The organism is Cetobacterium somerae ATCC BAA-474, assembly GCF_000479045.1.
Taxonomy (GTDB): Bacteria; Fusobacteriota; Fusobacteriia; order Fusobacteriales; family Fusobacteriaceae; genus Cetobacterium_A; species Cetobacterium_A somerae.
The window spans coordinates 57,672-115,342 of sequence record NZ_KI518200.1; the positions used below are offsets into that span (position 1 = coordinate 57,672).

The following is a 57,671-nucleotide window of genomic DNA, read 5'->3' on the forward strand; positions in this document are numbered from 1 at the left end:
ACAGCTTCTTTTGCGTTTGTAGCTGGCTTAGTTACGTCAAATCCGTAAGAAGCACACATTTTAACAAATGCTTTTAACGCGTTAATTTGCTCTGTTATTTCTTCTCTTTTTCTGATGATTTCTTCAGTTAATTCTGGAGCTTCAGCTTTCTTTAATTCGAATTTTCTCTCTTCGATTAATCTATCTACTCCGTATAGAGCTACTCTTCTGTAGTCTCCGATTATTCTTCCTCTTCCGTAAGCATCTGGTAATCCAGTTACGATTCCTGATTTTCTTACAGCTTTCATATCATCTGTATATGCTGAGAAAACTCCTTCGTTGTGAGTTTTTCTGTATTTTGTAAAAATCTCTTTTGTTATTGGATCAATTTCATATCCATATGCATTTAAAGAGTTCTCAACCATTCTTAATCCACCTTTTGGATAGATTCCTCTCTTTAATGGTGCATCTGTTTGTAGTCCTACGATTGACTCGTTATCCTTTGAAATGTATCCAGGTCCATAAGTAGTTATTGATTGAGGAGTTCTAGTTTCTGCATCATAAACACCTCTTGCAATCTCTTCTTTGAACATTTCTGTTAACTTTGACCAAACAGCTTTTGTATTTTCAGTAGCTCCAACTAAGAATGACTCATCCCCAGTGTATGGTGTGTAGTTGTTCTGAATGAAATCTCTAACATTGATTTCTTTCTTCCATAAGTTTCCTTTGAAATCTGACCAGTAAGATTGTAAGTTTTCCATCTTTTTCCTCCTGAGTGGATTATAAATAATATATATTCCAATTATATTTTTCGTTTAAGCCCTGTTAAGCTCAACTTAATTTTCAAGGAGATTATAGCACAAATAATAATTAGTGTCAAACTTTTCCCAAGTTTTTAACGATTAATTTTATACTTATTTAGTGGTTATTTTTTAATTTTTTTTCTACTCTATCTCTTTAACTACCAATTCTCGAACAATCTCACTAATGTTTTTGCTATTTTCTTGGTTTATTTTTCTCAAATCTATCGGTTTTCCTACAGTTAATCTAACTTTTCTATTTGGCTTCATTAAAATACTTTTTCTATTTTGAACAAAAAAGGTTCCATCTATTGTTAACGGTAAAATAATTCCATTAGTTTCTGTAGCTAATTTGAAGCTTCCTTTTTTGAAATTTCCTACTTCTCCTGTTAAAGTTCTTTCTCCTTCTGGAAATATTACAGTTGGATACCCTTGCTTTACTATTTCCACTGCTTTTCTTATGCTTTTTATTCCCTCTCTTGGATTTGATCTATCTAAAAATATACAATTACTCATTTTCATCCACATTGAATAAAAAGGCCAGTTTTCCATCTCTTTTTTAGCAACAAAGCCTACGGGAATACTTAAAGCTGTAACTATAACAGGTATATCTAAATTACTTGAATGATTTGCTACTACTACTATTCCATCATCTAACTTCATTTTTTTGTATGCTGCCTCATCTAGATATACTACTTCTAAATTTATTTTAGCTGCCTTTACTATTCTTTCAGAAAGTTTTTTCAACTCTTTTCTTGCAGCAAATGGAGCTTTATCTTTAGACATCTTTTTTATCTTACTAGCTTTAAATAACGTTAAATACATAAAATTTAGTAGTGCTACTAATGTAACTTTTAATAATGTTAACATTCTTCCTCCCTTTTTTTGATTATAACTCTTTTTATATCGCCATATGAAAACCCTTTTCTCATAAGAGAGGCTATTTTTTTTTGCTCCTCTTTTTCTCCTAGTTTATCCCAAGCTCTAGATAATTCTTCTAACTCATCCTCTTCTTCATAAAAACTTAGTGCTTCTTCTATAACTTCAGAAGTTATTCCTTTTAATTTCAAATCATATATTATTTTTTTCTTACCACATTTTTTAGTCTTTACATATGATATAGCAAATTCTTTATCATCAATATAACCAACTTCTTCTAATCTTTTTATAACTTTTACTATTGGATTTTTTTCCCAATATTTTTGTAATAATTTATTATATATCTCTTTTTTAGTATAATCTCTTTTAGCTAAATAATAATATGAAGTAGAGAGAGCAGCTAACTCTAACACTTGTAAGTATTCCTCGTGAGATAGCTCCTCTCTCCTTTTTAAATCATATTTGTTTACTATTTCGTTATTTAGACCTATACTCAATCCATTTTCAAAGAGATACTTATTCTTCAGTAATCTCTTCAGCTTCAACTTCTTCTCCCTCTGATGTATGTAGTACTATTGTATTTTTTTCTAGAAGTTGGTTTATTTTCTCTTCAATTGCTGCTAATAATTCTGGCTCAGTTTCTAATCTAGCCTTTACATTTTCTTTTCCTTGACCTAGTCTAATATCACCAAAGCTGAACCAAGCTCCAGATTTTGCAACTATATCATTATCTAAGGCCATATCTAAAATTTCTCCTACTCTAGAAATCCCCTTACCATACATAATTTGGAATTTAGCTTCTTTAAATGGAGGAGCTACCTTATTTTTTGTAACTTTTACTACTGTTTCATTACCTATAACTTCTTCACCTTGTTTTACACTTCCAACTCTTTTAACTTCCATTCTTACTGAAGAATAGAATTTAAGAGCTTTTCCACCTGTTGTAGTTGTCTGAGGTCCAAAACTAAATCCACCAATTTTATCTCTAACTTGGTTTATAAATATCATTGTTGTTTTTGATTTATTTATAGAACCTGTTAATTTTCTTAAAGCTTTTGACATTAATCTAGCTTGAAGTCCCATTTGTTGGTCTGACATCTCTCCATCAATCTCTGCCTTTGGAACTAAAGCTGCTACAGAGTCAACAACTATAACATCAATTGCTCCTGATCTAACTAACATATCTGCAATCTCTAACGCTTGCTCTCCAAAATCTGGCTGTGAAATTAATAACTCTTCTACGTCTACACCTAAAGCTTTTGCATATACTGGGTCTAGAGCATGTTCAGCATCTATAAATGCAGCTACTCCTCCCATTTTTTGTGCTTGAGCTACTATATGTAATGCTATTGTTGTTTTTCCTGAACTCTCTGCACCATATACTTCTATAATTCTTCCTCTAGGAACTCCTCCTAAACCAAGAGCTAAATCTAAATTTATACTTCCTGTTGGAATAACTTCAATATTCATACCTTGATTTTCTCCAAGTTTCATTATTGATCCTTCTCCAAAATCTTTTCTTATCTGTTTTAATGCTGTTTCTAAAGCTTTTGACTTATCTGTTGTTGTATCTACTGATTTTTTTGCCATATTCAATTACCTCCCATTTTTTTCTATTGCTTCCATAACCATTTCTGCATTTAATTTTTTCATACAATTAAAATGTTTCTGTGGGCACACTTTATCTCCATGTAAACTGCACGGTGAACAGGGTTCATTTAAATAGATTAATACATTTTTTCCATCATACTCAAACATACCTGGGCTAGTTGGACCAAATATAACAAAAGTTGGGCATTTTACCCCTCTTGCTATATGAAATGGTCCAGAATCATTTGTAACTAAAAACCTAGCTTTAGAAAGTAGTGCTCCACTCTCTTTTAAAGTTAATTTTCCAGCTAAATTTATAGCAAACCCATCTGCAAGATTTTTAATCTCCTCACACATTTCATACTCATTACTTGACCCTATTATAATTGGTTTCTTCCCATATTTATTATAAAGGAGTTTTGACAATTGTGCAAACCCTTCTTTAGTCCATTTTTTAGTTTCCTTTGAAGCTCCTGGGGCTATCATTGGAACATTGTCATATTCTATACAAAGTGTTTCCAATTTTTCTAAATCTTTTTTTTCAAAACTAAAAGTTAAATCCTCACCATTGTACTCCAACCCTAGAACTTTAAAAGCACCAAAATAATTTTTAATAATTGTATCATCCACTTTATATTTTATTGCCTTGGTTTTAACTAAAATACTTTTTAATAAACTTCTTTTTTTATACGTATATGTTTTACTTCCAATTGTATTACTTATAACTTTTGATCTCACTTTAGCATGCAAATCAAATACATAATCATAATTATTTAATTTTAATTTTTTTCCAAATGCTATCATATTTTTTAAACCATCGTGCCTTTTTTTGTTAAATAAAATTAAATTATCTATATAAGGACATCCTGATATTGCATCTTTAAAATTTTCCATAACTAAAAAATCTATAATTATATCTGGATACTTTTTTTTCAGTTCCTTTAAAACAGGAGTAGTCAATATTACATCTCCTATAGAACTAAGTCTTATTATTAAAACTCTCAATTTATCTTTCCTTTCCTCGAATTGCTTTTTTCACTCTTCCAATCCAATGCAGGTAACTATTTAAACTTTTTGCTAATTTATAACTTAGAGTATTTTTATCATAAATATCAATCTCTTTATGACAACTTTCTTCTAAATATATAAATTCGTATGCCTCCCCTGCTTTTCCATATTTATTTTTCATTAATTTTGCATCTATTAAATAAATTTCATTATTTTCTACTATAAAGTTACTTAATTGAGAATCTCCATGTAAATAACCTCTAGCATGTATTTTTCTCAATTCTTTTTCTACTAGTTTTAAATTTTTTTGAGTTGCTGGTTTTCCAGATAAATACGAACTCACTAAAAATGAATCAACACATATTCCAAAAATTTTTCTCTCCCAATACATTATAGGAACAGGTCCTTTAAAACCATTCTCTTTTATTTTTAAATAATTTTCATATTCTCGTTTACTTTCACTTCCCCTAATTAGGGAAGTTATTCTTTGCCATATACGATTATTCTTTTCTTTAGGAATTTTATAAACATATTTATTTCCATCAATATCAATTAATATAACCTTACTTCTATCGTCATTTTTTAAATCTTTAATAACTTTAAATTCTTCTCTCTTAATTTTATTAACTAAATTAAAATCCGCTTCGCTATTACATAATATTTTTTCCATTACACCCTCTTCAAAATTTGTAGAATTTTTTCATAGACTTGTTTTGGTTTTATATCTAACATACATTTAAAATGACCTTTTGGACACTTATCTCCTCCGTGTATTGCACACGGTCTACAAGAAAGATTTTCAATTTCTAAAACTTCACTATTTTTACTCCATGGAAAAAATCCAAACTCTTTCACAGTTGGGCCAAAAATTGCAAGAATTGAGGTTTTCTTAAAAGCTGACGCTATATGTATCGGTGATGAATCATTTGTTAAAACTACTTTAACTCTTTTTAAAACCTCTGCTAATTCTAACAATGTTGTTTTTCCTCTTAAATCTAAAACACCTTGTTGAATATTTACATTTAAATACAACTCATCTTTACCACCAATAACAATAACTTTCTTACCATTTTCTACTAGCAAATCAATTACTTCATTAAAATATTCTAAAGGCCACTTTTTTGTAAACCACTTACTTCCAGGAGCTACTGCTATAATCTCTTGATTGTTAAAATTATTTTCATTCCAAATCTTGTCAACTGCATCAATATCTTTTTTATTTGGATATAATTCTATTGGATATTTTTCTCTTGAATTAGATGGAACCTCTCCTATAAATGACAATAATTTATCCACTTCATGTTTACTCTTATCATAACTTATTTTATCAGTGAATAAGCAAGATCCACTTGCTATATCGTAACCAACTCTCTTAGGAGATCTTGTCAACCACGCTAAAATAGAACTTCTTAAATATCTATGAGGTGTTAAGACCATGTTGAAATTTTCATATCTCAATCTTCTTCCTAAAGCTAATAGCCCTTTAACTCCTGAATGGCTTCCTCTTTTATCATATTCTATTATCTCAGTTACATTTGGATTATTTCTCAAAATAGTGGCACCAATAGGAGTAGTTACATAAGTAATTTTTGCTTCTGGGTATACCTCTTTTATTCTTTTTAATAACGGTGTTGATAAAACAATATCTCCTATAAAAGCTGTATGTATTACTAATATTTTCACGCTTATCTCTCCAATCTATCTATTATTGCCTGAACTATTTTCTCTTTAATATTTTCATTATAAGAATCAAAATCTTTATGCTTATAATTTTCTTTTGTATTTTCATCTGGTATTATATATGTAACATCTTCATTACCAAAAATACCCCACCTCATAGGACTTTGAGTTGCTTTTTTAGGATATAAAGCTACTATACTTTTTTGTAAAGAACCTGCTATATGAGTTGGTCCTGTTGAACCTCCAAAATAAACTTTAGCTCTATTTATAACTGCTCCTATATTTAAAAGTTCTCCTCCATTTGCAAACAGGTATACTCTGTCTCTTCCTATTTTTTCTAAAAGCTTTAATCCTCTTTCTTCATCCGAAATATGTGCTGTTACAATTACATCAATATTTTTTTCTCTATCTATAACTTCTCTTAAAATATCTGCATACTGATCATCTGTTATATTTTTTGCAGAACCACCCATAAACGGATTTACAACTAACACTTTATCTCCAATACTATTATCTTTGAAAAATTTTTCAGCAGCTTCTAAGTTACTTTTATCTAGAAAAATCTGAGTATTTATTTCAAATCTATCTTCAAAAAGTTTTTTATCAAGTTTTTTTATTAAATCTAAATTGTATTCTGCTTCATGTTTTATTGATTTAGATCTTTTTTGTAAAACACCTTTATTAAAAGTAAAAAAAGATTTTATTTTTGATAAAGGTCCTATTTTTATTTTAGCTTTACTTGCTTTTGCTAATTCCATTACAAAATTATCAACATATAAAGCTATAAAAACATCGGCATTAAAATATTTTATTTTTTCTAAAAGTTCTTTTTGTCTGTATCTATCTATTTGAACAACTCTATTTATATATGGCAAATTTTTTACTATATTGTAGTTATAATTTCTCACTAATAAGGTTATTTCAGCTTCAGGATACATTTTTCTAATCATAAAAAAACTAGGAATTGATAGAATTAAGTCACCTATTTTATCCGTTCTTGCTATTATTATTCTTTTGTAAGTATGAGCCATTCTTATACATCTCCCTCAGTTTAAAATATTTTATCATAGAATACATCGAACTTGTTGATGCTATGACAAAGCCTTCAATACCATCTAAAAATCCTAATCTAAAAATATACATTTTCAAAAATTTATATATTGGATTTACTACTATATCTAATATACTCACTTTTTTATTTTTTTTATAATAGTCCTTTGCACCTTCTGTTGTATATCTATTAAATCTATTAAAATAATCTTCCATAGTTAAATATGAATGATGATATATATTTTCTTTTATTTTAAAGATCTCTTTATTTGCTTTAAATTCTTCGTGAACTATATTATCATTAAATTTTCCAGAACCTTTTTTAAATAATCTTATTGCATAAGATGTTCCCCATCCTCCATGCTTTATTTGTTTTCCAAAGCAAACTGATAACCTATTTATTTTAAAAATCTCTTTTTTATTGTTAATATCTGATGTTATTTCTATTATCTTTTTTTTTAACTCTTTTGATATCTCTTCATCTGCGTCTATATTTAAAATCCATTCATTTTTACACTTCTCTATAGCTAAATTTCTTTGTGGTCCATAGCCCTTCCAAGATTCTATATAGAACTTTGCACCAAACTCTTCTGCTATACTCTTTGTAGCATCTGTTGATCCACTGTCTACAATAACTATTTCATCCGCCAATCCTTTAACTGATTCTAAAGTTTTTCTCAATATTTTTTCTTCATTAAAGGTTATCATTGCAACAGATATCTTCATTTTTTCACCCTTTCTTTTTTACTACTTACTCTTAATTATACCAAATAATATGTTAATTTACAAAAAAGTTTTGTAATAAAAAAAGAGATAAGGTACTTCTACCTTATCTCTAAATTTCAAAGAATTACTTAGCTTCAGCTGTGAAGTCTAATGATGCAAGTCTTTGATATTGTCTCCATCTTCTTTGAGACTCTGATTTATTTTTAGCAAATAAATCTTTTGCATGTTCTGGTTTAGATTTTGCTAATGTAGCATATCTAACTTCTCCCATTAGATAATCATTGTAATTATCCCAGTTAGGTTCTTTACAATCGATTTGAAGAGGGTTCTTTCCTTCTTTTTCTAATAATGGATTATATCTGAATATTGGCCAGTATCCACACTCTGTAGCTTTTTTCATCTCAAGTTGACTGTTACCCATTCCATTCTTTAATCCATGACTTATACAAGGAGCATAAGCTATGATTAATGATGGTCCTGGATATGCCTCAGCTTCAGCAATTGCTTTTAAGTATTGAGCTTGGTTAGCTCCCATAGATACTTGTGCAACATAGATATGTCCGTAAGACATTGCAATAGCAGCTAAATCTTTCTTCTTATTAGGTTTTCCTGCAGCTGCGAATTTTGCTACTGCTCCTGTTTGAGTTGATTTAGATGCTTGTCCTCCTGTATTAGAGTAAATTTCAGTATCCATTACTAAAACGTTAACGTCATCTGAAGAAGCTAAAACGTGGTCTAATCCTCCATAACCGATGTCATAAGCCCATCCGTCTCCTCCAAATATCCATTGTGATTTCTTAACAAGATATTGCTTCAACTCTAAAATTTCTGTTGATACTCCACAGTTACATGCTTCTAAAGCTGGAACTAATCTATTTCTGATTTCTTTAGTTTTATTTCCATCTGCTCTATTTTCAATCCACTCAGCAAACATTGCTGCAACTTCTGGAGAAACATTTGCCATGTTTTCTTCCATTATTGTTTGAATTCTATCTCTCATTGTTTCAACAGCTGTTGCCATTCCGTATCCAAACTCTGCGTTATCCTCAAATAATGAGTTACCCCATGATGGTCCTTCTCCACAGCTATTTGTTGTATATGGAGTTGATGGTGCTGATCCTCCATAAATTGAAGAACATCCTGTAGCGTTAGCTATCATCATTCTGTCTCCAAATAATTGAGTTATTGCTTTAATATAAGGAGTTTCTCCACATCCTCCACAAGCTCCGTGGAACTCAAATAATGGTTGTGCAAATTGTGATCCTTTTACTGATGTTTTTGGCATAAACTCATCTTTATATGTTACTTCGTTGAATAAGTAGTCAGCATTTTCTTGCTCACCTTTTTCAACTTCTTGTCCAATAGGTACCATAACTAAAGCTTTCTCTTTAGCTGGACATACGTTAGCACATAGTCCACATCCTGTACAATCTAATGGAGATACTTGGATTTTATACTCTAATCCTTCTAACCCTTTTCCAATTGGAGTTTTTGTTTTTAACTCGTTTGGTGCTCCTGCTTTTTCCTCAGCTGTCATTAAGAATGGTCTTATAACTGCGTGTGGACAAACATATGAACATTGGTTACATTGGATACAGTTTTCAGATTTCCACTCAGGAACGTTTACTGCAACTCCTCTTTTTTCGAAAGCTGTTGTTCCGTTCTCAAATGTTCCATCTTCATATCCTAAGAATGTAGAAACTGGTAACTCTTCTCCTTTTAAAGCATTTATAGGTTTTGCAATTTTCTCTACAAATGACTCTAATTTAGATGTTGATCCACATCCACATCCTGTACAAGAGCAAGCTCCTTTTTCTTCAACAACTTCAGTTGTTAAGTTAGCCCATGAAGGATCAACTGTAATTTGAACTAATTCTCCAGCTCCTTTATCAATAGCTTCATAGTTCATTTTAACAATTGCGTCACCTTTTTTAGCATATGACTTTTCAGCATATTGCTTCATATAAGTTTGTGCATCTTCAAATGGAATAACATCTGCTAATTTAAAGAATGCTGATTGCATTATTGTATTAGTTCTTCCTGCTAATCCTATTTCTGCTGCTAATTTATTAGCATTTATAATGTAGAACTTAGCGTTTTTCTCTGCTAATTGTTTCTTAACTGAATTTGGTAAATGAGCTACAACCTCATCTTTATCCCATACACAGTTTAATAAGAATGTTCCACCTTGCTTTAATCCACCTATCATATCGTATTGTGTTAAGTATGCTGGTACTGAACAAGCAACGAAGTTTGGTGAAGATACTAAGTAAGTTGATTTAATTGGATGTTTACCAAATCTTAAGTGAGATCTTGTTGATCCTCCAGATTTCTTTGAGTCATATGCAAAGTATCCTTGTGCATATAAATCTGTTTTATCTCCAATAATTTTAATTGAGTTTTTGTTAGCTCCAACTGTACCATCTGATCCAAGTCCGAAGAATAAGCACTCTCTTACTCCTTCTGCTCCTGTTTCAATGCTTGGTCCAACTTCAAGAGATTTGTAAGTTACGTCATCGTTGATTCCAACTACAAATCCATCTTTTGGCTCATCTTGCTTTAAGTTATCAAATACAGCTTTCATTTGAGCTGGTGTTGTGTCTTTTGAAGATAATCCATATCTTCCACCCACGATTACTGGAGCGTTTTCCATTCCATAGAATAATCCTCTAACGTCCATGTATAAAGGCTCTCCTAATGCTCCAGGTTCTTTTGTTCTATCTAGTACAGCAATTTTCTTAACTGTCTTAGGGAATACATTGAAGAAGTATTCAGCAGAGAATGGTCTATATAAGTGAACATTGATAAGTCCTACCTTTTCTCCTTTTCCTACTAAATAATCAACTGTCTCTATTAATGTTTCACAAACAGATCCCATAGCAATAACAATATGCTCTGCATCTGGTGCTCCATAATAGTTAAATGGCTTATAATCTCTTCCAGTTACTTTTGAAATTTCTTCCATATAGTTAGCTACAATTGCAGGTACTGCATCGTAGAATTTATTTTGTACTTCTCTAGTTTGGAAGTAGATATCGTCGTTTTGAGCTGTTCCTTTTGTTACTGGGTGCTCTGGGTTTAAAGCTCTTTCTCTGAAAGCTTTAATAGCATCCATATCTACTAATCTCTTGAATACATCAAAATCCATTACTTCAACTTTTTGAATTTCGTGTGAAGTTCTGAATCCATCAAATATATTCATGAAAGGAACTCTTGATTTAATAGCTGCTAAGTGTGCAACTCCTGATAAATCCATTACTTCTTGTACTGAGCTCTCAAATAACATAGCAAATCCAGTTTGTCTAGCTGCATAAACGTCTTGGTGATCACCAAATATTGATAACGCTTGTGCTGCTAACGCTCTTGCTGATACGTGGATAACTCCTGGTAAAAGTTCTCCAGCTATTTTATACATATTAGGCACTTTTAATAGTAATCCTTGTGATGCTGTATATGTTGTAGTTAAAGCTCCTGCCTGTAAAGATCCGTGAACTGTTCCAGCTGCTCCTGCCTCTGATTGCATTTCAACAACTTTTACTGGAACTCCAAACATATTTTTCATTCCTCTTGATGCCCACTCGTCAGTGTACTCAGCCATTGGCGATGATGGAGTTATTGGATAAATACCTGCTACTTCTGTAAAAGCATATGATGCATATGCTGCAGCTTGGTTACCATCCATAGTTTGCATTTTTTTAGCCATTTGAATTGTCCTCCCTTTTTTAATTGACTCTAAAGTTAACTCTATTTTACGAGTATTCTTATTAATTGTCAATTAAAGTTCTCGATTTTTTTAAGAAATTTTTAAACTAATTCAACCAAATATAATTTTTTACTGACTAATATGTTTATTTATTAAACAACTTTCAACACTTATTACTTTGTAGCGTTTACAATTTCGTAAGTATCTCTAGCTATTACTAACTCTTCATTTGTAGGTATTTTGAATGCTTTTACCTTAGATGTTTCTTTAGTTAAAAGAACATTTCCTTTTTGTCTCTTAGAGTTAACTTCTTTATCTAATTCAACTCCGATAAACTCTAATCCTCTTAAAACATCTTCTCTAACTTTTCCAGAATTCTCTCCAATTCCTCCTGTGAAGCAAATTGCGTCTACTCCACCCATTTGAGCTGCATAGTTTCCAACATATCCTCTTATCTTGTAAGCGAACATATTCTCAGCTAATAATGCTCTTTCATTTCCTGCTGCTGCTGCGATTTCCATATCTCTACAGTCTGAAGACTCTCCAAATACTCCTAAGATTCCAGATTGCTTATTCATTCTGTCGTCCATTTCTTTATCTGATAATCCTCTTTTATTCTTTATGAATAAAACTGCTGCTGGATCGATATCTCCACATCTAGTTCCCATCATAATTCCTTGTAATGGAGTTAATCCCATAGTTGTATCAATACATTTACCATTTTTAACTGCAGATATTGATCCACCGTTTCCTAAGTGACAAACGATTATTTTTGATTCAGCTGGATTTCCTAATAACTCTTGAGCTACTCCTGAAACAAATTTATGAGATGTTCCGTGGAATCCATACTTTCTAACTTTTAATTCTGTATAATCCTCATATGGTAATGCATACATGTATGCTTCTTTTGGCATTGTTTGGTGGAATGATGTATCGAATACTCCAACATTTGGCTTTCCTGGCATTAATTCTTGCATTGTTCTAATTCCTAATAAGTTTGCAGGGTTGTGTAATGGTGCCAACTCTGAACACTCTTCCATAGCTGCCATAACTTCTGGAGTTACTAATACTGATGAAGCAAATTTCTCTCCACCGTGTACTACTCTGTGACCTATTGCATCAATCTCTTCTACTGATTTTATTACTCCATATTCTGGATTTGTAATAGCATTTATTACTAACTCTAAAGCTTCCTTGTGAGTTGGCATATCTTGCTTTATTTCGATTTCAAAATCGTTAGCTGGAGTTTCATACTCCATTTTTGATCCTTCGATTCCTATTCTTTCGCAAAGTCCAATTGCAAAAAGCTCTCCTGATTCAGGATTTAATAATTGGTACTTTAGAGATGAACTACCACAGTTAATAACTAAAACTTTCATTAAATTTACCACCTTAATTTTATTTTTTATTTTAATATATTTGATTTGTAAGGAGTTAAAACTCCTTACAAATTTTTACCTTAATTTAAATTATCGTCTATTACTTTCCAGCTTGTACTGAAGTTATTGCAGCTAAATCCACGATATCTTTAACTGAACATCCTCTTGATAAGTCATTTATTGGAGCTGCTAATCCTTGAATTAAAGGACCATATGCCTCTGCATTAGCTAATCTTTGAACTAATTTATATCCAATATTTCCTGCTGCTAAGTTAGGGAATATTAATACATTAGCTTTTCCTGCTACTTTAGAATTTGGAGCTTTTTTAACTCCTACTGATGCTACTAAAGCCGCATCCGCTTGTAACTCCTCTTCAAATGCGAAATCTGCATTTCTTTCTCTTAAAATTTCTCCTGCTCTTTTTACAACGTCTACTGAATCATGCTTTGCTGATCCTTTTGTAGAGAATGACATAAGTGCAACTTTTGGATCTAATCCAGCTACTGTAGCTGCCGTTATAGCTGCTTCTGATGCGATATCAGCTAATTGCTCTGATGTAGGCTCAGGAATTACAGCACAATCTCCAAATACTAAGATTTCTCCGTAAGTTTCTACATTATGCTTTAACTCCATTAAAAATACTGATGATACTGTTTTTACTCCTGGTTTTGTTCCAACAACTTGTAATCCAGCTCTTAAAACATTTGCTGTGGGTGAATCTGATCCTGAAACCATTCCAGCTACATCTCCCATTTTAACCATCATAGCACCAAAGAAGTTAACATCAGTTGTTAATAATCTTTCTGCCTCTTCTGGAGTCATTCCTTTTTTTGCTCTTAACTCACAAAGTTTCTCAACATATGAAGCTAATTTATCAGTAGTTTTTGGATCGATAATTTCAACACCATCTAAAGATACTCCTAAATTTGCAGCAAATGTTTTTATTGTTTCTACATTTCCTACTAATACTGGAGTTCCTAACTTCTCCTCAACTACTCCTGCAGCTGCTCTGATTACTCTCTCATCAGTAGCCTCAGGAAGAACTATTTTGTTTCCTAAAGTTTTTGCTTTTTCTTTAATTTGAACTATAATGCTCACTTTAAGTCCTCCTTGATTTTTATTAAATAAATTGCACATTTTTAACTATACTGTAATAGTGCTCATAATTTTCAACTATATATTAACAAATTTTATATATATTTACAACAGAAATTCTATTTTTTTTAATATATTAGTCAAAAATAGCTTGTATGTACTCTTTACTATTAAACTCTCTTAAATCCTCTATTCCCTCTCCTACTCCTATATATTTTATAGGTTTTTTAAGCTCTTCAGAGATGCTAAATAGTATTCCTCCCTTAGCTGTTCCATCTAATTTAGTGACAATAAATCCTGTTAATTTTGTCACTTCGTTAAATACTCTCGCTTGAATCAATCCATTTTGTCCTGTAGTTCCATCTAAAACTAAAATTGACTCGTAAGGTTGATCTCCTATTTTTTTCTTTATAATATTATTTATTTTTTCTAATTCTTTCATCAGATTATTTTTATTATGTAGTCTTCCTGCTGTATCGATAATTACAACATCAGCATTTTTATCTTCTCCAGCCTTTAAAGTATCAAAAACAACTGCTCCTGGATCTGCTCCCTCTGGATGCTTTACAATCTCAGCTCCTGCTCTTTTTACCCATTCTTCTAATTGCTCAACTGCTGCTGCTCTAAACGTATCCGCTGCACCTATTACAACTTTTTTACCATCTTTAACTAATTTAGCTGCAATTTTTCCAATAGTTGTAGTTTTTCCAACTCCATTTACTCCAACTATTAATATTACATTCATTCTTCCAGGTTGAATATCTAATTTAGTATTTTCTGTAATCAAATATCCTTCTAATACATCTTTTAATACTGGGTATACATCTTCAGGTTTTTTAACTCCTCTAGCTTTTACTTCTGCTTTTAAATCTTTTACTATCTTCAAAGTCATTTCAATACCAATATCTGATTGTACTAAAGTATCTTCTAACTCTTCATACATCTCACCATCTACTATTGATTTTCCTGTAAAAATATTTTTTAAAGTTCCAAACAGTCCCTCTCTTGATTTAAATAATTTTTCTTTTAAAGATGTAAAAAAGCTTCTTTTTTCAACTTTTGGTTTTTCTACGTAAATTACCTCATCTTTTGTTTCTTCCTGATCTATTGTTGACTCTTCCTTTTCTTCATCATCAATAGCTTTTTCTACAGCTTCATCTATTTTCTCTTCTTCATCTATCTTCTCTTCTTTTTGTTCTTCAAGAGATTCTAGCTCCTCTTTTACCACTTCTTTTTCTAACTTTTCTTCTTGCTCTTCGACTTTATCCTCTTTTTTTCTACCGAAAAGTTTATTAAAAAATCCCATTATAGTCCTCCAAATTATTTAGAAATTATATGTCTTACGGCTAGTATCCCCATTACTGCAGCTATATTTAATCCACTTCCGTATCCTGAGCTGTCTCCTGCGGCATATAATCCTTTTATATTAGTTTCCATATTAGCATCTATTTTTATTCTTGTACTTCTAAATTTTATCTCAGGGAAATATAGTAATAAATCACTTGATGCAAATCCAGGAGTTATTTTGTCGTGAACTTCTATAAATTCTATAATATTATCTAAAATTCTCTTTGGACATGCTAAAGCAATATCTCCAGCTACGTAATCCTCTGTTGTAGGAATTATATTTAATCTAGCTATAGATTCATCTGTTGATCTTCTTCCCACTTTTAAATCTCCGTAAGATTGCATTAATATCTTACCACCAGTTAACATTGATGACATCTTCGCTATAGCAGTTGCATATTCAAATGGTTGCTTAAATGGTTGTGTAAATGTTTTTGTACATAATAAAGCTAAGTTTGTATTTTGAGATTTCTTATCTTTATATGCATGGCCATTTGCTAACACTACATCGTCACTATGCTTTTCTGCAGCTATAAATCCACTTGGATTTGAACAGAAAGTTCTCATCTTATCTCTATATTTTGTTGTATGATAAATCATCTTTGCTTCGTAGAAATTTTCGTTAATATCCTTCATTACTAAATCAGGTATCTCTACTCTTACACCTAAATCAACTGCACCTGTCTCATATGATACTCCTGACTCTTCACACATCTCCATCAGTTTTTTTGCACCACTTCTTCCAAGTCCAATTACAACATTTTTTGCGAAGTAATTTTCAACTTCATCTTTTTTATTTTTTACAGTTACTCCTTTTATTTCACCATTCTCTATTATTAATCCTTCAGCAGATCTTTCAGTTATAAACTCTACACCTTTTTCTAATAAAGAATTTACTAATTTTGTATATAGTTCTCTTGATCCATCTGTTCCCAAGTGCATTGTTGGTGTATCTACTAACTGTACATTATTTTCAATACATCTTTTCTTTAAATCTAACATAACTTGGTTGTACTCTAAACCAGATGGTTTTTCATCAAATCCAAAATCTTTATATATATCTGCTACATATTGAATAGTTTCATTTACAATTACTTTTCCAGTTAAAACATGAACATCTCCACCAACTCTATAATCCATATTAAATTTAGAGTCCGAAAAAGCTCCAGCTCCTGAAACTCCATAAATTATTGCACAAGTTGGACACTTTACACATGTTCCTAGCTTTTCTTTTGGACAAACTCTTTGTGTTAACATTCTACCTTTGTCTAAAACTAAAATCTTTAAATCCTTATTCTTTTTAATAGCTTCGTAAGCTCCAAAAACCCCAGCTTGTCCTCCACCTAAAAATATAATATCGTACATTTGTTTTCCTCCATTCATGTTCTACTGTCTAATCCAGTTTACTTTTTCTATATAAATATCCTCAGGTAAATTAGGATGAATCTCTCCTGTTCTTTGAGAATAATTATAATTCCAACCACCATTTTTATTTGTATTTTCAAAATCTTGTACATCATAAACTTCATTTGATGCAATTATTGAGTTACTACCATAAGTCTTAGCCAAAGTTTTTCGTCCATAAATATCTGCAAAAGATATCTTCTGTCCTTTTTCATTCACATAATCTAAAAGGTGTAAGTTCATATTTACCCCTGGTTTTGTTAACTCAGGATAACTCCCTGTCAATTGATAGTATTTCTCTAAAGCTATTCTAAGTTCTTTTGTACTTCTCACTGTTTCATCAATTTTGTACGTTCCTGTTAAATCATCGATTCCTCTCATAGCAAGATAGATAAATAAAATTGTTACTGCTATATTTATAATCCAATTTAGAGTAGTTATTCTTCCGTCTTTTTCCATCCCTTTAGAACCTCATTTTTATCTTTTTGGCTTTATAAAAGCTTCTCTAATAATTATTTCTCCACCCTTTGGTGATGTTATTTCCACTTTTAAAGGCCCTCTTTTTACAGATAACCATCCTAGTCCTTTAAAGACTAACTCTTCCCCTGTTTCCACTGTATAAACTTCTACATCTTTTTCTAAAGAGTTAAATTCATCTCTACAATTTTCACACGGTGGAGTTAAAAAGTCTGCTTTTTGCATTAACTCTTTTGCTTTTTCTACATTTGTTTCATGGAATGTTACATCTTTAGATGCATATAATGAAAATATCGGTTTTAAATCGTCATCGTTTAAAACTCTCATTTGAATCATTCCACCAATTAATATAACTCTATCTTCTTGAACTTTATAAGTTTTTCTTGAAATCTCATTAGCAGGAATTATATTTTGATTACACTCTTGACATACAAAATCAGAAAATCTTCCACTAGGAATTAATCCCGGAGTATCAATTAAAGTTATTTTTGAGAATGGAATCTCTGTTTTAACACTTTTTAAAGTTGTTCCTGGGAATTTTGATACTGTTACTCTTTTAGCACCTATAAGCTTATTTATAATACTAGATTTCCCAACATTTGTTACTCCTAAAACTAAAGCTTTAGCTCCATCAGGATAAAAATGCTTGATTTTCTTAAATATTCCATTTATTCCATATCCATTTTTAGAACTTACTATAGCTATATCTAAAGGAGAAATTCCCTCTTCTCCTAATCTTCCTTTAACCCAATCTGCAACTTCTGATGGATGTTTTTCATCTGGTATTAAATCTAACTTATTAATTACAACAATTGATTCCATCTCTCTTAAAATATCAAGAATCTCATCATCAAATGATCCTTCAAAATCGATAATATCAAAAACAGGTATTGCTACATCTGCTTCTGCTAAACTTTTTTTAACTTCTTGTCTATAATCCTCTTTTGTCATTTTTATAGGAATATACTGCCCATAATTTTTTATCTTAAAACATCTTTGACAAAGTAATTCTTTATTATCCCCTTCTAAAACTGATTTCGGCAAATATCCATTAGAATTAGGATTCTCTCCTTGAAGTTCAATTCCACATCCTATACATTTTTTCGTCATAAACTCTCCTTCAATTTATAATATTAATATTTTTCTATCATTTGATTTCTATCTCTTTAGACAGTTCTTTTCTTCTTTTTTTCTCTAAAGCTTCTAAATATATTTTTGTTGAATCTAAATTTGAGTGACCTAATAATTTTTGTAACTGCAATAAGCTAATACCATGCTCTAACATGTGAACAGCAAATGTATGTCTAAAACTATGTGGACTTATCTCCTTTGTTATTCCTGCTTTAACACCGTATCTATCTATAAGTCTTCTTAAAGAACGGTCAGTTAATCTTCCACCAGATCCGTTAACAAAAAGTATCTCTTTATTATATTTAGATCCTAACTTTTCCTTTTTAGCTACTATATATCTTTTGAAGAAATTTTTTGTTCTCTCACTAAAAAATACAGTTCTATATTTTTTAAAACTTGTTACAACAACTTCTCTACTCTCTAGATTAAAAACATCTTCTCCTAAACCTAGTAATTCTTGTGATGTTATTCCACTTGAGTAAAGAAGTTCTACAATCAACCTATCTCTCAAGCTGTGATAATTTTTTAACTCTATTGCTTTTCTAAATCTTACTATCTCTTCTAATTCAAGAACTTCAGGAATTCCTCTATCATAGCTTGGCGCTACTATTAATTGAGCTGGATTACTTTTTATTTTCCCCGTATCCTTCAAATATTTAAAAAATGATTTTATAGATGAGATTTTTCTATTTAAAGATCTCTTCCCTATATCACACCCTTGAAGTTCTACTAAAAACTCTCTAAAATTAAATCCATCTATATCAGAAATTTTTTTTAAATCATTACATTTTATAATATATTCATTAAATCTATATAGATCTATTCTTAATGACTTTATTGTATTTAAGCTCTTTCCTTTTGCGAACTCACAATGATATAAAAACTCTTTTATATCCCCTAATAAATTAAGAGTATCCATCTCAAACTCCTTTTATTTCTCTTGATTTAACTTTTCATCTAAATATTCTAAAGCTATTTTTGATATTTTATTATACTTCTCTTTTTTATCTCTTATTCTTTCATCTAAAGATTTTATTACACCAAAATTAGGTCCCATTGGTTGGAAATTTTTCTTTTCCTCTGTAATATATTTAATAATTGCTCCAATTGAGCTTCTATCATCTAATATTAATGGTGCTTTCCCATCCATTTTTCTAAGAATGTTAGTTGCCGCCATTAATCCAGTAGCAATAGCACAAACATATCCTTCTCCACCAGTTATTTGTCCTGCAAAGTATATATCTTCATTATTTTTTAAATTTAATGCTGGTGTTAATAGCTTTGTTGAATTTATAAATGTATTTCTATGCATAACTCCATATCTTACAAACTCTGCATTTTCAAGTCCTGGTATCATTGAGAATACTCTCTTTTGTTCTCCCCACTTTAAATTTGTCTGAAATCCTACTAAATTATATAACTTTCCATCTTTATCGTCTTGTCTTAACTGAACTACTGCAAATTCCTCTTTTCCAGTTTTTGGATTTATTAATCCTTTTGGTTTTAATGGTCCAAATAGTAGAGTTTTAAATCCTCTTTGAGCTATTCTTTCAACTGGCATACATGCCTCAAATAATTTTTCCTCTTCAAACTTTTTTAAAGGAGCTCTTTCTGCTGATATTAAAGCTTCATAAAAAGTTTCATACTCCTCTTTATTCATTGGACAGTTAATATATTCTCCTTCTCCCTTATCATATCTTGATTGGAAAAATACTTTATCTTTATCGATTGACTCTAAAGTTACAATTGGAGCTGCTGCATCATAAAAATATAGATATTCCTGCTCTAATGTTTTTCCAATATTTTTAGATAGCTCATCCGATGTTAATGGCCCACTAGCAACGATAACTATTTTATCTTTTGGAATCTCTTTCAACTCTTCATTTATTATTTCAATATTTTCCATAGAATGTAACTTCTCTGTTACCTTTTCTGAAAACCCTTCTCTATCTACAGCTAGAGCTTGTCCTGCAGGAACTTTAACTTCATCTGCAATTTCAATAAGTAAAGACCCCATTCTTCTTAGCTCTTCCTTCATTAATCCAGAAGCATTCCCTAAATGATCTCCTCCTAAAGAATTACTACATACTAATTCAGCAAACTTTTCACTTTTATGAGCTTCCGTTGAAACTTTTGGTCTCATTTCATATAATTTTACTTTAACTCCACTTTTTGCTAATTGGTATGCTGCCTCCGAACCAGCTAATCCAGCTCCTATTACTACTACTTCTTTATTTGTCATCTGTTCTCCTTTTTTATACATACAAAAGTCTCGCCTACAAAGGCGAGTCCTTTTATCTACTCTTTTTTATCTTTTTCTAATTTCTTTATATTTTTACAATCAGGATATCCTGTACAAGCCAAGAATTTTCCCCATCTTCCTCTACCTATTTTAAATGGTCTTCCACATTTCTCACAATTTCCAGCATTTTTTAGAATCTCTTCCTCTTCTTTCTGAATTTTATCCATAATCCATTTCAGTTGAACTATTCCATCTTTTTCTTCAATTGAACCATTCATAAGAAGCTTTTTTACTTCTCCAGGTAAAGAAACTCTTTCGTTATCCTCTTTAAAGTTTTCACTCTCTAAATAACTACCAAAACGTCCTAATTTTAGAAGTAATCTACTTCCATTACTTAAAAACACATCTGTTAATTTTCCTTGTTTAACTCTTAATTGCTCTTCTAATAACTCTTTTACTTTTATATTTCCATTTTTAATATCTTCTAATGGAATTTCAATCCCTTTTAAAGAGTATTTTTCCTTACAATTTTCATCTGTACAACATAAATATCTTCCAAATCTTCCATTTTTCATAATCATATTTCCAGATCCACAAGGGCATGGAACATCTGAAGTTATTATTCTACTCGATTCCTCTTCAACTTTAATTTTATAAAGCTCTAAATCTTTTGAAAGCTTTGAATAAAAATCTTTTAATATCTCAATCCAATCTCTCTCTCCCTCTTCAACTAAGTCTAAACCATCTTCTAAAGAAGCTGTAAATTTAACATCCATTATATCTTTAAAGTTTTTTTCTAATATCGTTTTTATTTCGTATCCTAATTCTGTTGGAATAAAACTTTTACCTTCAATTACAACATATTCTCTTTTCTTTAGAGTTTCAATTATTGACGCATACGTAGATGGTCTACCTATTCCATCAGCCTCTAATTTCTTAACTAAAGATGACTCTGTTAATCTAGAAGGAGCCTTTGTCCAATCCTCTTTTATGTGTAATTTATTCAGTTTTAAGAAATCACCCTCATTTATTGTTGGAAACTCTCCTAGTGGTAATTCCTCTTCATCCTTAAACACTTTATAATACCCATCAAATATTATTTTGTTTAAAGTTCCTCTAAATTGGTAATCTCCATTTTCTAAAATTATTTCAAATTGCTCATATTGCATTGGTGCTAATTGAGATATCATAAATCTTTCCCATATCAATTTATACAATTTATACTGATCTGGAGCTAAATCTTTCTTTATTTTATCTGGCTCTAAATAGATATCTGTTGGTCTAACAGCTTCATGGGCATCTTGAATTTTTTCATCTTTTTTCTTCTTTACCCCTTCTTTACCTAAATACTCTTTTCCAAAAGTTTCAACTATATAACTTTTTGCCATTTCTTTAGCTTCATCAGATATTCTTGTCGAATCTGTTCTCATATAAGTTATCAAACCTTTTTGATTTCCATCTATACTTATACCTTCATATAACCCTTGGGCTACAGACATAGTTTTTGAAGCTGAAAATCCTAAATATGATGATGATAATTGCTGTAATGTACTTGTTTTCAATGGCAGTGGTGGATTTTTAGATTTTTTAGTTACTTTAGAGTTAATAACTGCATATTCTGAATTCAATGTTAACTGAACATTTTTTACAATATCCTCATCTGTAACTCTTTCGAATCTTTTTCCTTCTATTTTATAGAGAGAAAGATTCATCTTATTTTCAAACTCACCTTTTATATCCCAAAACTTTTCAGGAATAAACTTTTTTATTTTATCCTCTAAATCACATACTAATTTTAAAGCAACTGATTGAACTCTTCCAGCACTTGTATTTGAAGATATTGACTTCCATAAAAGAGGACTTATCTCATATCCTACTAGTCTATCAAGTATTCTTCTTGCTTGTTGTGCATTAACTCTATCTATATCTACTTTTCTAGGATTTTTTATGGCTTCTCTTATTGCTCCATTTGTTATTTCGTTAAACTCTATTCTATTAGCTTCATTTTCATCTAATTTTAATGTTTGAGCTATATGCCATGCAATAGCTTCTCCTTCTCTATCCGGGTCAGATGCCAAATATACTTTATCTGATTTTTTAGCAAGATCTTTTAAAGTTTTTATTACATCTCCCTTTCCTCTTATCGTTGAATAGCTAGGTTTGAAATCATCTTGCACATCCACTCCGATTTTACTTTTTGGCAAATCTCTTACATGTCCAAAGGAAGCTGTAACATGAAAATTATTCCCCAATATTTTTTCAATAGTCTTCGCTTTTGCAGGTGATTCCACTATTACTAAATTTTTTTTCGCCACTATTTTCACCCCTAATTTTTTCTCTATATACATTATTCGCTCTTAATTATATTAGAAATTAATAAAAAAATCAACCAAGGGTACCAAGTTTCCCATTTATAAACGTCTTCTGTAGTGTCCTGCTGGTAAGCTTTGAATATAACCCTCTATTTCTAACTCCATTAAATTACTCAATAATTCACTTGTTTCACAAGAAACTTCTTTTCTTATTTCTTCTAAATGCATTTTCGTTTTTAATACACTATATATTTTTAGTTTTATCCCAATTAATTTATTTAATTTTTTTCCATCTTCACTTATTTTTAACCAGCTGTACTCATTTAATATATCTTCACCAGATACTATCAATTTAGCTTGAGACAGCTTTATTAATTCATTACATCCTTGGGATAGTGGATATGTCACATCTCCAGGAAAAGCAAAAACATCTCTTCCTTCTTCTAAAGATATACTCGCAGTTATTAAACTTCCTCCTTTTGAAGAACTTTCAACTACTACAGTTCCTTTAGATAAGCCAGCTATTATTCTATTTCTTATTGGAAAATTTTTAGGTGTTGGCCTCATTCCTATTGGAAATTCTGATATTACTAATCCTTTTCGTTCTATTTCATCTCTTAATTTGATATTTGTTCTTGGATAAAATATATCTATTCCACATCCTAAAACAGCAATAGTATTACCTTTATACTTTAATACTTCCTTATGAACTATTGAATCTATTCCTAAAGCTAATCCGCTTACAATAACTACTTCTCCATCAACTAAATCTTTAACTGCTCTTTCACAACAAAGTTCTCCATATTTTGTTGATCTTCTTGTACCTACTATAGAAATCATTTTATTTTTACTTAAAAGTTCTATGTTTCCTTTATAAAAAAGAAAAAGTGGAGGTTTTGCTATATTTTTCAAACTATCAGGATATCTATAATCGTTAATACTAATTAAGCCTATCCTATTTCGTTCTAAATAATCCATAACCTCCAAATATTTTTCACAGTATTTTGAATTTTCTATCAATCTGGTATCGTCTGTGGTTAAATTCAACATATTTGTAAGTTTATCTAAATCAGCAAAAATATCTTTATATCGTTTATTACATCCCATTAAAGCTCTAATCTTACTATTTTTTAAACCCATTAATTTTAATCGATACCACTCCATCTGTCACCTCTTTTATCTAGAATATGTAGACGTTAACATATTACTTATCTCTCTTGACTGTGGATATAATCTTCTTCCTTCTTGTAAAACCTCTCTTGCTCTATCAATTTTCTTTTCAGCCAAGTAAATATCTCCTAAAGCTAAAAATCCTTCTACACTAGGCGCATAGTTCATATATATTTGAATATCATCTATCGCTTTATTGTACCTCCCTAAATTTCTGTACGCTAATCCTCTTCCTAAATAAGCTTCTTTCATACTAGGCTCAATACTAATTGCAACGCTATAAAAATCAATCGCTTTATTGTAATCTCCAATAAATCTATAACTTGTTGCTGCTCCAAATAAATTTCTAGAGCTATCTATATTGCTACTAAAAATTTGAGCTGCTCTTTCATATTTTCTATTTCTAAAATATTGATCTCCTAAATAGAAAACCTGATTTTCATCTCCACTTATAGAGTTTATATAACTTTTAAAATATTTTTCATACTCTTTTAAAAGAACTGCCGCTTTATCTCTATCATCCTCTCTCGCTATTTGGCTTTCTAGACTTTGAATATATGGTGGTCTTTGATCACCTAAAGCTATTAAACTAAGAAAAAGAAATAATATTCCTATTAATTTTTTCATTTTAAATAATCTCCTCTATTCTACTAATTATTTTTCCATTTTTTATAGTTGTCTCAATTGAATCTCCAAGTTTTACTTGAGAACTTTCTTTTATTACCTTATCGCCTATTTTAGTTATACTGTAACCCCTTTTTAAAACATTTAAAGGATTTAAAGCAATTATTTTTTCTGTACACACTTCTAACTCGTGACTTTTATTTCTAAATATTTTTTTCATAATATCTTCGATTTTCTCTTCTTTTGATACTAACATTTGATTTTTTTCCTCTATAGCCTTTATAAAATTCTTTAGTACATAACTACTTTGTAGCTGTTTTATCTCATCTTTTTTCTTTTTTATTACTCTATTGATACTATCTTTTACTCTTTTTTCTTTTTCTAACAATTGTTTTTCTATCTCTTTTTTTACAGGAATAGATATTTCTATTGCTTGAGTTGGAGTCGCTGCTCTAACGTCTGCTACTAAATCAGATAATAAATTATCTATCTCATGACCTACAGCTGATATTATTGGTTTTTCACTTTGAAAAAATGCTCTTGCTACTTCTTCCTCATTAAAAGCCCACAAGTCTTCAACACTTCCTCCACCTCTACCTGCAATAATTAAATCTATTTCCGGTATTTTATTTAATGTTTCAATACCCTTTACAATCTCCTCTTTAGCTCCTACACCTTGAACTTTAGCTGAATAAATATAAATATCTATATTTTCAAATCTTTTTCTTGTTGTATTTACTATATCATGAAATGCTGCTCCTGTATACGCTGTTACAATTCCTATTGCCTTTGGATATTTAGGTAAAACTTTTTTAAATAATGGTGAAAATAACCCTTCCCTCTCTAAATCCTTCTTTAACTTTTCTAACTTTGCAAACATCTCACCAAGCTTATCTTCTTTTTGTACATGTCTAACCAGTACCTGAAAATCTCCTCTAGCTTCATAGAAGCCAACATCTCCAAATATCTTTACAGAATCTCCCTCTTTTAAATCTTCAGCTATTCTTTTAAATTTATAATTAAATGCTGCACATTTTATCTGACTCTGTTTATCTTTTAAAGTAAAATATAAATGACCACTTTTATAGTATGTTACTCCTGAAAGCTCTCCCTTTAAAAAAAATTCTTGAAAGTTTGGGTTTTCATCTATATATCCTTTTACCATTTTATTAAACTCTGTTACACTATAAATTTTCTCTTCCATAGTTCACCCCTACATCTCTAATAACATCAATTTTAATTTGTTCATCTCATCTCTTTTCTCTATAGCTTTTTCAAAGTTCAATTCTTCAGATAATACTTTTATTTCCTTAACTAATTTTTTTATCTCCTTTTCTATATCCTCTTTACTTGTGAAATGCTTAGTTTCAACTATCTTCTCCTCTTCAGCTTCCCAATTAAATAACGATTCTGAAACTTCTCTAAAAATTGTCTTAGGCTCTATATTGTTTAATAAATTATATTCCCCTTGTTTTCTTCTTCTTCTTTTAGTTTCTTCGATAGCATATTTCATAGAATCAGTCATAACGTCACCATACAATATTACTCTTCCATCAACATTTCTAGCTGCTCTTCCTATTGTCTGAACTAATGATCTTTTACTTCTTAAAAAACCTTCTTTATCAGCTTCTAAAATAGCAACTAATGATACTTCCGGTATATCAAGCCCCTCTCTCAATAAATTTATTCCAATTAAAACGTCAAATTCACCTTTTCTTAATCCTCTAATAATCTCAATTCTTTCTAAAGTATCTATATCTGAATGCATATACTTTACTTTAACACCTAAAGTTATATAATACTCTGTTAATTCTTCAGCCATCTTTTTGGTTAAAGTAGTTATTAGAACTCTTTCCTTTTTTAAAGCATTTTTTCTAATCTCATCTAAAAGATCATCTACTTGATTTTTAGTTTCTCTAACTTCTATAATTGGATCTAAAATTCCTGTCGGTCTAATTAGCTGTTCAGCTATATGTCCATTAGATTTTTCTATCTCAAAATCTCCTGGAGTAGCTGAAACAAAAATTGTTTGACCACAATTTTCTCTGAACTCTTCAAATGTCAAAGGTCTATTATCTAGGGCTGATTTTAATCTAAATCCATTTTCAACTAAAGCTGTCTTTCTTGCTCTATCACCATTATACATCCCTCTTATTTGGGGAACACCAATATGAGATTCATCTATATAAACAATAAAATCTTTAGGAAAATAATCCATTAATGTATCTGGTTTGTCTCCAGGGTTTTTATGTGTTAAGTATCTTGAATAATTTTCAATTCCTTTACAGTAACCAACTTCTCTTATCATTTCTAGATCATAGTCTGTTCTTTGCTTTAATCTTTGAGCTTCTAAAAGTTTTCCTTTTTCTTCAAACTCTTTTACTTCTTTTTTTAAATCTTTTCTTATCTCCTCTATAATTCTTTCTTGTTCCCCCTCTTCTGTTACATAATGAGTAGCAGGAGAAATTGCAACTCTTTCTAAATTTCTTTTTATCTTTTGACCTGTCAATGTATTTATTTCAGAAATCTCCTCAATTTCATCTCCCCAAAACTCTATTCTATAACCATTTTCCATATAAGATGGATATATATCTACTACATCTCCTTTTACCCTAAACTTACCTCTTTCAAAAGCGATATCATTTCTTTCATATCGTAGTTCTATCAACTTTGATATCAACTTTTTTCTACTATAACCTGTTTTTTTATCAATTGCTATAGTTAAATTTTTATAAGTCTCTGGTGATCCAAGTCCATAAATTGCAGATACCGAAGCTACGATTATAACATCTTTTCTATTTATTAAAGCAGCCGTTGCCGCATTTCTAAATTTATCTATTTCATCATTTATAGACGAATCTTTCTCTATGTAAGTATCTGTTGTTGCTATATAGGCTTCTGGTTGATAGTAATCATAATATGAAACAAAATATTCTACTGCATTTTCTGGAAAAAAACTTCTATACTCTGCAAATAACTGTGCTGCCAATGTTTTATTCGGAGCTAATATCAATGCTGGTCTACCACTTTCTTTTATTATATTAGCTATTGTAAATGTCTTTCCTGAACCAGTTACCCCTAGTAATGTTTGATCTTTTACACCTTCATCTAATCCTTTAATTAATTTTTTAATTGCTTCTGGTTGATCTCCTGTTGGACTATATTTTGAATTTAATTTAAACATCTTTGTGACACCTCCATTAAAATAGGGAGAGGTAACTCCTCTCCCTTAAAGTATCTCTAGTTATCGTTTAAAAAAATTGGAGTTTCAATTTTTAATATGTTTTTTCTCCCTTTGCTAGCTTCAATTAAAACAATACTTGAATCTTTATCTTTTGAATAATGAACAAATTTAACTCTTTTAACTGAAAATCCATTTTTTATAAGCTCTTCTGAAATTTCTAAAAATCTATAGCTTTTATGTACCATGAAAAGCTCACCTCTTGGTTTTAGTAACCTTTTAGCGTTTGCTATAAACTCTTTCAAGTTAAGCTTTATTTCATGTCTTGCTATACTTTTTATATCTTTGTCATTAATTTCTTTTCCATCCAAAACCATATATGGTGGATTTGAAATTATATAATCATATGTATTTCCTTCTTGGATATTTTTTATATCCATATTAACAACTTCTATTCTATCCTCTAATCCATTTCTTTTAACATTTCTAATTGCTAAATCTGCAATCTCTTTTTGAATCTCTACCGCTTTTATTTTAGATATTTTATCTTTAGCACATAACAATATTGGAATTATACCATTCCCTGTTCCAATTTCTAATATTTTAGAATTTTTCTTTCCATTGAAAAAATTAGCTAATAAAACCGCATCAGTTCCAAATCTAAATCCTTCTTTTTTTTGAATTAAAGTGTACCCTTCACAAATATTAGCTATATCTTCATTTTCAAAAATCATTTTCTTTTATTACTCCTTTTCTAAAACCTTATGCTGCAGCTCTTCTGTTGATAAAACATTCTGTAATTTTTTTGCTTCTTTTTTATTAAATTTTATCTCATCAATAAGAACCTTCATAATTCCTTTTCCTTCAACATCTACATATAAAAATCCATTTAATGGACTTATACTTGTTACTTTTCCCTCTCCTTTTTGAGTTTTAACAAACTGATTTACAGCAGGATAAACTCTTAAAGCCTCTTCATATTGCTTATATTCATAATTTATACAGCAAAGTAACCTTCCACATACACCTGATATTTTAGTAGGATTTATTACTAGCCCCTGATCTCTAGCCATTTTTATTGATACTGAATCAAATTTATTTATAAATGTTCTACAACATAACTCTTTTCCACACACACCAATATTTCCAAGTATTCTTGCTTCATCTCTAACACCAATCTGTCTTAACTCTATTCTTAGTTTAAATATATTTGCAAGATCTTTTACTAAATCTCTAAAGTCAATTCTTCCCTCTGCTGTGAAATAAAATATTAACTTTGTTTTGTCAAATGTATATTCTGTCTCTATTAATTTCATAGGTAACTTATGATGATTAATTCTTTCTTTACAAACTTTAAACGCTTCTCTAGCTTCTTGACGAAGAACTTCATACTTTTGAATCTCTTCTTCACTAGCTTTTTTTATTACAGGTTTAAGTGGTAATACTAACACTCTTTCAGGAAGTTGCATTGGCCCACCATAAACAACACCAATCTCCTTACCTCTAATAGTATCTACTATTACTTTATCTCCTTTTTTATACTCTACTTCATCTACTATTTCAAAGCTATATCTTTTTTTTGTTGTTTCAAACATTACTCCTAATATATTATATAACTTATTAGGATTTGATACTACTTCCTCTTGAGTTTCCTCTTTTATATTCTCATTCTCTTTTATTGCTTTTTCATCTATATTTTTATCTATATCTAAATTTCCTTGTGTCATCTGTCCTCCCGCGAAAATCTTAACATTCTATAATATAAAGTATATCATATTTTTTATCTTTTAAGAATTTATTTTATATAATTTAATTGTTCTCTAACGACCTCTTCTAAATAATCTAAGGACTGAAAATTTAGCTCTAAATTTATGTATTTTAAATTGGGTAAGTCATTTAATATTAATTTTAAATTCCCTCTATAAATCTTATGTGGATCAAGATTTTTCATGTGTTCCCATTCAATTTTAAATTTTCCATTTCTATCTTCACTTGACCATTCTTTTATTTCGTTAGAAAAATCTTTTTCAAAATAATTTTTAAACTCTATTCCATTTATATGAACACCATATATAAATTTATTTAGTTCTTTTAATTCTTTTATTTTATTCAAAATATATTGATCTGCTTCTTGAAAACTCTTTATATTTTTTTCTGTGCATATTATATGAGATAAGTCTAATAAAAACCCTTTTTTTTCATACTTTACTCTTTCAAAAAAATATTTTGTTAATTCGTAGTCTTTTAAAGTTAATCCTGGCCATGGTAAATTTTCAAAAAGTAGTAAAGGTCCATCTCCTTTAAAAACTTCATTCACGATTTTCAAAGTTTCATCTAATACCTCTATAGATGTATAATCAAAGTTACATGTAAATATATCTTTAGGTCTTACGTGTGAAACATGAAAAACTAAATACTTTGCTTTAATTTTTTTAGCATCTTCAAATTGTTTTTTAAAAGTTTCTAACAAAATCTCTTTTTTAAAAGAACGATAATAATTTAATATCCCTTCATCATCATAAAAATCTTCTCTTACCTTTTCCATATCCTCTCTCCAAAACTCTAGCCAAGTCGGATAATATAATAGATGAACTCCTTTTACAGGATACTTTTCATAACTTTCTAAAGGTAAATGATCCCCAATTATTGTTTCTATACCTGTTATACCTTCGTTTTTTAATTTTTCATATATTTTTAAAAATTTTTCTTCCTCTCCATTTTTAGGAATAAAACTAAAACTTATCATTGGAAAGCACTTCCTTCATCTGTTTTAAAGATTTTAAAACTCTTGTTGATGGTCTATTAATCCCTTCGTCTACAAAATACACTTTTCCAGTTTTTATAGCATCAAGCTCTCGCCATTCTGGTCTAGTCTTTATATCCTCTATAATCTCTTTTCTATCCTCACCTACAAATATAAATTCAGGATTCTCTTCAATAATAGATTCTAAAGTCGGCGAAATCCATCCCTCTTGATTTTCAAATATATTTTTTCCACCAGCATTTTCTATAACATCATTTAAAAATGTTTTTCCTCCTGTTGTATATATAGGATTATTTAAAATTTCAAAGTATACTCGCTTTTGCCTTTCTTTTTGTGATTTTAACTTTTCTAATTCTTCAGCATAATTATTTTTTAAATTATCACTCTTTTTTCTCTCATTTAAAAGATTTCCAATTTCATCTATAGATTTTTTAACTTCTTCTAATGAATTTGGAGTTTTCATTACATAAATAGGAATTCCAACCTCATCAAAAATATTTAAGCTCTCTTTTCCTTTAGATAGATTGTGTTGGGATGTTATAACTAAATCTGGCATCAGTTCCATTATTTTTTCTTCATTCAATCTATCTGTATTTAAAATTCCTTTACCTTCTAATTCTTTAGATATTTTTTCAGAATATATATCTACTCCAGCTAAAATATTAACTAATCCCATATCTACTATTATCTCTGTATTTGATGGAACTGTTGAAATTATTCTCTCTACTTTTTCAGGAATTTCAACTTTACGACCAATTCCATCTACTAATATTCTTGAATATCCAATTGAAAATACAAATATATTTAACATAAATACCTTTTTTAACACTCGCCCACCTCTTCTATAAAAATATATTTTAATTATAACACATATGTAAAAAATGCTCTTCTCATATCTTGAAAAGAGCATTTTTTATTAAAAACTATATTTAAATCCAATATAATAATTTCTTTCTGGTGCAGGGTAGTAATTACGAGTTTTACTATAACTACTATATCCTACATAATCATAATATTTTTCATTAAATAAATTATTAATTCCAGCATTTATAACTAATCCATCTTGAAAATCATATACAAAAGTTAATCCACTTAATAAATAGCTATCTATTTTCTCTCTTTCATTGGCTTCATCATTACTATCGTAAGATTTTCCATAGTATTCCCAAGAGTTATTCATACTTAATTTTTCATTAAATTTATAATTAAAGTTTAATACTCCCTTTATATTAGGAATTCCAGGAATATCTTTCCCTTCTTTAAACTCTGTTTTCATATAAGTTATTGATTCCGATATTGTCAATTTATCAAAATAGTGTTCTAAAGAAAACTCTATTCCTTTTCTCTTACTTGTTCCATCTAAATTTCTATTTTTATTAAATTCATCGTTTTTATTTACTCCATAGAAAATTTCATTTTCTGTTTCTATATAGAATACTGATGTTGAGATATATGTATTCCCTACAAAATCCTTTACTCCAATTTCATAAGTTTCTGTTTTTTGAGGATTAAATTCTCCTGCCCAAGCATTTATTTCATCTGTATTAGGTGCTCTAAATCCTTTGGTATAACTTACATATGTAGATCCCGAATCAGAATATAAATAGCTTCCTGTCAGTTCTATTGCATCTTCTTTAAACTTTCTTGTTACAAATCTATCTCCCTTGTATTCAATATTTTGTCTTCTGTATCCTTGAGTAAATCTAAACTTCTCTATTGTAGAACTATTTATTATAAATCCACCTAAAGAGTTTTTTTCAGATTTTCCATTTCCATAAGCAAAATCTCTTGTCTCTCCCTGATAAATGTCTCCACCAAATACAACATAATTCTCATCTAAATATGAATATTTAAGTTGTGGCTTTAAATATTTAACTTCTGTCTTGTAATTACTTCCATTTGAAGAGTAGTTTTCATGAGCATATCTTCCTAATAGTTTAAATTCTAAATCAGAATTTATATTATATAAGTAATCTCCTACAAAATTATTTTTCTCTGTTTTTCCATCAATTCTCCAAGCATTTGGATTAGATTGTGTTCTGTCTTCATTAACTTCATCTTTAGTCAATGCTCCCGGAGCTTTAAAATCATTTTTAGAATAATTATATTTAAATTTTAACTCTCCATCATTAAGTTTATATCTACTTCTAAATCCAAAACTTTGTAAATCATCTTTAGAATAATCCCTATATCCATCTTTTTCTTTTTTCAAATAATCTACTTCAACTAAAAGCTTTTCTCCTATTTTAGTTCCATATGTAATTTGCTGTTTTTTTAATCCATAAGATCCTATTTCACTATTTAAGCTTCCATAATTTTTTTTATTTTCAGGTGCTTTTGTCACTATATTTATTGTTCCTCCAACTGCTCCATCTCCGTATAAAACTGAGCCTCCAGAAGGTATTACTTCAATTCTCTCTATATTATCTACTGGAATATTGCTTGTTTGATATCCTGATAAATCAATCGAATTAATTGGCGCTCCATCAACTAATACTATAACATTTGACTTTGCTGTAGGCCCTTGACCTCTTATATCAAAAGCGGCATCTGCTCCACCCATCTCTTTTACAATAACACTTGATACTAATTTTAAAGCTTCTGCTACTGTTTTCGCTCCCCTTTGCGTTATCTCTTCTCCTGTTAATACAGTTATATTTTTAGGTATATCTGCTATTGTTGTCTCTGTATTTTCACTCGTTATAACACTTTCTTCTAATTTCACAACCTTGTCTTGTCCCATTGATAAACTAGATGCAAGAATCAGTCCTGCAATATAAAATCTTTTTTTCATTTAATTTAATCCTCCCATTCTGTCACTCGCAGTTTATTTTTATGGCAGGTATCCTGACTCAACTTCATCCTCCAATAGCCCTTCCCAGTTTCCCAGTGGTTTATCTATTTTTGTCCATTTTACAGTGGCGTGACCGTTTAAGCTTTTCACTTAATTCCCTTTTAATTTATAAAAACCATAACGTCTTATTATACTATAATCACTTCATTTTTAAAAGTTTTAAACAATAAGTGAACAAAATATATTTTAAATTAACCTTGATTTATTTATATTTTTTAAGTACAATTTAGATAAAAAATTTTTAAGGAGAGTTTATGAAAAATATTATCCCAGGTTATTTTTATATTTTTGACACTCCATTTGGTTTACTTAAAATTGAAGAATTAAATAATGAAATTATTAAAATTGAACTTAACAAACCTACTTCAAATAGAACTTTTAAGCTTACAAAACTTTTAGAAGAATCCTTTAAAGAGATTGATGAATTTCTAAAAGGCAAGAGAAAAAAATTTACATTTAAAATAAATCCTATTGGAACAGAGTTTCAAAAATCTGTTTGGAAAGCATTGCTTAATATTCCTTATGGAGAAGTTAAAACTTATAAAGATATTGCAATTGCTATTGGCAATCCTAAGGCATGTAGAGCTGTTGGATTAGCAAACAATAAAAATCCCATCCCCATAGTTATTCCTTGTCATAGAGTAATTGGTTCCAATGGTAAACTAACTGGATATGCCTATGGATTATCTATAAAATCCCATTTACTTAATTTAGAAAAAGGTGCAAAATAATTTTGCACCTTTTTTAAGCTTCAACTACATTTTTAAAAACTACTTTCTCTACTATGTAAACTGTTATTAGATTAGTAAAAAATCCTGGTAATAACTCATACATATAACTATCTAACCCTAAAACTTTCCACATTAAAAATACAAACATTCCAACTAAAATCCCTGATAAAACACTTTTGCTATTTACATTTTTAAAATAAAGTACCGATATTATTGCTGGTCCAAATATTGTCCCAAAACCTCCCCAAGCATAAGCTACCAATGATAATACTTTAGCATTTTGATTTAATGCAAATAGTAATGCTAATAAAGCTATTACAACAACACATAGTCTTCCAACCCACATTATCTCTTTGTCAGAAACATCTTTTTTCATATATTTATAAAAGTCTTCTGTTAAAGTAGTTGATGAAACTAACAATTGTGAATCTATCGTTGACATTATTGCTGATAATATTGCAGCTAATAAAATTCCTGCTACCCAAGGATTAAACAACTCTTTTATCATATAGATAAATATTTTTTCTGCATCTCCTCCTAACTCTGCAACATTTTTAAAAAGTGGTATTCCTAAAAGTCCAATTGCTATTGCTCCAATTAAAGAGATAATTACCCATATCATAGCTATTCTTCTAGATTTTTTTAATTCTTTTACATCACTTATACTCATAAATCTAACTAAAATATGAGGTTGTCCAAAATATCCTAGTCCCCAAGCTAAAGAAGACAATATTCCTAATATTCCTATATTCTCTCCATTTTGTTTAAATATATTAAATGAAATTCCTTTCAACTCAATTCCTTGTCTAACTGTCTCAATATCTCCAATTTTATAATATGCTGCTAACGGAACAGCTATTATAGCTAAAAACATTAGCCCTCCTTGAAAAAAATCTGTCCAACAAGAAGCTAAATATCCTCCCATAAATGTATACACGACTATTGTTACTGCACCAATTATTACTGCAACTTTGTAATCAATTCCAAGTATTGATTCAAATAGTTTTCCTGCTGCTACTAGTCCAGATGATGAATAAATTGTAAAGAAAAATAGTGTTCCTAAAGCTAGAACTTTTCTTATTGTTCCTTTATCATCTTTTAATTTTTTTTCTAAAAATGTTGGTAAAGTTAAGGTATCTTCTATTTCAGTTTCAACTCTAAGTTTTGGAGCTATAAATTTCCAATTTAAATATGTTCCCACGGTTAAACCTATTACAACCCAAATTTGTCCAAATCCTGAAAGATATACTGCTCCTGGTAATCCCATTAATAACCATCCACTCATATCACTAGCTTGTGCTGATAGCGCAGTTACCCAACTTCCTACTCCTCTACCTCCTATTAAGTAATCCTCAGAACTGGAGGTTTTTCCATAAAAATAAACTCCTACTCCTATTAAAAATAATAAATATGCTCCAAATGTAATAAATGTTTCTACTCCTATCATTTTATACTCCTCCCAAATTTTTAATAAAAATAAAAAAGGGTCACTCAAGTACAGTTTTGTACCTAAGTGACCCTCATCAAAAGAATCCTATTAAAAATAATCTTTTATTAAAAGTTATTTCCCCTTAGATACAGATCCAAAATCGTAACACAAAATGGATCTGTATCTAAACATAAACTAATGCTTAAAACACAAATCCCTATCTAGGGGGGATGGGTTGTCTATTTACACTATTTGAAATAACTTGATCTTTTCTCATTAGAACTCTCCTTTAATTTTTTATTTTCATTATGGTAACATATGAAAATAATTTTGTCAATTTTTATTTCCAAGTTAATATTCCCTCTTGAGAATTAAAAACTTTTGTGAATCCCTCTTCTAATAAAATTAAAGCTGCTGTTTTAGAACGAACTCCGCTTCTACAAAAAGTTATATACGTCTTACTTTTATCTAGCTCAATAACTCTTTCTTCTAATTCATGTAGTGGAACATTTAAACTATCTTCAACTGATTCTTCCCAGTATTCATCTTCTGTTCGTACATCTAAAAGTACTGTATTCTCCTGTGTTAGCAGTTCTTTTACTTCAATTTTATTTAATGTTTGATATTTTTTCATAATTGTTCCTTAATTAAATAGAGGTTTAATCTCTTCTATCCACGCTTTGATTCTATCAGGTGTTTCATTATCTTGATTACTTTCATCTAAAGCAAGACCAATAAATTTATCATCCACAACTGATTCAGTTTCTTCATAACTATATCCTTCTGTTGAAGTAAATCCTACCACTTTAGCACCTTTAGCTATAACTGCATCATATAATTTTCTCATTGCTCCAACGTATGACTCACCGAATGCAAATTGATTTCCTACACCTACGATTCCTACTACCTTATTAGTAAAATCTAAACTTTTTAATTTATCATACACATTTTCCCAATCTTTTTGTAGCTCTCCAACTCCATAAGTTGGTGAAACTAAAATTAGATTTTCAACATTCTCCATCTCATCAATTCCATTTGCTACATCAAAAACCTCGTATTCCTCTCCTCTTAAGTAAAACTCTATTTCATCAACTATTCCAGCTGTTATTCCTGATGTTGTTCCATAAAAAATTCCTATTTTTTTCATAATTAATTTCCTCCTAAATTTTTCAAACCAGTTATATCTTTTATAACCTCACTTGCAATTATAAGACCTGCTACAGATGGGACAAAAGATATACTTCCTACGTTATTTTGCTTCTCTCTATTATTCTCTAAATTCTTCGGTTTCATTGGTAGCTCTTTTGAAAATAGCACCTTTACCTTTTGAATTCTTCTCTTTTTTAATTCTGCTCTCATAACTTTTGCTAATGGGCAAACAGATGTTTTTGATATATCTGTAATCTCTAACATTGTTGGATTTATTTTATTTCCTGTTCCCATTGATGATATAATTGGAATTTTTAATTCCTTTGCTATAGTTATTAAATCTAATTTTGCTGTAACTATATCTATCGCATCAACAATATAAGTATATTTTTTATTTTCTGAAAAGAATATTTCTCTTTTGTCTTTAAAAAATTTCTCTTTATAGGCGTTTATCTTTATATTTGGATTTATTGATAAAGCTCTTTCTTTTATAATTTCAACTTTGTCTTTACCAACAGTATCTTGAGTAGCGATTATTTGTCTGTTAAGATTTGTTATATCAACTGTATCAAAATCAACAACTGTCAACTCCCCAACACCAGCTCTAACTAAAGCTTCTACTACAAATCCACCTACTCCTCCCACTCCAAATACAAGCACATGGGAACTGTTTAACTTATTTAAGTTTTCTGTACCTATCAACAACTCTGTTCTTTGAAAAATCATCTATTTACCAACCTTTTTATATTCTTTACTAATTACATAAAGATTATATACTAAACAACTATAAAATACAAGTTTTTCTTTATAAACTCTTGACATTTTTTCTAAATTTATGATATATATTTTATTAGCCACGTTATATGTGGAGTGCTATTTTTAAGGAGGATACAATGAAAAAAGAAACAAAAGTATTTCAAGCTGAAACTAAAGAACTTTTAAACCTTATGGTACACTCTATTTACACTCATAAGGAAATTTTTTTAAGGGAACTTATCTCAAATGCTAGTGATGCCACTGATAAATTAAAATTCAAGGCTCTTACAGATACTCATATCTTAGATTCTTCTGAAGAACTTTGTATAACTATTACTCCTAATGAAGAATTAAGAACTCTAACTATTACTGATCATGGAATAGGTATGACTTTTGAGGAAGTTGTAGAAAATATCGGTACTATTGCTAAATCTGGATCAAAAGCATTTTTATCTTCACTAGAAGAAGCTAAGAAAAATAATGATTTAAATATAATCGGGCAATTTGGAGTTGGTTTTTACTCTGCATTTATGGTTGCTGACAAGATCATTTTAGAAACTAAATCACCATATTCTGATAAAGGAGTTAAATGGACATCTACAGGTGAAGGAAGTTATGAAATTGAAGAGATTGATAAGACAGAAAGAGGAACTTCAATTACTTTATATTTAAAAGACAATGATGAAGATAAAGAATTTTTAAATGAATATAAAATCAAAGGCCTTATAAAAAAATATTCTGATTATGTTAAATATCCAATAATGTTAAAAGATGAAAGAATTAATTCAACTAAACCTATTTGGAAAACACCTAAAGATGAATTAAAAGATGAAGATTATAATGAATTTTATAAATCTACTTATCACGATTGGCAAGATCCTCTTTTACATTTTAACTTTAATGTTCAAGGAAATTTAGAGTATAATGCTATCTTATTTATACCACAAGTTCCTCCATACGATCTTTATACAAGAGAATACAAGAGAGGACTTCAGCTATATACTAAAAATGTTTTTATAATGGACAAATGTGAAGAACTAATTCCTCAATATTTTAATTTTATAAAAGGATTAGTTGATACAGATGATTTATCTCTTAACATATCAAGAGAAATTTTACAAAAAACTCAGCAATTAAAGGCTATATCTAAAAATTTAGAGAAAAAAATTATAAGCGAATTTGAAAAATTAATGACTAATGACAGAGATAAATATATAAAATTCTGGGAAGTTTTTGGAAGACATATTAAATTTGGTGTTCATGAAAACTTTGGGTTAAATAAAGATAAATTAGAAAATCTTCTTCTTTTCAAAAGTTCTAAGAATTTAGATTATACATCTCTTAAAGAGTATGTAGACAGAATGAAAAATGACCAAAAGGAAATTTATTATGCAGTTGGTGAAAATCTAGATATTCTTCAAAAAATGCCTAAAGTTTTAAACGTTATCAATAAAGGTTTTGAAGTTTTATATCTTACAGAGGGTGCTGATGAGTTTGCTTTAAAAACTATGAACACTTTCAAAGAAAAGACATTTAAATCAGTTACTGAAGTAACTTTTGAAACTGAAGAAGAAAAAGAAGAAATTAAAAAACTTTCTGAAATAAATAAATCTCTTCTTGATAAAATAAAAGAAACATTAAAAGAAAAAGTTGTTGAAATCAAATTAAATCCTGAACTTGGAGATAGTTCTGTTTCTTTATCATCTAAAGGTGAAGTTTCTTTAGAAATGGAAAAACTTTTATCTCAAATTCCAGGTAATGAAGGTGTAAAAGCTGAAAAGGTTCTAGAAATAAATCCAAATCATCCACTATTCAACAAACTACAAAACGCTTCAGAAGCTGAACTAAAAGATTTATCAGATATTCTTTACAATCAAGGATTATTAATAGAAGGATTTGCTCTTGAAAATCCATTAGACTTTGTTACAAAATTGAATAATATTCTAAGCAAATAAAATAAGGAAGGGACTATCCCCTCCTTATTTTATACACTTTTTATTATTCCCATTTTATAGCAGTATAATAACTTTTTTAACTCTTTAACTTGGCTCTCTAAATCTTTTCCTATATCTGTATCTCTTACTTTTAATCTTTCTTTTTTGCTATCTACAATCTCAGTTGTAGATTGAAAATCTAAACATTTTTCCACAGAATCTCCAATATTTTCAAATGGTTTATGACAAACTAATCTCTTTCCATGAGAATTGAATATTAGAGTATATCCTGCTATTCCTGTTGTAGATTGATAAGCTTTTGAAAATCCACCATCTATAAGAATTAATTTCCCTTGAGCTCTTATTGGTGTTTCACCTTTTCTTACCTTTACTGGAACATGGCCATTTATTATATGAGAATATTCATCTAATATTCCAAACTCTTTTAATATTCTATCAGCAACCTCTTTGTTTTCAGAAAATTCATAATAATAATCATAATTCTCCTTATGACTCTCTTTATCTGAGAAAAAATATCTTTCAAAAGTTCTCATTTTATCTTTTCCAAAAAGTGGTGAATCTTTCCCACACCAAAGATACCATATAAAATCTTTACCTTGAATACTTTTTTCATCATAGTATCCCTCTCTACAAAGTTGATCACATCTTTCAAATAATCTTTTTCCTGAATATTTTTTTCCAAAAATATCTACCTCTCTAAATCCACCTTTTTCATCTAACGGCATACATCCATGAAATAATAGATTTGAGTTCTTTTTTAAATATACGCTTCCTTTTTCTAATAAAAACTTTATATGCTCTTGAAGTTTTTCACTATTTTTAAAACTTCTCATTAATCCCTCTACTACCTCTTTTTCTCTTTCATTTAAACTATAAAGATTATCTCTATCTAATGTTAAATATGAGTTATCTAAATTATGAAGTAAAAGTCTATCTTCCATATTAAATGTTGAATTTCTTTTTATTACTTCTCCCTCTAACTTAAATTGAATAATTGAGATAGCTTTATGCATTTTAGAAAGCAACTCTTCATCACTGCTTTTATCTTTTGTTTTTGGTTTAAACTCACTACATAAATCATCACCGTAAAACTCCATAGCTAAGGTTGCCAAAGGTAATAGATTTATTCCATATCCGTCTTCTAATATCTCTCTATTAGAGTATCTCAAGCATATTCTAATAGCATTTGCTATACAAGCTCCATGCCCACAAGCTGCACCTACCCATAATATGTCATGATTTCCCCATTGAATATCCACATTATGGTATTTCATAAGTTTATCCACTATTTTATGTGGATATGGTCCTCTATCATAAATATCCCCCACTATATGTAATGTATCTACAACTAATCTTTGAATAAGCATGCTTACATTTATTATAAACTCTTTGCCTCTTCCAATATCTATTATCGTATTTATAATACCTTCTATGTAATCCTTTTTATTTTTCTCTTCAGCACGCTCGTATAAAAGTTCTTGAATGATGTAGGAGAATTCTTTTGTCATAGCCTTTCCTACTTTTGATCTTGTATACTTAGAGGAAACTACTTTTAAAACTTCTAATATTCTTGGTATAGTTTTTTTATACCACTCTTCCATATCTATGCCTATAGATTGAATAAGTTCTATTTTTTCTTTAGGATAGTATATTACCGTTGCCAATTGATTTTTTTCCTTTTCAGGTAAATTTATAAATATATTTTCTATTTTTTCTTTTATTACACCTGAACAATTTTTTAAAACATGATTAAAAGCTTCATATTCCCCATGTATGTCACTTATAAAATGTTCCGTTCCTTTTGGTAAAGATAAAATTGCTTCTAAATTTATTATTTCTGTGGCTGTTTCAGCAATTGTTGGAAAATTTTTAGCTAAAAGTTTCAAGTATTTTAATTCTTCCTCTTTTATATTCATATCAACTCATCCTTTTTAGTATGGCACTTTGTGCTGATGCAACTATTGCAATTGGAACTCTAAACGGTGAACAACTAACATAATTGAATCCTAACTCATTGAAATACTCAATACTCTTAGGATCTCCCCCGTGCTCTCCACAAACTCCTATTTTTATATTTGGTTTTACGCTTTGACCTAACTCTTTAGCTAAAACTATTAATTTACCAACTCCACGTGTATCTATTGATTGAAATGGATCTCTTTTCATTATATTTTTAGCTTTGTAATGATCTATAAACTTTATAGAGTCATCTCTTGATATTCCATATGTTGTTTGAGTTAAATCATTCGTTCCAAATGAGAAAAATGCGCTTTCTTCAGCAATTTCATTAGCTATTAAACAAGCTCTTGGTAGTTCCATCATAGTACCTAATTTATAATCTATCTTCTCATTTTTTTCTTCAAAGACTTTTTCAATCTCTTTTAAAATTCCCTCTTTTATATATTTAAACTCACTAATACCTCCAATAAAAGGTATCATTATCTCTATTTCACAACTCCCGCCCTCTCCTTTACACTCAATAGCTGACTCTATTATAGCTCTTGCTTGCATCTCATATATCTCAGGGAAAGTAATTGCTAATCTACATCCTCTGTGTCCTAACATTGGATTTTCTTCTTTTAACTCTTTTATTCTACTTTCAATCTCTTTCGGACATTTTTCTAATAACACTGCTAGTTTTTGTATATCTTTCTCTGTTTTAGGTAAAAACTCATGAAATGGAGGATCTAAAAGTCTCACATTCATAGGTAAGCCACCCAATTTATGGAGCATCTTTTTAAAATCTATTTTTTGAAGTTCTAAAAGTTTTTCTAAAGCTTTATCTCTATCCTCTTTTGTATTAGCAATTATCATCTCTCTAACACTCCATATTTTTTCATCTTCAAAAAACATATGTTCTGTTCTACAAAGTCCTATCCCTTCAGCCCCAAAACCTTTTCCAACTATTACATCTGTTGGAGTATCTGCATTCATTCTAACTTCTAAAGTCTTAATCTCTTTACACCATTCTAAAAACTCTTTTAACTCTTCACTAAGCTCTCCCATTTTTAGTTTTATGGCACCTTTATAAATATCTCCATTATATCCATTTATAGATATAATCTCTCCTTCTTGAACTCTCTCTCCATTTATAGTAAAGAACTCTTCGCTAGAATCTATTTTTATCTCTTCACATCCTGTTACACAACATTTCCCCATCCCTCTAGCTACTACAGCTCCGTGAGATGTTGCTCCTCCTTTAACAGTTACGATTCCTTTAGCTAAACTCATGCCTTTGATATCTTCCGGGGAAGTTTCCACTCTTACTAAAATTACAGATTCTCCTTCTTTTATTTTGTCTGTGGAAAGAACTACTTTTCCCACAGCTACTCCCGCTGAACCTGGTAATCCTTTCCCTAGAAACTTTTTTCCAACTATATCAGCCTCCTCAAATGTCCCATTGAAAACTTGAGGTAATAATTCTGTATCTACCATTAATATAGCTTTTTCTTTAGTTATAATATTTTCATTTACCATATCTACAGCTATTTTTATAGATGCATTTGGACTTCTTTTTCCATTTCTTGTTTGAAGTATAAATAATTTTCCATCCTCTATGGTAAATTCAATATCTTGCATATCTCCATAGTGCTTTTCCAATGATTTTGCAATACTTAAAAATTCTTCATAAATATTTGGAAGTTGGTTTTTCATTGTTTCAATAGAGTGTGGTGTTCTTATTCCTGCTACAATATCTTCTCCTTGAGCTTCTAATAAATATTCTCCAAATAATTCATTTTCTCCTGTTGATGGATTTCTTGTAAAAGCTACTCCTGTTCCTGATAGCTCATTAAAATTACCAAATACCATTTCTTGAACTACAACAGCTGTCCCCATACTTTCATCTATATTATTTAGTTGTCTATATATTTTTGCTCTTTCATTATTCCAAGATTTAAAGATAGATTCAATTGCCATTAAAATTTGTTCCTCTGGATTCTCTGGAAAAAACTCACCTGTTTCAATCCAGTATAACCCTTTAAAAGTTTCAATTATTTCCTTGTAAGTTTTCTCTTTAGAATACTCTTTAATCTTTACAAACTTTTCTCTTGAAACTCCTTTTACAATTTCTGCGAACATCTCTATAAATCTCAAATATATTTCATATACAAATTTTTCATTTTTAGTTTTCTCAATTAATTTTTGAACTGTATTATCATTTAATCCTAAATTAAGAATAGTATCCATCATTCCTGGCATAGATACCGGTGCACCTGATCTCACTGAAACTAGTAAAGGATTTTCTCCCTCAAACTCCTTACCTGTTTCTATTTCTAATTTTTTTATTCCCTCTTTTATATCTTTTATCATATTTTCTGATAAACAATTCTCATTCTTAAAATAATTTTTACAAGCTACTGTTGTTGCTATTAACCCATTTGGAATAGGCAGTCCTATCTTTTTCATTTCTACTAGGTTGGCTCCCTTTCCACCTAATATCATTTTTTCTAAACCATACCCTTCATTAAATAAGTAAATATTTTTCATTTTCTCTCTCCTGAACTTTCTAATTTATTTTAATTAAAACTATTCATTTTTTTCTTTGTTCTTATTTTCTAATATATCAAGTAGTAATTTACTCACATTTGTTTTAGTAAATCTCCCAACTACTTTATATATCTCCTTTCCATTCTTCTCTGTTATTCTAACAACAGGTACTGAGTCTATCTGATGTTCAATTATTTTTTTCACACAGTCCTCTATTGTCTCATCCTCTGTAGAAAATACTATGTTAGGCATTCTTGTCATTATAAGATTTATTGGTATTTGCTCGATATCTCTTTTCCCAATAGCGATTCTAAGCAAATCTTTTCTTGAAACAATACCTGAAAGATTCCCATCCTTTGTTATAAATATTGTTCCTATATCTTTTTCAAACATAAGAAGTACTGTTTTGTAAACTGAATAGCTTTCATCTATAGTTATTGGCATTCCCATTATATGTTTTACTAGTGTTTTATTATTTGATTCTACAAAAGCTTCATTATAGGTATATCCTACTTTTTGCTTTGATTTTATTATTGACATTTTCTTTAAAATTGAAAAATCTGTTCTCAGAGCTGATCTAGTAATATATATCATTTTAGCTATTTCATCTCCTGTTATAGGCCCATTTTTTTTAATTATCTCTACAATCTCTCTTTGTCTTTCCGTTAACTGCATATTAACTCCTTTTTTTAAGTGCGCACTTTATTTTTAAAAATAACTTTGTTTTATTAGAACAATGTTACCACCTAAATATAAAAAATGCAACATTTATTAAAAAGTGCACATTTAATTTTGAAGTATATATTTACATCTAATATTTATTCCTTCTTTCTAATGGCTTTTTTTTATCTTTTTAGGTATAATATTTTTGGTGATTAACTATGTTAAAAGAAAAAATAAAAAAAGAGTTAGAAAATTTTAAAGATGAAAATCGTTTTAGAAAATTAACTATACTAAATCAAGATTTTTTAAATCTTTCATCTAATGATTATATGGGATTTGGCAATAACGCACTTTTAATTGAAGAGTTTTATAAAAAATATCCAAATCTAGCACTTTCTTCTAGTTCTTCTAGACTAATTAGCGGATCATATTCTTTAGTTATGAAATTAGAAGAGCTAGCTGAAAATATATATAAAAAACCTGTCCTATTTTTTAATAGTGGCTTCGATTGCAATTGTTGTGTTATAGAAACCTTTTGTGATGAAAAAACTTTAGTCATAAGTGACAAGTTAAATCATGCAAGTATTCACGATGGCATCTTACACAGTAAAGCAACTTTATTAAGATACAAACATCTTGATCTTAGCCATCTAAAAATACTTTTAAAAAAAAATAAAGATAAATTTGAAAATATTTTTGTTATTTCAGAAACTATCTATAGTATGGATGGAGATTGTGTCCATTTAGAAGAGCTTATCAGCTTAAAAAAAGAGTTCAATTTTTCATTAGTTATTGATGAAGCTCACTCTTTTGGTGTTTACTCTTACGGAATGGCTCATAGTAAAAATTTAATTGAACATATTGATTTTCTTACAATTCCTCTTGGGAAAGGTGGAGGGTCAACTGGGTCATATCTAATCTGTAATCAACTATACAAAGATTACATCATTAATAAAGGAAGAAAATTTATTTACACCACAGCTCTTCCTCCTATTAATATAGCTTGGAATATATTTATTTTAGAAAAAATGGAATTATTTAAAGATAAACGTCAATATCTTATTGAATTACAAGAATTAGCTCACTCTCTAATAAAAAAATATAATATGAACACTTTATCTACAACACACATCATATCTATAATTATTGGAGATAACGAAAGATTGGATAAGATTACTAACTATTTAAAAGAAAAGAAATATTTTGTTTATGGAGTAAAAGAACCTACAGTTCCTAAGGGAACATCTAGAATTAGAATCGGCTTATCTCCTAGTTTATCAAAAGATAATATAATTGATTTTTTTCAGGAGTTAAATTATGCACTTAATACTTTTTTTTAACGGATGGGGAATGGATAGTAACATTGTAGAAAATCTTACTTATGATGACTGCTTTGAAGTTCATTGTCTTAATTATCCCTATATTGTTAATAATCTCGATTTCTCTAAATATAAAAAAATTTATGTTATTGGTTGGTCCTTTGGTGTTTACTATGCTTCTAAATTTTTATTAGAAAATAAGGAGTTAAACTGTTCATCCATAGCCATAAACGGTGTCCCATATATTATTGGTAAATATGGGATATCTTCAAAAATGTTTAGATTTACTCTAGAAACTCTTTCATTAGATAATTTAAAAAAATTCTATACTAATATGGAACTTCCTTTAGAGTATTTTTGTAAAACTCCAAATTTAAACAAATTAAAAACAGAGTTAGAAAATATTCTTTATAATTCTCCTAATAACCATTATACTTTTGATAAAGTTTTTCTTGGAGAACATGATCGAATCATTCCTTACTCAAAACAATTAAAGTTTTACGAAAAAGAGGCTAGTACTATCATTACCCTTCAATGTAGTCACTATCCTTTTAATGTTATAAAAAGTTGGAGGGATATCATTGGTAAAGAAAATGAATTTTGATAAGCAATTTAAAAATTATGACCAAAATGCAGTTACTCAAAAAAAAGTAGCTAAAAAACTTTTAACATTTATTGATAAATCCAAAAAATATGATACTATTTTAGAGTTAGGATGTGGTACAGGAATTTTTACTAAAACTCTCTGTGAAAATTTAAATTTCACTCATTTGGATTTAAATGATATTTTTAATACTCAAGATTTTTTTTCAAATATATCATACAGAGATTTTTTTGTTGAAAATATGGAAACACTAACAATAAAAAATTATTCTTTAATTGTTTCTAGTTCAGCTTTTCAATGGGTTGAAAACTTAGAAAATCTCATTTATAAAACTTCTAAAAATACTTCACATTTAGTTTTCTCTATATATTCAAAGGGAAATTTAGTTGAAATTTTTAATCATTTTGGAGTATCTTTAGATTATAAAAGTACCGAAGAGATTTATCAAATTTTAAAAAAATACTATACTTTTGTTGAATTTCAAGAGGATGAGTTCACTCTAGAGTTTTCTACTCCTCTAAAAGCTTTAAAACATTTAAAAGAGACTGGAGTAACTGGCTTTTCAAGCTCTAACTATTCTTTAACAAAAAGTTTTAAATCTACAGTATTAACATATAAAGTAAGTTATTTTTCTTGTAAAAATTAAAATCAAGGAGGATTTAAAATGTTATTTTACAGACCTAACTACCTAATGATGACCGCTGGGCCTACTACCGTTTCAGGTAATACTTTACATGCAAGAAGTAAGGTATTCGGAAACCCCGATCTTGATCCCGACTTCCTAAGTTATTATAAATTTGTTTGTCATAGACTTAGAAATTTTATTGGATCAGATCATTCTAAAATTCTTATAATGAGTGGAGAAGGAATGCTTGGTTTAGATTCAGCTTGTGCTTCTCTTACTGAAAAAGGAGATAGAGCTCTTGTTATCTCTAATGGTTTCTTTGGAGAAGGTTTCAAAGAACTTATTGAGCCTTATGGTGGGGAAGTTACTGTATTTGAATCAAGCTGGAAGAAATCAATTGATTTGGAAAATCTTAAAGATTTTCTAGAAAAAGATTCTGATTTTAAATATGCTACGGTAATACATTGTGATACTCCTAGTGGACTTCTTAACGATATTGGTCCTGTATGTCAACTTCTAAAATCTAAAGGTATTCTAACTGTAGTTGATACAGTTGCAGCTCTTGGAGGAGTTGACTTTAGAATGGATGAATGGAATGTTGATATTATGTTGTCTGCATCTCAAAAAGTTTTTTCAGCTGCCCCAGGTCTTACTATAGTCGCTGTTAGTAATGATGCTTGGCATGCAATGGAAAATAGAACAACTCCTATTCCATCTTTTTATTGTAATTTATTACACTGGAAAAATATAGAGGAAAAGAAATCTTTTCCATACACTATGCCAGCTAGTGACATTATCAGTTTAGGAACTGCTATTGATAATCTACTATCTGAAACTTTATTTAGAGTATTTGATAGACACGAGGAAATGAGAGATCTTTGTATTGAAAGACTTAAAGAACTTGGGTGTTCTCTATATTTAGAATCTAACTTCTCACCTACAGTTACAGCTTTTTATCCTCCTGAAGGAATAAGAGCAGAGGATTTACTAGTTCATCTAAGAACCAAATATAATATTCTACTTTCTGGATCTTATGGTCCTCTAGCTGGAAAGGTTATTAGAATTGGACATATGGGAGAAAATGCTCGTGAAGACAGAGTTAGATTTACTCTTGATTGTCTAGAAAAAGCTATCATAGATTTAAAATAAAAAAAGTCGGATTAATCCGACTTTTTTTATATCTCTTGTCTTCCATCTAAAGCTCTTGATATAGTTGCTACATCAGCAAATTCTATATTTCCACCCATTGGAATTCCACTAGCTATTTTTGTTACTTTTACATCAAACGTCTTTAAAAGTTTTGTTAAGTATAAAGCTGTTGTCTCTCCCTCTAAATCTGGATTTAAAGCAAGAATAACTTCTTTTATATCCTCTTTTGCCACTCTTTCTAACAATGATTTTAAATTTAGTTTATCTGGAGTCATACCATTTAATGGATCTATTTTACCATTTAAAACATGATAACTTCCTTTATATCTCTTTGTTTTTTCTAAAGGAATTATATCTCTACTATCCTCTACAACACAGATAATATTCTTATCTCTAAATTCATCTCTACATATATCACATATATCATTTTCACTAAAATTACCACAAATTGAACATTTTTTTACAGTTTCTTTTACATCTTTTAAAGCTTTTGAAAATCTTTCAACTTCTTGATCCGACATCTCTAAAACATGAAATGCCAATCTCACTGCACTTTTTCTTCCAATTCCAGGTAATCTATTAAATTCATCTATCAATATCTCTAATGACTTAGTTGCCATTTAAACTCCTTATTACTTTTTTTCTACTGGAGCTTTTTGAGCTAATGTTCTTGTAATCTCTTTTATGCTTTTAGAAATTTCTCTTCTTTCTTTTCCTAACTCAGCATTTTTGATTATATAGTCATCAACTCTATCCTCATAGTCACCTTTCATGTTTTCAATTATGTCAATAATCTCAGCATAAGTCATTCCAGGCTTTAGATACTCCTTTAAGTTTGTTAAAAGATCAACTCTTTTTCTGTTGTCTCTTATTTTTCTATCATTATCTTCAATTTCTCTTTTAATCTTATTTTTTCTTCTTTCTTTTCTAACAACGTCTAAAACTGTAATCATATTCTCATCAGCTCCTATTTACAAAGTGTTAATGCTAATTCATAATCTTTTCTAATATCATATTTTCTTTTACCTTCCCAAGCAAATGAAATTGGATGAGTTACTAATTCATTACTTTCAATTCCTACCATAACTCCACCTTCTCCTGCTTCAAGAAGCTCAACTGCTTTTGCTCCCATTTTAGTTGCTAAAACTCTATCAAATCCAGATGGAGTTCCACCTCTTTGAACGTGAGCTAAAACTACACTTCTTACCTCTGTTGTTACTTTCTCTTTTAGTTGCTTTTCAATTTCAAAAACACTTCCAACACCTTCAGCTACTAAAACTATATCGTGTAGCTTCCCTTGTCTTCTTCTCTCTTTAATTTGATAAGCTAACATCTCAATTGGTTCCTCTATTTCAGGAATTAAAACTCCATCTCCTCCACCAGCTAATGTGGCATGAAGAGCTAAATCTCCTGCATGTCTTCCCATTACTTCCATTAAGATTGTTCTTTCATGTGAAGTTGCTGTATCTCTTAATTTTGACATAGCATCTAATATTGTATTTAAACATGTGTCAAAACCTATTGTATAGTCTGTTCCTATTATATCATTGTCTATTGTTCCAGGTAATCCTACAACCTTAAATCCGTGCTCTTTAGATAATAAATCAGCACCTCTATAAGATCCATCTCCTCCTACAACTACGATACCTTCAATTCCTCTTTTCTTTAAATTCTCAGCAGCTATTGCTCTGAATTTTGGATCTTTAAACTCTAAACATCTAGCTGTTAAAAGAACTGTTCCACCTCTATCAATAATTCCAGATACATGGCTTCCATTCATTTGGAATATCTCATCGTGAACCATTCCTAAATATCCTCTTCTTACTCCGTATACTTCCATCCCTTTTGCTAAGGCTACTTTAGCTACCGCTCTTACTGCAGCGTTCATTCCAGGAGCGTCTCCTCCACTTGTTAAAACAGCTATTTTTTTCATAAGCTTAACACCTCCGACACTTTCTATTAAAATTTAGATTGTTTTCTCTGTAAAACTTCCCATTTTTCTAAACTTATTATATCTATTTTTTAGTAAAGTATCTACATCTAATTTAGATAACTCTAAAAGTGATGATAAAATAACACTTTTTAGATCATTTGCTGCACACTTATAATCTCTATGAGCTCCTCCTAGAGGTTCCTTAACTATACCGTCAATTATACCTAAACTTTGTAAACTATGACCTGATATTTTTAAGTTATTTGCTGCTTCTGGGGCTTTAGAAGAATCTTTATAAAGAATTGCCGCACATCCTTCTGGAGATATTACAGAATAAACTGAATTTTCTAACATATAAACTTTATCTGCTACTCCTAATGCCAAAGCTCCTCCAGATCCTCCTTCACCTATTACAACAGAAATTATTGGCACTTTTAAGCCTGCCATTTCCAATAAATTTCTAGCAATAGCTTCTCCTTGTCCATGTTTTTCTGCTTCTATCCCAGGGTATGCCCCTGCTGTATCTATTAAGTTTACTATAGGAATCGAAAATCTTTCAGCCATTTTAAATAATCTCAGGGCTTTTCTATACCCTTCAGGACTTGCCATTCCAAAATTTCTAAAGATATTCTCTTCAATAGTTCTTCCTTTTTGGTGTCCAACAATCATAACTTTTTTTCCATCTATTTTGCAAAGACCACCAACTATTGCAGCATCATCTTTACATAACCTATCTCCGTGGAGCTCTATAAAATCTGTTGTCATATTTTCTATATAGTCTAATGTATATGGTCTTTCTGGATGACGAGCTATAGCTACTCTATCCCAATCTGTTAAGTCTTCATAAGCGGCTTTTAAGTATTCATCTCTTTGTTTTGAAAGTTTTTCTATCTCTAAACTTAAATCTATATTTTTTTCTTTTGAAAAATTTTTAAGCTCTACTATTTTAGTTTCTAAATCTAAAATTTCACTATTAAATTTCATGTCACTCTCCTGTAAATAAACGATTTCTAGATTATATTATCTAAAACTTTATGAAGAGTTCTCTTCATATCCTCTCTTTTTGTTATAACATCAACCATTCCACACTCTTGTAAAAATTCACTTCTTTGGAATCCATTTGGCAATTTTTGCTTTATTGTTTGCTCAATTACTCTTTGTCCCGCAAACCCTATTAAAGCATCTGGCTCTGTCATAATTATATCTCCTAACATTGCAAAAGAAGCTGTTACTCCTCCTGTTGTTGGATTTACTGGAATAGAAATAAATGGAACCCCCACTTCTCTTAATTTTTCTAGTGCTGCTGAAGTTTTTGCCATTTGCATAAGTGAAAGTATTCCTTCATGCATTCTAGCTCCTCCAGATGAAGATACCACAACTACCGGAACTTTAAACTTTATTCCTCTTTCTATTGCTCTTGTTATTTTCTCTCCCACAACAGATCCCATACTTCCACCTAAAAAATCAAAGTCCATAACCGCTATACTTACTTTTATTCCAAAAATATCTCCAATTCCTGCTACAACACCTTCTAACATTCCTGTTTTTTCTACTGCTGCTTCATATTTTTCAGTATACCCTGGAAAATCTAATGGGTTTTCTGAAGTTAAATTTTTATCCATCTCTTGGAAAGTTCCCTCATCTATTAAAAGAGCAATTCTCTCCTTAGCACTCATTGAGAAATAATAATCACAATGTGGACATTTTTGTAAATTTTGTTCAATATCATTTTTATAAACAATCTCATGACACTCTGGACATTTTTCCCAAAGTCCTGTTATTTTTGTTTTTTTTATTATTTTTTCCTCTTTTTCTTCAACTTTTTTATTTTCTGATTTATTTTCTTTAACAGTTAAAGTCGCATACTTTTTTTTATTCAAAGAAAAAAACTTCATATTTTCCTCCTGAAACTTCTATTTATTTTTAAACATTTCAATATCTCATTCTATAAGATTTTTCATTATATTTCAATAATTATTTGATTTTGACACCTTTATATTATAGAATATGTATTGATAATGTTCATGAAATGGGTGATTAAAATTACACGTGATATTAATAAATTAAGAGAAGAAATAGACAAAATAGATAAAAAAATTGTAGAGTTAATTCTGAACAGAATGAATATTGTTCACCAAGTTGGTGTAACAAAATCAAAAGACAACAGCCGTATATATGTTCCAGAAAGAGAGGTTGCTATTTATAAAAAATTAAGTGACTTTTCAGGACTTGAAGCTGATGAAATCCAAAGTTTTTATACTGAAATTATATCTTTTTGCCGAAAACTTGAAGGCATACTAAATGTAGGTATAAAATACAACGCTTTATCTTTAGTTGGAGTAAAAAAAATTTTTGGAGAATATGTTAATCCTGTTGTTATTCGTCAGTTTGAAGAACTGAATTTAGATTCTGTTAAATACATTTTAACTCCACTTTCTAAAGAAATTATAGATTTTATAGAAAAAAATAACTGGTACCTTATTAATAAAGTTAATTTAAATGAAGAGGTTTTATATTTATTTTCCTCTTACAATAACTCTATTTTTAAAGATAATGATGTTACTTATATTTTACATAATGGTATAATTTCTAAAGAGTATATAAAAGTTGATTCAAATCTTTTTATAAATTTAATTCCATTTAAAAACTTAAAAGATTTTGAAAATTTAAATATTAAAATCTTAGGTACTATACCTAGCATATAATTTATTTTTAAAGGGGGGAGTTCTAATGTTAAAAAAATTTACAGCTATATCTTTTATTTTTTTCTTAACTGGATGTAATAATCTTTCAATACCAAATCCTATGGAAAACACTGAAAATACTGAGCGAATGACTACTTCTGTTGATTCTGAAAATGAAGTTATCGGTATTGGTTCAGCTAAAATTGCAAGTAGTGGTACATTAGTTGCAACTGGAAAAGCTGTTCGTGAAGCTAAAGAAAAATTAAAGTCTAAAATTTTATCTGAAGAAGAGATAGTTTTTAAATCTTTCTTAGTTCCTGCTGATCCTTATACTAAAAAAATATTATCTCCTGCTTTATCTGATTTAATGGATTATACTGCTACTCAACTTGTACAAAAATCAATTGAAAAAGATACTTGGATGGAAAATAATAAGGTTTATGTAGTATATAGCATTTCAAAAAATGAAATTTTATCTGAATCTCAAAATATATTTATTCAATATATTGATGATATAACAAGTAAATTCCAACTTATTAAAGAGGGGGTAACACAAACACAATGAATATAGAAACACTAAATTTAAATAGTAGCTATCAAAAAAATGAACTTAAGGAGTTTTTAAAAAAGTTTCAATTAAATTTTGATGAAACTATTGATTACTCTTTAGTTATTAGAAAAAATGAGGAAATTGTCGCAACAGCCTCTAAAAGTAAAAATATAATAAAATGCTTTGCCATAGATGATTCTTTAAGAGGAGAAGGAGTTACAAACACTCTTGTTACAACTCTTCTTAATAAATCTTTTGATCAAGGAATTTTTCATACTTTTGTTTTTACAAAACCTTCAAATGAAGATATTTTTAAAGGTGTTGGATTTAAACCAATTTCAAAAACTGATAAAGTAGCGCTTCTTGAAATTGGAATGAATTCTATTGATAAAACTATTGATAAAATGAAATCACAATTAGCTTGGGAAGAAAATAGCAATAATGGTCTTCTTATAATGAATTGCAATCCTTTCACTTTAGGTCATCAATTTCTTATTGAAACTGCTGCTAAAAAAATGGATAATATTTTAGTTTTAGTTGTTGAAGAGGATAAATCGTCTTTTCCATTTTCCGATAGAATTGCTCTAGTAAAAAAAGGAACAGAGCATTTAACAAATGTAACTATTTTACCTAGTACAGAATATGTTATATCTTCAGCTACATTTCCTAATTACTTTTTAAGAAAAGAAGACGATTCTTTAGTTGAATTTATGAAATTAGATACTAAAATAACTGCTGAACACTTTTGCAAAAAACTAAATATTTCAACTAGATTTGTTGGTGAAGAACCATTTTGTGAAGTAACTAAAAAATACAATGATACTATGATTGAAACTTTTAAGGAATTTAATTTAAAAGTTTGTATTATTCCAAGAAAAGAGATGGAACATTGTGCTATAAGTGCCTCACAAGTTCGTGCTCTTTTAAAAGAGGACAAATTAAATGAAGTTAAAAATTTAGTTCCATATTCTACTTACGAATACTTAATTTCAGAAAAAGGGAAGGAGATTACAGAGAGAATTAAAAATTCTAACTCTGTTCACTAATTATAGATGTTTAATTTAGAAGAATTTTTATTAATGAGAGAAAAAAGAGTAGAGATTCAAAATGAAGTTATTGAAAATTTTAAAAATCCCATTTTAGTTTTGAGAGCTAACTATCCTGGAGAGGAAAAAAATAGTTTTGTTGCTAAATATATTGTTGAAATTATAAAGGATGAAATTCTAGAAATTTTCAATTCACAAATTATATATTCAAAAAAAATTGAATCTATCGAAGGGCCTACATATATATATTCAATTAATTATTCTGGTAAAAATATAAAAAAAATTGCTATGGAGATTGAAGAATCTCATATTTTAGGTCGATGTGTTGATATTGATGTTTTCGATAATAACGGTTATCCATTTTCTAGAAAAGACTTTGGTGGAGAAAAAAGACAATGTCTTCTTTGCAATGATATGGCCTTTGTTTGTACTAGAACTAAAAAACATACCCAAAAAGATGTTCAAATAGCTATTGAAAAGAGACTAGAAGAATACTTAAATTCTGAGCGTAATAAAATTGAGATAATGGACAGTTTCTCAAATCTAGCATTAAAATCAATTATCTTAGAAGTTTCTGCTTCACCATCTTTTGGATTAGTTTCACCTCATACTAACGGTTCTCATGAAGATATGGATTTTTTCACCTTTATTGACAGTGGATTTTCTTTAAATAGTTACTTTAAAAAAGTTGTAAATGCGGGGTATTCGCCCTTATCAGTTGATTTAATTTTTAAGAAAATAAGATTTATGGGAAAAGTTGCTGAAAATGATATGTTTTTAGCTACTCATAACGTTAATACACATAAGGGAATGATTTTCTTAATGGGTATTACTGCCGCTTTAAGTGCTAAAGCAAAGTATGAAAATTTATTATTTAATGATATCTCATCACTAATAAAAGACATGTGTCGAGATATTTTAAAAGACTTTAATGATATTCATAAAAAATCTTCTCTTACTCATGGAGAGAAATTATATATTAAACATGGCGTAGTTGGTGTAAGAGGAATTGTAAAAAATGGTTTAGATATTATTTTTAATAACTCCGTTGAAATTTTTGAAAAATCTTTAGTTTCTGGCGAGCATATTAACTCTGCAATGATTAGAACTCTTATATTTTTAATGAGTAATTTAGAAGATACAACCATTTTACACAGACACGATATTGAAATTCTAAATTTTGTAAAACTTAAAGCTAAAGATTTACATTTAAAATTTGATAATAACTCTTTAGATATAAACTTATTAACTGAAATTGAAAAAGAATTTATAGAAAAAAGAATTAGTCCAGGTGGAGCTGCTGACCTTCTTGCGATTACAATGTTTCTATACTTTATAAAACCATATTTTTAAGTTTTTTAAAGAGACTATTTATAAAAATAGTCTCTTTTTATATACCTATAAATATTTTATAGCTTCTTTTATAATCTCTGCTGTTAATCCCCATATAACCTTATCTTCATAGATATAAATATAAACCTCTCTTGGAGAACTCTTCCAAGGTGTATGATACATTTTAGGTAAATTTAATTCCACTGCTGGAAATACAAATTTCTCCCCATTTTCATAATAATAAGGCTTAGTTTCTACTTCTAATTTTTCAATTCTTGGAGAATTTTTTTTAAAGAAATCAACAGGAACTAAAAAACACCCTTCAACTTCATCTTCGTTTATTTTTAATTTCTTTAATTTTTTCTCTTCTATAATGCCTAAAAAAGCTTCTACCATTATCCCAGATGGTATAACTAATGTTCCTATTTTTCCTTTAACATCGACTTCATCTATACCAATCTCTTCTTTACACTCTCTTAATGCCGCTTCTAAACTAGTTTCACCCATTTCTATTTTTCCACCTGGAAAAGATATATCTCCTCCTTGCCTTACTCCTCTAGCTCTTTTTTCAAATAAAAAATATTTCTTATCATTTTTTTCAATAACTAATGCTATCACAGCTGAATTAAAATATTTTTCCTTCCCAATTATTTTTTCTGTAAAATCTATATTCATTATAACTCCCTCCTCTAAATTTATTATAATCTTTATTTTATAAAAATCCTTCATTTTTTTATTTTTGATTGTTTTTGAAAGAATTTGAAAGAAAATGATTGATTTTTATTTTACACTATGATAATATACTTTCTATAAAGGATGTGATTTTATGTTGAATATAGAAAGAGAAAATTCTATTTTAGAACTTTTGAAACAAAAAGAGGTTATAAAAATCCAAGAAATCGTTGAATTTTTAAATATTTCAGAAGCTACTGCTCGAAGAGATTTAGCTTCTTTAGAAAAAAAAGAGCTTGTTAAAAGAGTTCACGGTGGAGCTATCTTAAATAACTCTTTAGATACTACAAAGGATTTTAACATCCAATACAGAAGAAATCTTAATAGAGTGGAAAAAGAAAAAATTGCAAAATATGCCGCAAGTTTCATTAAGAGAGATTCCTATATTTTCTTAGATGCTGGAACAACAACTCTTTGTATGATTAAGTATTTGAAAAATCTTAATATTAAAGTTGTAACAAACGGATTAAATTTAATAGATGAGTTAGAAAAATATGAAATTGAAAGTTATTTAATAGGCGGTAAAATTAAAAGTAAAACTAGTTGTACTGTTGGATTTTCAGCAGCTCAATATATAAAAACTTTTAATTTTCAATATGCTTTTATTGGTGTTAATGCTGTTACTTTAGATGGCTATAGCACACCTGACTTTGAAGAAGCTCTTATTAAAAGTGAAGCTATTAATAAAAGTACGGATACTTTTTTTCTTTGTGACCATTCAAAAATTGGAAAAAGTAGTTTTACTATTTTTTCTACTTTAGATAAAGGGACTTTAATTACAGATAAGCCACTTTCTAAAGAATATAAAAATATAGTAAAAGTGGAGGTAGTAAAATGATATACACGTTAACTTTAAATCCTGCTTTAGATTATTTTTTATCCTTTGATTCTTTTATCGAAGGAAATTTAAACACTCCTAAAGAAACGTATAAACTTCCTGGAGGAAAGGGGATCAATGTATCTAAAATTTTAAAAAATTTTAACACAGAATCAATTTGTTTAGGATTTATTGGTGGATTTACTGGAGAATTTATAAAAAATACTTTAAATCACGATGGTTTAAATACTAAGTTTTTTAATGTTGATGAAGATACTCGTATAAATATTAAAATAAATAATAATGGACTTGA

At 29.4% G+C, this 57,671-nt stretch carries 53 protein-coding genes and 1 riboswitch (2 of these 54 cut by a window edge); of the genes, 12 read left to right on the plus strand and 41 right to left on the minus strand.

Annotation, left to right across the window (positions count from 1 at the left end):
- The 28 genes from pflB to HMPREF0202_RS11640 all read right to left on the minus strand — a co-directional run.
- A protein-coding gene (gene pflB, locus HMPREF0202_RS11505; protein WP_023050968.1) for a formate C-acetyltransferase crosses the window boundary here: on the minus strand, positions 1-740 show its start. It extends 1,501 nt beyond the left edge of the window; 740 of the gene's 2,241 nt are visible here — the first part of the coding sequence; the start codon lies at positions 738-740; its stop codon lies off the left edge, out of view.
- Between the two features lie 183 nt (positions 741-923).
- The gene (locus HMPREF0202_RS11510; RefSeq protein ID WP_023050969.1) at positions 924-1,649 is read right to left on the minus strand and encodes a lysophospholipid acyltransferase family protein; all 726 of its coding nucleotides are present in this window, start codon (positions 1,647-1,649) and stop codon (positions 924-926) included.
- Entirely contained in the window at positions 1,643-2,203 is a 561-nt protein-coding gene (locus HMPREF0202_RS11515) for a regulatory protein RecX (protein WP_023050970.1), read from the minus strand. Before HMPREF0202_RS11515 ends, HMPREF0202_RS11510 begins: the two co-directional genes overlap by 7 nt.
- Positions 2,175-3,248, minus strand: a complete 1,074-nt coding sequence (gene recA, locus HMPREF0202_RS11520; RefSeq protein ID WP_023050971.1) for a recombinase RecA — start codon at positions 3,246-3,248, stop codon at positions 2,175-2,177. The genes HMPREF0202_RS11515 and recA overlap by 29 nt, the downstream gene beginning before the upstream one ends.
- A gap of 6 nt (positions 3,249-3,254) precedes the next feature.
- Complete coding sequence (locus tag HMPREF0202_RS11525) at positions 3,255-4,253, minus strand: glycosyltransferase family 9 protein (RefSeq protein ID WP_023050972.1); 999 nt, start codon at positions 4,251-4,253, stop codon at positions 3,255-3,257.
- A 1-nt stretch (position 4,254) separates the two neighbouring features.
- Positions 4,255-4,926 (minus strand): lipopolysaccharide core heptose(II) kinase RfaY, encoded by a 672-nt coding sequence (locus tag HMPREF0202_RS11530; protein ID WP_023050973.1) that lies wholly within the window; start codon positions 4,924-4,926, stop codon positions 4,255-4,257.
- Positions 4,926-5,939 (minus strand): lipopolysaccharide heptosyltransferase II, encoded by a 1,014-nt coding sequence (gene waaF, locus HMPREF0202_RS11535; RefSeq protein WP_023050974.1) that lies wholly within the window; start codon positions 5,937-5,939, stop codon positions 4,926-4,928. The genes HMPREF0202_RS11530 and waaF overlap by 1 nt, the downstream gene beginning before the upstream one ends.
- Positions 5,940-5,941: 2 nt before the next feature.
- Positions 5,942-6,967 carry a glycosyltransferase family 9 protein gene (locus tag HMPREF0202_RS11540; protein ID WP_023050975.1) on the minus strand — a complete coding sequence of 342 codons (1,026 nt, stop codon included), beginning with the start codon at positions 6,965-6,967 and terminating at the stop codon, positions 5,942-5,944.
- Positions 6,924-7,712 (minus strand): glycosyltransferase family 2 protein, encoded by a 789-nt coding sequence (locus tag HMPREF0202_RS11545; protein WP_023050976.1) that lies wholly within the window; start codon positions 7,710-7,712, stop codon positions 6,924-6,926. The genes HMPREF0202_RS11540 and HMPREF0202_RS11545 overlap by 44 nt, the downstream gene beginning before the upstream one ends.
- Before the next feature lie 124 nt (positions 7,713-7,836).
- Positions 7,837-11,415 carry a pyruvate:ferredoxin (flavodoxin) oxidoreductase gene (gene nifJ / locus HMPREF0202_RS11550; RefSeq protein ID WP_040407386.1) on the minus strand — a complete coding sequence of 1,193 codons (3,579 nt, stop codon included), beginning with the start codon at positions 11,413-11,415 and terminating at the stop codon, positions 7,837-7,839.
- A 173-nt stretch (positions 11,416-11,588) separates the two neighbouring features.
- On the minus strand, positions 11,589-12,794 hold the full coding sequence (locus HMPREF0202_RS11555) for an acetate/propionate family kinase (RefSeq protein WP_023050978.1): 1,206 nt from the start codon (positions 12,792-12,794) through the stop codon (positions 11,589-11,591).
- 100 nt (positions 12,795-12,894) lie between these two features.
- Complete coding sequence (gene pta / locus HMPREF0202_RS11560) at positions 12,895-13,893, minus strand: phosphate acetyltransferase (RefSeq protein ID WP_040407388.1); 999 nt, start codon at positions 13,891-13,893, stop codon at positions 12,895-12,897.
- Positions 13,894-14,026: 133 nt separating this feature from the next.
- Entirely contained in the window at positions 14,027-15,196 is a 1,170-nt protein-coding gene (gene ftsY / locus HMPREF0202_RS11565) for a signal recognition particle-docking protein FtsY (protein WP_023050980.1), read from the minus strand.
- A gap of 14 nt (positions 15,197-15,210) precedes the next feature.
- Positions 15,211-16,602, minus strand: coding sequence for an NAD(P)/FAD-dependent oxidoreductase (locus tag HMPREF0202_RS11570; protein WP_040407391.1), 1,392 nt, complete (start codon positions 16,600-16,602; stop codon positions 15,211-15,213).
- Between the two features lie 21 nt (positions 16,603-16,623).
- Positions 16,624-17,100: a hypothetical protein gene (locus HMPREF0202_RS11575; protein WP_023050982.1), complete on the minus strand. Its 477-nt coding sequence runs from the start codon at positions 17,098-17,100 to the stop codon at positions 16,624-16,626.
- Between the two features lie 18 nt (positions 17,101-17,118).
- Positions 17,119-18,228, minus strand: a complete 1,110-nt coding sequence (gene yqeH, locus HMPREF0202_RS11580; RefSeq protein ID WP_023050983.1) for a ribosome biogenesis GTPase YqeH — start codon at positions 18,226-18,228, stop codon at positions 17,119-17,121.
- 37 nt (positions 18,229-18,265) lie between these two features.
- Entirely contained in the window at positions 18,266-19,168 is a 903-nt protein-coding gene (locus tag HMPREF0202_RS11585) for a tyrosine-type recombinase/integrase (RefSeq protein ID WP_023050984.1), read from the minus strand.
- Between the two features lie 12 nt (positions 19,169-19,180).
- Complete coding sequence (trmFO, locus tag HMPREF0202_RS11590; RefSeq protein ID WP_040407393.1) at positions 19,181-20,491, minus strand: methylenetetrahydrofolate--tRNA-(uracil(54)-C(5))-methyltransferase (FADH(2)-oxidizing) TrmFO; 1,311 nt, start codon at positions 20,489-20,491, stop codon at positions 19,181-19,183.
- Between the two features lie 56 nt (positions 20,492-20,547).
- The gene (topA, locus tag HMPREF0202_RS11595; RefSeq protein WP_023050986.1) at positions 20,548-22,839 is read right to left on the minus strand and encodes a type I DNA topoisomerase; all 2,292 of its coding nucleotides are present in this window, start codon (positions 22,837-22,839) and stop codon (positions 20,548-20,550) included.
- A gap of 63 nt (positions 22,840-22,902) precedes the next feature.
- Positions 22,903-23,967: a DNA-processing protein DprA gene (gene dprA / locus HMPREF0202_RS11600; RefSeq protein ID WP_023050987.1), complete on the minus strand. Its 1,065-nt coding sequence runs from the start codon at positions 23,965-23,967 to the stop codon at positions 22,903-22,905.
- Positions 23,968-23,979: 12 nt separating this feature from the next.
- Positions 23,980-24,600 carry a tetratricopeptide repeat protein gene (locus HMPREF0202_RS14840; RefSeq protein WP_023050988.1) on the minus strand — a complete coding sequence of 207 codons (621 nt, stop codon included), beginning with the start codon at positions 24,598-24,600 and terminating at the stop codon, positions 23,980-23,982.
- Position 24,601: 1 nt separating this feature from the next.
- Positions 24,602-25,801, minus strand: a complete 1,200-nt coding sequence (gene xseA / locus HMPREF0202_RS11610) for an exodeoxyribonuclease VII large subunit (RefSeq protein WP_023050989.1) — start codon at positions 25,799-25,801, stop codon at positions 24,602-24,604.
- A gap of 9 nt (positions 25,802-25,810) precedes the next feature.
- Positions 25,811-27,781 (minus strand): excinuclease ABC subunit UvrB, encoded by a 1,971-nt coding sequence (gene uvrB, locus HMPREF0202_RS11615; RefSeq protein ID WP_023050990.1) that lies wholly within the window; start codon positions 27,779-27,781, stop codon positions 25,811-25,813.
- 56 nt (positions 27,782-27,837) lie between these two features.
- A complete protein-coding gene (locus HMPREF0202_RS11620; protein WP_023050991.1) occupies positions 27,838-28,512 on the minus strand; it encodes a tRNA1(Val) (adenine(37)-N6)-methyltransferase in 675 nt (224 codons plus the stop codon).
- 9 nt (positions 28,513-28,521) lie between these two features.
- A complete protein-coding gene (locus HMPREF0202_RS11625) occupies positions 28,522-29,505 on the minus strand; it encodes a PSP1 domain-containing protein (protein ID WP_023050992.1) in 984 nt (327 codons plus the stop codon).
- 68 nt (positions 29,506-29,573) lie between these two features.
- Positions 29,574-30,524 (minus strand): apurinic/apyrimidinic endonuclease family protein, encoded by a 951-nt coding sequence (locus HMPREF0202_RS11630; RefSeq protein ID WP_023050993.1) that lies wholly within the window; start codon positions 30,522-30,524, stop codon positions 29,574-29,576.
- Entirely contained in the window at positions 30,511-31,371 is an 861-nt protein-coding gene (locus HMPREF0202_RS11635; protein WP_023050994.1) for an ABC transporter substrate-binding protein, read from the minus strand. Before HMPREF0202_RS11635 ends, HMPREF0202_RS11630 begins: the two co-directional genes overlap by 14 nt.
- Before the next feature lie 87 nt (positions 31,372-31,458).
- Positions 31,459-33,336, minus strand: a complete 1,878-nt coding sequence (locus tag HMPREF0202_RS11640; protein WP_023050995.1) for a TonB-dependent receptor — start codon at positions 33,334-33,336, stop codon at positions 31,459-31,461.
- A gap of 26 nt (positions 33,337-33,362) precedes the next feature.
- A riboswitch (cobalamin riboswitch) is annotated at positions 33,363-33,531 on the minus strand.
- Positions 33,532-33,650: 119 nt separating this feature from the next.
- Between HMPREF0202_RS11640 and HMPREF0202_RS11645 the strand changes: the two genes are divergently transcribed.
- Complete coding sequence (locus HMPREF0202_RS11645; protein WP_023050996.1) at positions 33,651-34,127, plus strand: methylated-DNA--[protein]-cysteine S-methyltransferase; 477 nt, start codon at positions 33,651-33,653, stop codon at positions 34,125-34,127.
- Between the two features lie 13 nt (positions 34,128-34,140).
- Here HMPREF0202_RS11645 and putP read toward each other — a convergent pair whose 3' ends face one another.
- The 4 genes from putP to HMPREF0202_RS11665 all read right to left on the minus strand — a co-directional run bounded on the left by putP (position 34,141) and on the right by HMPREF0202_RS11665 (position 37,431).
- The gene (putP, locus tag HMPREF0202_RS11650) at positions 34,141-35,574 is read right to left on the minus strand and encodes a sodium/proline symporter PutP (RefSeq protein WP_040407395.1); all 1,434 of its coding nucleotides are present in this window, start codon (positions 35,572-35,574) and stop codon (positions 34,141-34,143) included.
- A 322-nt stretch (positions 35,575-35,896) separates the two neighbouring features.
- Positions 35,897-36,190, minus strand: coding sequence for a rhodanese-like domain-containing protein (locus HMPREF0202_RS11655; RefSeq protein ID WP_023050998.1), 294 nt, complete (start codon positions 36,188-36,190; stop codon positions 35,897-35,899).
- Between the two features lie 9 nt (positions 36,191-36,199).
- On the minus strand, positions 36,200-36,703 hold the full coding sequence (locus HMPREF0202_RS11660) for a flavodoxin (protein WP_023050999.1): 504 nt from the start codon (positions 36,701-36,703) through the stop codon (positions 36,200-36,202).
- Positions 36,704-36,705: 2 nt separating this feature from the next.
- The gene (locus HMPREF0202_RS11665) at positions 36,706-37,431 is read right to left on the minus strand and encodes a tRNA threonylcarbamoyladenosine dehydratase (protein ID WP_023051000.1); all 726 of its coding nucleotides are present in this window, start codon (positions 37,429-37,431) and stop codon (positions 36,706-36,708) included.
- Between the two features lie 167 nt (positions 37,432-37,598).
- On the opposite strand from HMPREF0202_RS11665, the gene htpG reads away from it, so the two are divergent.
- Complete coding sequence (gene htpG, locus HMPREF0202_RS11670; protein WP_040407397.1) at positions 37,599-39,416, plus strand: molecular chaperone HtpG; 1,818 nt, start codon at positions 37,599-37,601, stop codon at positions 39,414-39,416.
- A 29-nt stretch (positions 39,417-39,445) separates the two neighbouring features.
- On the opposite strand, the gene HMPREF0202_RS11675 is transcribed toward htpG, so the two are convergent.
- From HMPREF0202_RS11675 to HMPREF0202_RS11685, 3 genes are read right to left on the minus strand one after another with little or no spacing between them, the layout of a single operon-like run.
- Positions 39,446-41,332 (minus strand): fructose-bisphosphatase class III, encoded by a 1,887-nt coding sequence (locus HMPREF0202_RS11675; RefSeq protein WP_023051003.1) that lies wholly within the window; start codon positions 41,330-41,332, stop codon positions 39,446-39,448.
- 1 nt (position 41,333) lies between these two features.
- A complete protein-coding gene (ppdK, locus tag HMPREF0202_RS11680; RefSeq protein WP_023051004.1) occupies positions 41,334-43,904 on the minus strand; it encodes a pyruvate, phosphate dikinase in 2,571 nt (856 codons plus the stop codon).
- Positions 43,905-43,943: 39 nt separating this feature from the next.
- The gene (locus HMPREF0202_RS11685) at positions 43,944-44,579 is read right to left on the minus strand and encodes a helix-turn-helix transcriptional regulator (RefSeq protein WP_023051005.1); all 636 of its coding nucleotides are present in this window, start codon (positions 44,577-44,579) and stop codon (positions 43,944-43,946) included.
- A gap of 206 nt (positions 44,580-44,785) precedes the next feature.
- Between HMPREF0202_RS11685 and HMPREF0202_RS11690 the strand changes: the two genes are divergently transcribed.
- Genes HMPREF0202_RS11690 through HMPREF0202_RS11705 form a run of 4 tightly spaced genes read left to right on the plus strand, consistent with a single transcriptional unit; the run spans position 44,786 to position 48,264 of the window.
- Entirely contained in the window at positions 44,786-45,907 is a 1,122-nt protein-coding gene (locus tag HMPREF0202_RS11690; protein ID WP_023051006.1) for an aminotransferase class I/II-fold pyridoxal phosphate-dependent enzyme, read from the plus strand.
- Entirely contained in the window at positions 45,885-46,490 is a 606-nt protein-coding gene (locus tag HMPREF0202_RS11695) for a pimeloyl-ACP methyl esterase BioG family protein (protein WP_023051007.1), read from the plus strand. Before HMPREF0202_RS11690 ends, HMPREF0202_RS11695 begins: the two co-directional genes overlap by 23 nt.
- Positions 46,468-47,136, plus strand: coding sequence for a methyltransferase domain-containing protein (locus HMPREF0202_RS11700; RefSeq protein WP_051364169.1), 669 nt, complete (start codon positions 46,468-46,470; stop codon positions 47,134-47,136). Before HMPREF0202_RS11695 ends, HMPREF0202_RS11700 begins: the two co-directional genes overlap by 23 nt.
- An 18-nt stretch (positions 47,137-47,154) precedes the next feature.
- Positions 47,155-48,264 carry a pyridoxal-phosphate-dependent aminotransferase family protein gene (locus HMPREF0202_RS11705; RefSeq protein WP_040407399.1) on the plus strand — a complete coding sequence of 370 codons (1,110 nt, stop codon included), beginning with the start codon at positions 47,155-47,157 and terminating at the stop codon, positions 48,262-48,264.
- A gap of 26 nt (positions 48,265-48,290) precedes the next feature.
- Here the strand turns inward: HMPREF0202_RS11705 and recR are convergent, their stop codons facing one another.
- Genes recR through accD form a run of 5 tightly spaced genes read right to left on the minus strand, consistent with a single transcriptional unit; the run spans position 48,291 to position 52,092 of the window.
- Positions 48,291-48,884, minus strand: a complete 594-nt coding sequence (gene recR / locus HMPREF0202_RS11710) for a recombination mediator RecR (protein WP_023051010.1) — start codon at positions 48,882-48,884, stop codon at positions 48,291-48,293.
- Positions 48,885-48,896: 12 nt separating this feature from the next.
- Entirely contained in the window at positions 48,897-49,217 is a 321-nt protein-coding gene (locus HMPREF0202_RS11715; RefSeq protein WP_023051011.1) for a DUF496 family protein, read from the minus strand.
- Between the two features lie 14 nt (positions 49,218-49,231).
- A complete protein-coding gene (gene pfkA / locus HMPREF0202_RS11720) occupies positions 49,232-50,197 on the minus strand; it encodes a 6-phosphofructokinase (protein WP_023051012.1) in 966 nt (321 codons plus the stop codon).
- 33 nt (positions 50,198-50,230) lie between these two features.
- Complete coding sequence (locus HMPREF0202_RS11725; RefSeq protein ID WP_023051013.1) at positions 50,231-51,181, minus strand: acetyl-CoA carboxylase carboxyltransferase subunit alpha; 951 nt, start codon at positions 51,179-51,181, stop codon at positions 50,231-50,233.
- A gap of 26 nt (positions 51,182-51,207) precedes the next feature.
- Complete coding sequence (gene accD, locus HMPREF0202_RS11730; protein ID WP_023051014.1) at positions 51,208-52,092, minus strand: acetyl-CoA carboxylase, carboxyltransferase subunit beta; 885 nt, start codon at positions 52,090-52,092, stop codon at positions 51,208-51,210.
- Positions 52,093-52,230: 138 nt separating this feature from the next.
- Here accD and HMPREF0202_RS11735 point away from each other — a divergent pair, with 138 nt between their 5' ends.
- From HMPREF0202_RS11735 to citX, 4 genes are read left to right on the plus strand one after another with little or no spacing between them, the layout of a single operon-like run.
- Complete coding sequence (locus tag HMPREF0202_RS11735; RefSeq protein WP_211231178.1) at positions 52,231-52,902, plus strand: chorismate mutase; 672 nt, start codon at positions 52,231-52,233, stop codon at positions 52,900-52,902.
- Between the two features lie 25 nt (positions 52,903-52,927).
- Positions 52,928-53,446, plus strand: coding sequence for a hypothetical protein (locus HMPREF0202_RS11740; RefSeq protein WP_023051016.1), 519 nt, complete (start codon positions 52,928-52,930; stop codon positions 53,444-53,446).
- Positions 53,443-54,477 (plus strand): [citrate (pro-3S)-lyase] ligase, encoded by a 1,035-nt coding sequence (citC, locus tag HMPREF0202_RS11745; RefSeq protein WP_023051017.1) that lies wholly within the window; start codon positions 53,443-53,445, stop codon positions 54,475-54,477. The genes HMPREF0202_RS11740 and citC overlap by 4 nt, the downstream gene beginning before the upstream one ends.
- Before the next feature lie 6 nt (positions 54,478-54,483).
- Positions 54,484-55,830, plus strand: coding sequence for a citrate lyase holo-[acyl-carrier protein] synthase (gene citX / locus HMPREF0202_RS14995; RefSeq protein WP_023051018.1), 1,347 nt, complete (start codon positions 54,484-54,486; stop codon positions 55,828-55,830).
- 45 nt (positions 55,831-55,875) lie between these two features.
- On the opposite strand, the gene HMPREF0202_RS11755 is transcribed toward citX, so the two are convergent.
- Positions 55,876-56,484: an NUDIX hydrolase gene (locus tag HMPREF0202_RS11755; protein WP_040407401.1), complete on the minus strand. Its 609-nt coding sequence runs from the start codon at positions 56,482-56,484 to the stop codon at positions 55,876-55,878.
- A 151-nt stretch (positions 56,485-56,635) separates the two neighbouring features.
- Here HMPREF0202_RS11755 and HMPREF0202_RS11760 point away from each other — a divergent pair, with 151 nt between their 5' ends.
- Together HMPREF0202_RS11760 and pfkB are read left to right on the plus strand one after the other, a co-directional pair.
- Positions 56,636-57,379: a DeoR/GlpR family DNA-binding transcription regulator gene (locus HMPREF0202_RS11760; protein ID WP_023051020.1), complete on the plus strand. Its 744-nt coding sequence runs from the start codon at positions 56,636-56,638 to the stop codon at positions 57,377-57,379.
- Positions 57,376-57,671, plus strand: partial view of a 1-phosphofructokinase gene (gene pfkB, locus HMPREF0202_RS11765; RefSeq protein ID WP_023051021.1) — the 5' end (the start) only. 619 nt of this gene lie beyond the right edge of the window; the window shows 296 of its 915 coding nt (coding positions 1-296); the start codon lies at positions 57,376-57,378; its stop codon lies off the right edge, out of view. The genes HMPREF0202_RS11760 and pfkB overlap by 4 nt, the downstream gene beginning before the upstream one ends.

Bases quoted from the DNA above. Each gene is read 5' to 3' on its own strand.
- HMPREF0202_RS11705 (WP_040407399.1), top strand. From the start codon at position 47,155: ATGTTATTTTACAGACCTAACTACCTAATGATGACCGCTGGGCCTACT.
- HMPREF0202_RS11660 (WP_023050999.1), bottom strand. From the start codon at position 36,703: ATGAAAAAAATAGGAATTTTTTATGGAACAACATCAGGAATAACAGCT.
- xseA (WP_023050989.1), bottom strand. From the start codon at position 25,801: ATGGAAGAGAAAATTTATAGTGTAACAGAGTTTAATAAAATGGTAAAA.
- HMPREF0202_RS11685 (WP_023051005.1), bottom strand. From the start codon at position 44,579: ATGCAGTTAACGGAAAGACAAAGAGAGATTGTAGAGATAATTAAAAAA.
- HMPREF0202_RS14840 (WP_023050988.1), bottom strand. From the start codon at position 24,600: ATGAAAAAATTAATAGGAATATTATTTCTTTTTCTTAGTTTAATAGCT.
- HMPREF0202_RS11690 (WP_023051006.1), top strand. From the start codon at position 44,786: ATGTTAAAAGAAAAAATAAAAAAAGAGTTAGAAAATTTTAAAGATGAA.
- uvrB (WP_023050990.1), bottom strand. From the start codon at position 27,781: ATGTTTAAATTAAATTCAAAATATAGTCCAACAGGAGATCAACCAGAA.
- HMPREF0202_RS11620 (WP_023050991.1), bottom strand. From the start codon at position 28,512: ATGATTTTTGAAAATGAAGATATAGCTAATATTTGTGAAGGGTACACT.
- ftsY (WP_023050980.1), bottom strand. From the start codon at position 15,196: ATGGGATTTTTTAATAAACTTTTCGGTAGAAAAAAAGAGGATAAAGTC.
- HMPREF0202_RS11545 (WP_023050976.1), bottom strand. From the start codon at position 7,712: ATGAAGATATCTGTTGCAATGATAACCTTTAATGAAGAAAAAATATTG.
- HMPREF0202_RS11655 (WP_023050998.1), bottom strand. From the start codon at position 36,190: ATGAAAAAATATCAAACATTAAATAAAATTGAAGTAAAAGAACTGCTA.
- HMPREF0202_RS11645 (WP_023050996.1), top strand. From the start codon at position 33,651: ATGAAAAATATTATCCCAGGTTATTTTTATATTTTTGACACTCCATTT.
- citX (WP_023051018.1), top strand. From the start codon at position 54,484: ATGTTTAATTTAGAAGAATTTTTATTAATGAGAGAAAAAAGAGTAGAG.
- accD (WP_023051014.1), bottom strand. From the start codon at position 52,092: ATGAAGTTTTTTTCTTTGAATAAAAAAAAGTATGCGACTTTAACTGTT.
- trmFO (WP_040407393.1), bottom strand. From the start codon at position 20,491: ATGACAAATAAAGAAGTAGTAGTAATAGGAGCTGGATTAGCTGGTTCG.
- putP (WP_040407395.1), bottom strand. From the start codon at position 35,574: ATGATAGGAGTAGAAACATTTATTACATTTGGAGCATATTTATTATTT.
- HMPREF0202_RS11585 (WP_023050984.1), bottom strand. From the start codon at position 19,168: ATGGATACTCTTAATTTATTAGGGGATATAAAAGAGTTTTTATATCAT.
- HMPREF0202_RS11715 (WP_023051011.1), bottom strand. From the start codon at position 49,217: ATGATTACAGTTTTAGACGTTGTTAGAAAAGAAAGAAGAAAAAATAAG.
- HMPREF0202_RS11665 (WP_023051000.1), bottom strand. From the start codon at position 37,431: ATGATTTTTCAAAGAACAGAGTTGTTGATAGGTACAGAAAACTTAAAT.
- recA (WP_023050971.1), bottom strand. From the start codon at position 3,248: ATGGCAAAAAAATCAGTAGATACAACAACAGATAAGTCAAAAGCTTTA.
- citC (WP_023051017.1), top strand. From the start codon at position 53,443: ATGAATATAGAAACACTAAATTTAAATAGTAGCTATCAAAAAAATGAA.
- pfkA (WP_023051012.1), bottom strand. From the start codon at position 50,197: ATGAAAAAAATAGCTGTTTTAACAAGTGGAGGAGACGCTCCTGGAATG.
- nifJ (WP_040407386.1), bottom strand. From the start codon at position 11,415: ATGGCTAAAAAAATGCAAACTATGGATGGTAACCAAGCTGCAGCATAT.
- topA (WP_023050986.1), bottom strand. From the start codon at position 22,839: ATGTATATAGAGAAAAAATTAGGGGTGAAAATAGTGGCGAAAAAAAAT.
- HMPREF0202_RS11740 (WP_023051016.1), top strand. From the start codon at position 52,928: ATGTTAAAAAAATTTACAGCTATATCTTTTATTTTTTTCTTAACTGGA.
- HMPREF0202_RS11630 (WP_023050993.1), bottom strand. From the start codon at position 30,524: ATGATAAGTTTTAGTTTTATTCCTAAAAATGGAGAGGAAGAAAAATTT.
- HMPREF0202_RS11570 (WP_040407391.1), bottom strand. From the start codon at position 16,602: ATGTACGATATTATATTTTTAGGTGGAGGACAAGCTGGGGTTTTTGGA.
- HMPREF0202_RS11540 (WP_023050975.1), bottom strand. From the start codon at position 6,967: ATGGCTCATACTTACAAAAGAATAATAATAGCAAGAACGGATAAAATA.
- recR (WP_023051010.1), bottom strand. From the start codon at position 48,884: ATGGCAACTAAGTCATTAGAGATATTGATAGATGAATTTAATAGATTA.
- HMPREF0202_RS11695 (WP_023051007.1), top strand. From the start codon at position 45,885: ATGCACTTAATACTTTTTTTTAACGGATGGGGAATGGATAGTAACATT.
- HMPREF0202_RS11640 (WP_023050995.1), bottom strand. From the start codon at position 33,336: ATGAAAAAAAGATTTTATATTGCAGGACTGATTCTTGCATCTAGTTTA.
- dprA (WP_023050987.1), bottom strand. From the start codon at position 23,967: ATGGAGTGGTATCGATTAAAATTAATGGGTTTAAAAAATAGTAAGATT.
- HMPREF0202_RS11575 (WP_023050982.1), bottom strand. From the start codon at position 17,100: ATGGAAAAAGACGGAAGAATAACTACTCTAAATTGGATTATAAATATA.
- HMPREF0202_RS11555 (WP_023050978.1), bottom strand. From the start codon at position 12,794: ATGAAAGTTTTAGTTATTAACTGTGGTAGTTCATCTCTAAAGTACCAA.
- HMPREF0202_RS11755 (WP_040407401.1), bottom strand. From the start codon at position 56,484: ATGAATATAGATTTTACAGAAAAAATAATTGGGAAGGAAAAATATTTT.
- htpG (WP_040407397.1), top strand. From the start codon at position 37,599: ATGAAAAAAGAAACAAAAGTATTTCAAGCTGAAACTAAAGAACTTTTA.
- HMPREF0202_RS11625 (WP_023050992.1), bottom strand. From the start codon at position 29,505: ATGACACAAGGAAATTTAGATATAGATAAAAATATAGATGAAAAAGCA.
- yqeH (WP_023050983.1), bottom strand. From the start codon at position 18,228: ATGACGAAAAAATGTATAGGATGTGGAATTGAACTTCAAGGAGAGAAT.
- HMPREF0202_RS11675 (WP_023051003.1), bottom strand. From the start codon at position 41,332: ATGAATATAAAAGAGGAAGAATTAAAATACTTGAAACTTTTAGCTAAA.
- HMPREF0202_RS11760 (WP_023051020.1), top strand. From the start codon at position 56,636: ATGTTGAATATAGAAAGAGAAAATTCTATTTTAGAACTTTTGAAACAA.
- HMPREF0202_RS11530 (WP_023050973.1), bottom strand. From the start codon at position 4,926: ATGGAAAAAATATTATGTAATAGCGAAGCGGATTTTAATTTAGTTAAT.
- HMPREF0202_RS11725 (WP_023051013.1), bottom strand. From the start codon at position 51,181: ATGAAATTTAATAGTGAAATTTTAGATTTAGAAACTAAAATAGTAGAG.
- HMPREF0202_RS11510 (WP_023050969.1), bottom strand. From the start codon at position 1,649: ATGTTAACATTATTAAAAGTTACATTAGTAGCACTACTAAATTTTATG.
- ppdK (WP_023051004.1), bottom strand. From the start codon at position 43,904: ATGAAAAATATTTACTTATTTAATGAAGGGTATGGTTTAGAAAAAATG.